The sequence below is a fragment of the Pseudomonas sp. JUb52 genome (assembly GCF_004341115.1).
GTDB classification, from domain to species: domain Bacteria; phylum Pseudomonadota; class Gammaproteobacteria; order Pseudomonadales; family Pseudomonadaceae; genus Chryseomonas; species Chryseomonas oryzihabitans.
In genome coordinates this window covers 55842-112175 of record NZ_SLYS01000015.1, presented here as the reverse complement: position 1 = coordinate 112175, position 56334 = coordinate 55842, and the positions used below count along the sequence as shown (strand labels likewise).

The window sequence follows — 56334 nt, the reverse complement described above, 5'->3', positions numbered from 1 at the left end:
TCAGCGCCCTGGCGCAGCTCCGCCGCCTGGGTTTTCGTCCGGGCGACGTCCGCCATATCGTGCTGACCCATCTGGATTTCGACCACGCCGGCGGCCTGGACGACTTTCCCCAGGCCCAGGTCCATGTGCTGCAGCGGGAGTGGGATGCGCAGCGCCAGCGCCACGGCTTCATCGGTCGGCGCCGCTACAGTCCGGCGCAGTGGCAAGGCATCCGCCATTGGCATTTCCACGAACCCCGGGGCGAGGCCTGGCACGGCTTCGCCAGCGTGCGCGACCTGCCCGGCCTGCCGCCGGAAATCCTGATGATCCCCCTGCCCGGCCACACCCCGGGCCATGCCGGCATCGCCGTCCAGCACGACGGGGGTTGGTTGCTGCATGCGGGCGACGCCTATTTCTACCGCGACGAGATGCACCAGCCCGAACGCCACTGCACGCCGGGGCTGAGGTTCTACCAGCGGCTGATGGAAGCCGACCGCGCCAGCCGCTTAGACAACCAGGCCCGCCTGCGCGAACTCTCCCTGCGCCAGGACCTGGGGCTGACGCTGTTCTGCAGTCATGATCTGGTGGAGTTCAAGCGGTTGCAGGCAGGGACACCGTAGGTTGGGTTGAGCGCAGCGAAGCCCAACAGTGGCCAGGCCGAACCTCTAGTGCTGGGTTTCGATGATGGAGCCGTCGCAAACAACCTACGCGCGTACCCGTTAGCGGCTACTCATCGCGGCCATGGGCCGCTCCTACAGAGGGCTGGCGTCCGTAGGAGCGGCCGCATCGGCGGACCGCCATGGCCGCGATTGATCAGAGCGCAACGGCAACAATGCCAGGGCCGAATCCTTCAGGTTGGTTGCGACGACAGGGCCGTCGCAACCAACCTAGGCAATTACCGGGTAACCCTGCTCCACCGCTTCTCGCCGCCAGTCCAGCAGCGGTAGATAGGTTGTCTCATCCACCGCCGTGACACCCTCGATGGCCAGGACGTCGGCCAGCGCAGGATCGGCGGCCAGGCTGTCGTTCAAGGCGGCGCGCAGGGCTTCCACGTCCGCATCCGAACGACTGGCGGCGGTGATGAAGGGCAGCGTCGGACTGGGGCAGGTGCGTTGCAGCAGGCGCAGACCGGCGACCCGCTCGGGTTGGGCGCGTTGCAGATAGCCGTAGGTCACGGCATCCACCGAGGCCACATCGGCATGCCCTTGCTGCAACAGTGCCAGGCTGTTGGCGTGGCTCTCGCTGACGATCATCTCGCCAAAGAAGCGGGCCCGCTCCGCCAGGGGCGCCACGGCGTGGCGCAGCAGATTCATGCCGGTGTTGGAATCCAGGCCGTTGAGCGCTACGCGCTTGCCGCGCAGATCGGCCAGGCTGGTCGCCTCCAGCGTCTCGGGCACCAGGATGAAGGCGCAGTGCTCGGCTGCCTGGCAGCCCGCGAAGCGATAGCGCGGCGCCGCTACCAGGCGCACCTGGCCGCGCAGGCGGGTGGCCCAGGGATAGCCGCAGGTCTGCGCCAGCAGCAGCTCGGGATGCGTCCAGAGCGTCGACAGCTCCTCGGGCGCGGGGTCGAGCGTCTCGTCCAGGCGCAGCGCCACGGCTTCGGCCAGCTGGCGATAGGCGTCGCGCACCTCGGCAGGCTCGACGTACATGGTAAGGGCGGCGACGGTCATGGGCGGCTCCAGCACGGAAAACCGCCATTATCCCCTATCACTGCACTCAGAGCGCCGCCTTTACCCGTTCGGCGTTTTCCGCCGGCAGCCAGGTCGTCCAGACCTCCGGATGCTCCTTGAGGAAACGCTTGGCCACCACCTGGGCGTCTTCGCGTTTCTCGGCCATGCCGGCGAGGATGCCGTTGAACTGATCGAGGGGGAATTCGACCTTCTCGAACAGCGCCACCAGGGCCGGTGCCTTGTCGTGCAGGTCGCGGGAGACGCCGATGGTGATCTTGGCCGGCAGCGAGCGCGACGGCAGCGGATCGGGATTCTTCGGATCCGACAGGGTCTCCCAGGCCTTCTCACTGAAGGGTGGCTCTTCCAGCTGGACCAGCTTGTAGCGGCCCATCAGCGGGGTCGGCGACCAATAGTAGAAGAGCACCGGCTCGCCACGGCGCATGGCGGTGGCAATGGCAGCATCCAGCGCAGGGCCAGTACCGGTGCGGAAGTTGGTGTAGCTGTCGGTCAGCTTGTAGGCCTTGAGCTTCTGGCTGTTGACGATCTCGCAGGTCCAGCCGGTCGGGCAGTTGAGGAAGCGGCCCTTGCCGGGCTCTTCCGGATCGCGGAACAGCTCCTTGTAGCGCGGCAGATCGGCGACGCTCTTGAGGTCCGGCGCCTTGGCCTGGATGCCACGCGCGGGGTCGCCCTTGACCAGGTATTCCGGTACCCACCAGCCTTCGGTGGCACCCTTGACCGTCTCGCCGACGGCAAAGACCTTGCCAGCCTTTTCCGCCGCGCGCCAGGCCGGACTACGCCCGGCCCACTGCTCGCCGGTGACCTGGATGTCGTTTTGCGCCAGGGCGTTTTCCAGGGTCACGGTGTTGCCCGGCACGCTGTCGGTCTGGCAGCCATAGCCCTTTTCCACCAGCAGGCGCAGGACCTCGGTGGTGAACATGCCGCTCTCCCAGTTGGGACCGGCGAACTTGACCGTCTGCGGATAGGGACAGCCGCCGTCGGCGGCAAAGGCCAGCGGGGTGATGGCAAGGCTGGCAAGGGTCAGGGCGAGACGCAGGCGCATGGGCTAACTCTCCGACGAGGACGTGGGCCTTTCGACCCCCGGCACTGCCATTCGTCCCCGCGGCCCAGAGCTATTTCACAGCGGACCGCCCTCGGCGGTCTTGCGCAGGCCGGCGATCACCGTCTCGCCGGTTTCCCGGGCCAGCTCGGCGTACCAGGCCTGGGTGGCCTGGGGCTCATGCCCGTGAGTGATCTCACAGCGTTTGCGCGCCCGCTCGACGATGCCGGCGACCCGCTCCAACCGCGCGGCCTGATAGGCCTGGAGCGCGGCCAGGGGGTCCTGTTCGGCGTCCAGACAGCGCGCCAGCACCCAGGCATCCTCCATGGCCTGGCAACCGCCCTGCCCCAGGTCCGGGGCCATGGCATGGGCGGAATCGCCCAGAAGCGCCACCCGCCCCTGCACCAGGGTCGGCAACGGCCTGGTATCGTGGATCTCCACCCGGGCCACGCCCTGGGGGTCCAGCCGCTCGATCAGGCGCTGCACCGGCGGTGCCCAGCCGGCGAAGTGCTTGGCCAGTTCCGCGCGGTAACGGCTGCGGTCGTTGGGCGTGCCCTTGGGCAGGGGCACGTCGAAGAAGAAATAGAATTCATCGCCGCCCATGGGCATCAGCGAGACCCGCTGATGCGCCCCGACGAATTGCGCCCAGTCCTGGGCCTCGGCCAGATCCGGCGCGATCTTTACCCGCCCGTTCCAGTTCACGTAGCCGCAATACTCGCGGGTGATGGCCTGGCCCACCACCCGCTCCCGCAGGCGCGAGTGGGTGCCATCGGCGGCGATCAGCAGGTCGGCCCGTTCGCGCCGACCATCGCCGAGCAGCACGGTCACCCCGGCCGTATCCTGCTCGAAGTCCTCGCAGCCGACACCCAGGGCCACGTGCTCGGCGCCCACCGCTTCGAGCAGGAGGCGCTGCAGGTGGGCGCGAGCGATGGGGCGCGCCGGTCGACCCACGGCCTCATAGAGCGGCAACAGGCTGAACCGGGTAAGCAACTGTCCCTCATGGTCGCGATAGCTCATGGTCTGCATGTCGCCGCTGACCGCGGCGATGGCGGACCCGAGCCCCAGCTGCTCCAGCACCTTGACGCCATTGGGCCAGATGGAGAGGGCCGCGCCGATGGGGGCCAGATCCTGCGCGCGTTCGAACAGGCGGACCCGGTGGCCGGCCTGTTGCAACGCCAGGGCGGCGGTGAGACCGCCCATGCCGGCGCCGGCGATGATGATGTCGAGAGATGGCATGACGGACCTCGTTGACCGGTAACAGATACCTTGGCCAAGCAATTTCCTGACCAAGTGGTCAGGTATTGCTCTCTGGGGGTTAGCCGGCTGTCAGGGCCCCGGAAACGCACCAGGGTGGTGCCCCTTGACCATTGGTCGCTTCGTTTCCACGCAGGCTGCCCTTCGTCGGCTCGCATGACGCATTCCAGAGCTCTTCTATACTCCTAAGGTAGTCGCCAGTCGCGTTGTACCCAGCGTTCGCCATCCACAGAGGCCCGCTTGCGGCGACCACAGCGGGTGAGGAGCAGGATCATGATCAATCATGTCTGGGGCCTGCTGGCCCATCCCGATCGCGAGTGGCAACAGATTCGTCGCGAAGGGGAAACGGTCGGGCACTTCTTTGCCCATCATGTCGCCTTCCTGGCGGCCATTCCCGTCGTCGCTTCCCTCGTGGGTACCACGACCTTCGGCTGGCGCTTCGGTGGCGGTGAGGCCCATGTGCTGGACCTGCCCACGGCGGTGGTCCTGGCGGTCATCAGCTATGCGCTGATCATGGCGGCGGTGGTGGCCATGGGGCACGTGATCCACTGGCTGGCGCGGCGCTATCCGGATCGGCCCAGCGCCAACCGCTGCATCCTGTTCGCCGGCTACGTGGCCACGCCCATGCTGCTGAGCGGCCTGGTGGGCTTCTATCCGCTGGTGTGGCTGTGCGCCATCGCCGGGATCGTCGGCCTGGCCTATTCGGCCTACCTGCTCTATACCGGCATCCCCTCCTTCCTCAATATCGATCAGCGGGAAGGCTTCATCATGTCCGGCTCAACCCTGGCCATCGGGGTGCTGGTGCTGGAGGTGCTGATGGCCACCACGGTGCTGATGTGGGGTTATGGACCTGAGTTGTTTGGCTGATCGAACGTCGTTTTGACATAGCAAAAAGCCCGGATCCGTCAATCGATCCGGGCTTTTTGTCGTCAGGGGGCTAGTGGCGGGAGAAGCCGTAGAGGTCCATGGCCAGGATGCGATGGGCGATGCCATCGTGATGGACGCTGAAAGTGCCTTCGGGATCGGCCGCGCCCAGGGCAACGAACAGCGGCAACAGGTGCTCGTCGGTGGGATGGGCCTGACGGGCCTGCGGCGCCTGACGCCGGTAATCGAGCAAGGCGTCCAGATCCCGCTCGCGCAGGCGGCTCTGGATCCAGTGCTGGAAGTCCCGCACATAGCCGGGAGACTCGGCGCCGCCACGGCGGAAGTCACCGAGGTTGTGGGTCAGGCTGCCCGAACCGATCAGCAGGGTATCCGCCGGTAGCACCCTGGCCAGCGCCCGGCCCAGGGCATAGTGGTAGTCCGGTCCACGGGCGGCGCTCATCGACAGCGGCACCACGGGAATTTGCGCGTCGGGATAGAGATAGCGCAAGGGCACCCAGGCGCCATGATCCAGTCCCTGCTCGCCCGTCTCGGCCTCCCAGCCCTGCTCGCGCAGGCCCTGGGCCAGCTGCTCGGCGAGGGTCGGAGCGCCAGGCGCGGGATAATCCAGCTGATAGAGGGCCTCGGGAAAGCCATAGAAGTCATGGACGGTGGCCGGCCGCGTGGCGTTGCCGAATACCGGTATCCGGGTGTCGAAGTGCGCCGAGACCACGACGATGGCGGCCGGGGTCGGCAGCAACTGCCCCAGGGCGCGCCAGGCCGCTCCCGCCGCACCGGCGTCGAGCGCCTCCATGGGCGAGCCGTGGGAAACGAACAGGGTGGGAAGCGACATGGTGGCGACCTCTCGAGCAGGAGTCAGGAGCGCTTGCGTGCATCCCAGGAGAGCTGGCCCGCGCCCAGCAGCGCCAGGGCGGCAGCGGTCACGGCGAGAAAGACCGGATATTCCCAGCCACCGTGGGGATTGGAAAAGGACCAGCCGTTGCCGAAATGGACCGTCGCCGCCGCGAACAGTTGGACGGCAGCGACTGCCGCGACCGGACGCACCCAGGCGCCCAGGATCAGCAGCACGCCGGCGCCCAGCTCGAAGAAGGTGACCGGATAGGCCAGCCAGCCGGGAAAGCCCACCGAGGCGAAGAAACCCGCCGTGCCCGGCAGGGTGAACACCAGCAGCTTGGTAAGGCCATGGGCCAGGAACATGGCACCCAGGGCCAGGCGCAACAACAGAGGAGCATAGGAAGAGGTACGGTCGGTCATGCTGATTCTCGAACTGAGGAAAGATGACCCATTGTCCTGTTTCCAAGACGCGAATAAAGGTGCACGCTGGGAATGAACTGTGCACGTTATGGAAACAATTATTGGATACCCTGAAAGCTCTGCAGGCCTTCGTCAAGATCGTCGAACTGGGCAGCCTGACCGCGGCGGCGGAGCGGCTGGAGCTGTCCCGCTCGGTGCTCACCAAGCACCTGGCCGCCCTTGAACGGCATTACGGCACCCGGCTGCTGCAGCGCACCACCCGTACCCTGAGCCTGACCGAGGCCGGACGCACCCTCCATGAAGGACTGGTGCCCCTGCTGGGTGATCTGGAGGTCCTCGAACAGCGCCTGCAGGAAGGCCACGAACGGCCCCGCGGGCGTCTCAGGGTCAGTGCGCCCCTGACCTTTGGCGTGCGTCACCTAGCGCCCCTGGTGAGCAGCTTCCTGCACGAATATCCCGAGGTCGCCATCGACCTGGAGCTGAGCGATCGCCAGGTGCGCCTGGTCGAGGAAGGCTTCGATCTGGCCGTGCGCATCGGCGACCTCAGCGATTCCAGCCTGGTGGCGCAGCCCCTGGGGGCGGTCGAGCTATTCATCTGCGCCGCGCCCGCCTATCTGCAGCGCCACGGTCGCCCCGAGCATCCTGCCGAGTTGCGCGAGCACCGCTGCCTGCTCTACAGCTATGCCAGCGACGGCGATCTCTGGGAATTCCGGCGCGACGACGAGCGCCTGCAGATCAAGGTCAGCGGGCCGCTGCGCGCCAACAACGGCAGCGTCCTGCACCAGGCGGCGCTGGACGGCCATGGCATCATTCGCCAGCCGGATTTCCTGGTGGGTGATGACCTGGCGGCGGGTCGCCTGGAGCGACTGTTCGCGCCCTGGTACACCCAGGCCATCGCCATCCATGCCCTCTATCCCCATCGGCGCCTGGTGCCGGCCAAGGTGCGGCTGTTCATCGCCTGGCTGCAGCGACATCTGGTCACGCCCGGACCGCGAAAAGCACTGCCGTAGGTCGCCGCCGAACGGTCGTTGGGAGGGGCTTCGCAGCCTCGCGGGGCTTGCCTAGAATCCCCGTCTGTCCCGCCGGCGCTGCCGGTTTCTGCGATGGCTGTCGTCCATGTCGACCGAGAATCCCTGCCTCAGCTGTGGCGCCTGCTGCGCCCATTTCCGCGTGTCTTTCTATTGGGGCGAATGCCAGTCGGCCGGTGGCCTGGTGCCCGACCACCTGACCGTCGCGATCAGCCCGCATCTGGTGGCCATGCAAGGTACCGAGCAGAAGCCGGTACGCTGCACCGCCCTGCTCGGCGAGGTCGGCTGCGGCACGCGCTGCACCGTCTACGAGAACCGTTCCAGCACCTGCCGCGAGTTCACCGCCGCCTGGGAGAACGGCGAAGCCAATCCCCATTGCGATGCGGCCCGCGCCGCCTATGGGTTGCCGCCCCTGACGCCGCCGTTGCAGCCGCATCTGTCGCCCGATCGCGTAGCCTAGAGGAAACCAAACGGCCATCGCCGCTGCCCAAAAAGGCGACGGCTGGGCTGTAAAGCGTGGAAAATGCAGTGCGGATCAGGTTTTCACGGCCCTGCTTGATCGAATACCCTATCGCTCTTTCGCCCGCTATGCGTATCCTGTAGCGCCGAACAACAAGGCTGCTTCAACCGGCCACGTAGAGGCTCACAAAGGCTCTACGCAAGGCAAAGCTGCCGCTATACTGCCTGGCCAATACTCACACATGGAGTTTTTACATGAATAAAGCTGAGCTGATCGACGCCATTGCCGCGTCTGCCGACCTGCCCAAGGCCACCGCTGCCAAAGCCCTGGACGCCTTCACCACTGCGGTGACCGACGCCCTGAAGCAAGGCGACAGCGTCAGCCTGGTCGGTTTCGGAACTTTCGCAGTAAAAGAGCGCGCTGCTCGCGAAGGCCGCAACCCGCAGACCGGTGCCACCATCAAGATCGCCGCTGCCAAGCTGCCCGGCTTCAAGCCCGGCAAAGGCCTGAAAGACGCCGTCAGCTAAGACTGCGTTGGTCGATTCTTGTCTTCCGGGCGCTCCAGAGCGCTTCGGAAGACAGTCCCCCCGCTCCACCCGCTCTCTCCCTCCTCCGCTTTTCCCCCTCTCCCCTCTCCGTCCTAGTGAAAATCCCGACTCGACACCATGAGCTCGTCGAGCAGCGGACTCAGATCGGTCAGGCGACCGGCGATCAGGTGCTGCACCCCCGCCTCCCGTTCCAGATGCCCCTCGACCTGTAGCAGCCGTGCCTGCAGCAGGGGCCGACGCTGCTGTTCACCCACCGCGCGCCAGACCACCACATTGAGCATGCCGTGCTCGTCTTCCAGGGTCACGAAGATCACCCCGCTGGCCGTGCCCGGGCGCTGTCGGCCGCGCACCAAGCCGGCTACCCGCACCAGGGCACCGGGCTTGATCTTGTCCAGCTGCCGGAAATCCCGGCAGCGCCGCGCCTGGAGTTCGCCGCGCAGCAGACTCAGCGGATGCGGCCCCAGGGTGGTGCCCAGCATGCGGTAGTCGGCATGGACGTTTTCCGCGACACTGGGCGCGGGCAAGGCTGGTCGTTCCTCCAGGGCGCTGTCCGCCGATGCGAACAGCGGCAGCTGGCGCTCCACCCCGGCCATGGCCCAGCGCGCCTGATGGCGATCACCGGCCAGCTCCGCCAGAGCACCGGCCTCGGCCAGCTGTCCGCGCGCCCGGGCATCCAGCTCGGCCCGGCGACAGAGGTCCTCGACATCGCGAAAGGGCTGCGTACCCCGTGCCGCCACCAGGCGCCGACCCACCGCCTCCGCCAGTCCCTGCACCAGGCGCAGGCCCAGGCGGATCGCCGGCTGATGGCCGGCCCCCGCCTCCAGCCGGCAGTCCCAGTCGCTGGCCTGCACGGTCACCGCGCGCACCTCGATGCCGTGGCGCCGGGCGTCCTGGAGGACCTGGTCGGGACTGTAGAACCCCATGGGCCAGCTGTTGACCAGGGCACAGGCGAAGGCGGCCGGCTCGTGGCACTTGAGCCAGGAGCTGGCATAGGTCAGCAAGGCGAAGCTGGCGGCATGGGATTCGGGAAAGCCGTAGCTGCCGAAGCCCTTGATCTGCTCGAAGAGGCGCGCGGCGAATTCCGGGCGATAGCCGCGTTCGACCATGCGGCTGTGCAGGCGTTGACGGTGGGGTTCGAGGCCGCCATGACGCTTCCAGGCCGCCATGGAGCGGCGCAGCTGATCGGCCTCGCCCGGCGAATACTCGGCGGCGACCATGGCGATCTGCATCACCTGTTCCTGGAACAGCGGCACTCCCAGGGTGCGTTCCAGCGCCGGCCGCAATTCGTCATGGGGATAGTCGGCCTCTTCCTCGCCATTCCGGCGGCGCAGATAGGGATGCACCATGTCGCCCTGGATCGGCCCGGGACGGACGATGGCCACCTCGATCACCAGGTCGTAGAGGGTTCGCGGCCGGAGGCGCGGCAGCATGGCCATCTGGGCGCGGGATTCGATCTGGAACACCCCCACCGTGTCGGCGCGGGAGATCATGGCGTAGGTGGGCGCATCTTCCTGGGGCAGGCTGGCCAGGGTCCAGCGCTGGCCGCGCCAGTTGGCGACCAGGTCGAAGCAGCGGCGCAGGGCGCTGAGCATGCCCAGGGCGAGGATGTCGACCTTGAGCAGGCCCACGGCATCGAGGTCGTCCTTGTCCCACTGGATCAGGGTGCGCTCGGGCATGGCGGCGTTTTCCACCGGCACCAGTGTGGCCAGGGGCGCCTCGGAGATGACGAAGCCGCCGGGATGCTGGGAGAGATGCCGGGGAAAGCCGATCAACTGGCCGGCAAGGATGAGTACCCGCTGCAGCAGGGGGCTGTCGGGATCGAAACCGGCTTCGCGCAGGCGCGCGGGGCCGGGGATCTCGTCGGTCCAGCGCCCGGCGCACCCGGACAGGGCGTCGAGCTGGTCGCCCGGCAGGCCCAGCGCCTTGCCGACATCGCGCAGGGCGCCGGCGGCATGGTAGGTGCTGACCACCGCGGTGAGCGCGGCCCGCTCGCGGCCATAGCGGCGAAAGACATACTGGATGACCTCTTCGCGGCGCTCGTGCTCGAAGTCGACGTCGATGTCGGGCGGTTCGTCGCGCTCGCGGGAGATGAAGCGCTCGAACAGCAGATTGCCGGTGAGCGGATTCAGCTCGGTGATACCCAGCACGTAGCAGACCACCGAGTTGGCCGCCGAGCCGCGGCCCTGGCAGAGGATGTGCTGGCGGCGGGCATAGTCGACGATGTCGTGCACGGTGAGAAAGTAGTTCTCGTAGCCCTTCTCGGCGATCAGCGCCAGCTCCCGGGCCACCTGGTCGGTGACCCTTGCCGGCGCTCCCTCCGGCCAGCGCCAGGCCAGGCCGCGGCGGGTCAATTCGGCCAGCCAGGAGCCCGCCGTCTCGCCGGCGGGTATCACCTCCCGGGGATAGCGATAGCGTAACTCGCCCAGGTCGAAGCGGCAGCGGGCGGCGATCGCCAGGGTCTCGGCGCGCAGCGCCGCGGGATAGAGGCCCTCCAGCGCCGCCAGCGGCCGCAGATGACGCTCGCCGTTGGGATGCAGGTGATAGCCGGCCTCGGCCACCGGCAGGTGATGGCGGATGCCGGTGAGCACATCCTGCAGGGCACGGCGTCCGCGGGTGTGCATGTGCACGTCGCCGCAGGCCACTGCCGGCACGCCCAGCTGCCTGCCCAGCGCCTGCAACTGCCGGAGTCGAGCGGCATCGTCGGCGCCGCGCAGCAATTCGACGCCGAGCCAGAGGCGCTCGGCGAAGACGCTCCTGAGCCATTCGCCCTCCTCGGTCGCGGGTTCGCCGCCGGGCAGCCAGATCGCCAGCAAGCCGGGCAAGGGCTGCTGCAGATCCGCACGACCCAGCTGGTAGCGGCCCTTGGGTGCTCGGCGGCGTGCCCGGGTGATCAGCGCGCAGAGGCACTCGTAACCCGGCAGATCCTCCACCAGCAGCACCAGGCGCAGACCGTCGTCGAGGGTCAGTTCGCTGCCGATGATCAGGGGCAGCCCGACTTGGCGCGCCGCCTGCCAGGCGCGGACGCTGCCGCTCAGGGTGCATTCGTCGGTGATGGCCAGCGCCGCGTAGCCAAGCGCCCTGGCCCGCTCGAACAATTCCAGGGCACTGGAGGCACCGCGCTGGAAGCTGAAATTCGACAGGCAGTGCAACTCGGCATAGCCGCTCATGCGAACCAGCCCTGGATCCACCAGGGCGCCTCCTCGCCATAGCGGCGAAAGGCCCAGGCCTGGCGTCCGTCGGCCACCTCGATGCGGTAGTAGTCGCGCCGCTGATCACCCCCGTCCCACCAGCCGCTTTCGATGCGCTCGGGACCGGCGAGGACCCGGCGTGGCTGGCCGTCGAGGGGACGCGGTTCGCTCAGCAGCCAACCCGGACGCAGGCCGGGCAAGGCGGTCTCCAGACGCCGCTCGTGGCGCCAGACCAGGGCGCGCTCGGGACGATGATCCGCCTGGATGCCGAGACCCAGCACCGCTTCCTCGCCCAGCCGGGCACGCAGGCGTTCGCGTAGCACTTCCCAGCCCACGGCCTGGGCGGGACGCTCGTCGAACAGGCCATGGCGTTCCGGCACGAAGAGGGGCAACTCCTCGCTTTCCAGGCGCAGCGCCAGCACCGGGGCCACCACCTGCAGCTGTTCGAGGCGACTGCGGGCGAATTCGAACAGCAGGGCGGCATCGCGTTCGGGGGCCAGCAGGCCGATGGTGAGGGTGGTGGCCGGCCCCTGGCGATGTTCCAGCCAGAGCAGGAAGCGCTGCACGCCCCGGTCGCGACTGGCCAGCCAGACCGCCAGATCGGCGGTGAGGCGACGCAGGGGGAACAGCAGCGCCTGGTGGGATTCCACCTCGAAATTGAGCTCCACCCGCGCCACGAAACGATCGGGCGGCCGATAGAACTCCAGCGCCAGGCTGCGACTGCCGCCCAGCAGATCCAGCTGCTGCAGCAGCTCGGGGGCGAAGCGCCGGGCCAGGGCGGCCCTGGGCAGGGCCTTGAGTTGCTCCAGGCGGCGGATGCCCATGCGCACCAGCGCCTGGGCCTGCTGGGGGGCGAAACCGGCGCGCTCCACGGGCAGCCGATCGAGCAGGCACGGCAGGTCGTCCGGCGCGGCGATGAGACCATCGGCGACATTGGTCAGCATGCGCGCCGCCACCGGATTGGGCGCCAGGGCCAGCCGGTGGCGAAAGCCCAGGCCCTGGAGCTCTTGGCGCAGGCGCCGCTCCAGCCGTGGCCAGGGCCCCAGCAGCGGCAGGCTGGACTGGATCTCCAGCAGCAGCGCCCGCGGATAGTGGCGACTGACCTGGGAGCTGAAGCCGTAGCCCCAGGCCGCCAGCAGCGCCTCGGCCGTCTCGATGAGCGCCGGGTCGTATTCCTGCTGCTCGAAGTCGCGGGTCAGCGCCTGGGCGGCGGCCAGGGTCAGGCCGGGGCGCAGCCCCAGGGCCCGCGCGGCCGGATTGACCGCCTGCAGCAGGCGGCGCTGTGGCGGACCGGAAAGCAGCACCAGCGGCCGCTCCGGCTGGGGATGACGGCGCAGCACGGCATCCAGCGCCAGCTGTGGAAAAAGGATGCAGGCCCAGCGCATGGCAAGCTCAAGCGCCGCCGGCCAGATCGAGCACGCCGGGCTGACCGCCGCGGCATTTGCGGATGTGCAGCCGTTCCAGCGGCGCCCTGAGTTCGAGGCGCAAGGCCGCCGGCGAAGGATTGTCCAGGGCGGCGGCTGGGCGCAGGGCGAAGGCCAGGGTACGGCCGCTCTCGGCGGCGACCTGCAGCCGGCGCAGCTGGCGATCGTCGGCCCGCTCGGGCCAGCAGAGCACCGCGCCGAAGCAACCGGAGCGCAGGCACTGCTCGGCGGCCCAGAGCACCTCGGCGCCCTGGGCGCGGATCACCACCAGGGCATCCAGCGCCACGCCGGCCGCCTGCCAGGCCAGAGGATAGGGCAACAGCGGCGGCCCTATCAGGGCGATGCGCTCGGCGGCCTGGCTCAGGCGCGCCAGGGTCGGCCAGAGCAGCCGCAACTCGCCATGGCCGGGGCCGGCGAGCAGCAATTCGGTCAGGGCCGCTTCCGGCCAGCCGGCACCGGGCAGATGGGCATCCAAAGCAGCGACCCCGGTGGGCTGGTCGCTGCGTCGGGCGTCGGGACTGGTCTGCCCCTTCCACAGGCGCCGCTCCTCGAACAGCCGGGCCAGGCTGGCACCGCCGCTCATGCCGCCAGACCTGCAGGGATATTGTCCATGGCCATCGCCTCTATCTGTATATGCATACAGTATTAGAGGCGATTCGCATCGGGGTCAAGTCGAACCGCTGTCTTTGCGGTTGCAGGGATCGCTCAGATCCAGATCACCACGCCGACCAGCGCGGCCAGCAACAGCCACTGTTCGAGGTAGTAGCGGAAGCGGTTGCGCTTCTTCAGCGCCTTGCCGCGCTGGCGGATGCGATAGAGGTGCCGGAAGGCGCGATTGAGGCCGCCGGTCTTGTCGCTGGCGTCATTGGGCGAGGCCGCCGAGGCCAGCAGGGTGCCACTGACCCAGCGATTGAAGGCGCTCGCCCAGCGATAGCGCAGCGGCCTTTCCACGTCGCAGAACAGGATGACGCGATCCTGGTCGGTGGTGTTCTCGGCGTAGTGGATGAAGGTTTCGTCGAACACCACCGCCTGGCCATCGCGCCAGTGATAGCGCTGGCCGTCCACCTCGATGAAGCAGCGCGGATCATTGGGCGTGGCCAGGCCCAGGTGATAGCGCAGGGAGCCGCCATAGGGATCGCGATGGCGCACCAGCCGCGATCCGGGCGGCAACTCGGCGAACATGGCCGCCTTGACCGTGCCGATGCCGCGCAGCAATTCAGTGGTTCTGGGGCACAGCTGCATGGCGGAAGGATGGCTGTCGCCGTACCACTTCAGATAGAAGCGCTTCCAGCCGCTCTTGAAGAAGGAGTTGAAGCCGGCATCGTTGTGCTCGGCGGATTTCTTGATCTGGCCGGCGCGCAGCAGGTCGAGGGCCTCGTCGCGGATCAGCTGCCAGTTGTCCTGCAGCACCTGCAGTTCGGGAAAGCGCTCCACCGGGTGATAGGGCGTGTTGGGCACCCGCGAGGTGAGGAACATGAAGGTGTTCAGCGGCGCCAGAAAGGTCGAATGGTCACTGAGCTGACGCAGCAAGCGATGGCGCACCCGCCCGCGAAAGTGCACATACGAAACACAGAGAAAAAAACCGCCAATCACGAACCACTTCACGCGTCGCTGCCCTGAAAAGAATGTTTCCGGATGTTATACGCCTCACCTGGGGCCGGGCCTAGTCTTTACAGTCTGACGATAAGCTGAATGCCTGGTGTCGAGCCGGACAGCAGCACTGGGAGCCGTAGCGGGCATCTTGTATCCTGCAGGTGACAATTCGAGTGCCCGGAGGGCCTCATCATGCGTTCGCTGCTCTATGGCCTGCTGCTCGCCAGTGGCGTCGTGGCCGCTCAGGATGTCTACAAGTGCGTGGACGACCAGGGCCGGACGACCTATACCCAGGGCGCCTGCCCGACGAATAGTCAGATCACCACCATTCCGCTGCAGAGCCTGCCCGAGAGCAACGGTTTCACGCCGCCGCCCCGGCCTGCCACGCCGCCGCCGGCAGCCGCGCCGCGGGAGGTCACCGTGGTACCCGCCCCCGCTTCCAGCCGCCAACGTCCGGTCGACGACGTCACCGTGGTCGGTGGCTCTTCGTCCTCTTCGAGCTTTCGCCAGGAAAGCGAGGTGCGCGGCTCCGGCATCATCTATCAGCCGGTGCCGGTCTACATCGACCGCCGGCCGCGCAACGAGACCTGGCACATGGTGCCCCATCCCCAGGCGCAGCAGCCCCAGCCGCCGGCGCCTCCGCCGCCACCGAACCGGGGCATTCCCATCGATCGCTAGCACTAGAGCTTGTGCAGGAAGTTGACGACGAACTTACGCCCCTCGGTGCGGTTCTCGGCGTCCTGCTCGAAGTAGCTGTTGACGGTGATCAGGTTCTCCCGGGAAAAGGCGTAGGTGAAACCCGGACCCCAGGCCCAGACCTTTTCCCGCCGCCCGCTGACGTCGTGACCATCGACCTGAGTGTCGGTGATCTGCCGCAGCCAGTAGCCGCTCAGGCCGACGCTGAGGCGATCGTTCAGCGCGTACTGGGTGGCGAAGTTGGCGTGCAGCGCCTGGCCGGCCTGGGTGTCGGAGACCGCGCCGAAGCTGCGCAGCGGCTGATCGTTCTTGCCGTTCCACAGGTACCAGAAGCGTCCGGTCACCGACCACTGGAGCGTCAGCCAGTAGGTGGTGGCGTAGTAGGGGTTGAAGGACCAGAAGTTGCTGCCCGGATTGATCGCCCGGTCGCGGTCGTAGCGCCCGGTGGGGGCGACGATCTCAGCCTCGATGCGTTGTGCCCAGCGCGGTCCGCCGTCGGTGCGGGTGGTGGTGGGCAGTTGCAGGAAGGCGCCCAGGGTCAGGTCCCCTACCCCTTCGCGGGCGCTCAGCGCCTGGCCGCCGAGGCCGTCATCGACATCGGCGTGGGCCAGCCAGGGCAGGATGGCGGTGAATCCGGGCATGGCGCCATTGGCCAGGGGCTGGCCGAGGTAGATCAGCTGGGTGACCGGGGCGAAGGTGGTCAGCTCCTGCTTGGGCAAGGGCAGCTTGCGGCCGTCCTGGTCGTTGAAGCGGCTGGTCTTGCCATAGATCAGGTATTCCGCCAGGTACCAGCCGGGGCCATCCGGCGCTGGCGCGCCGTCGTAGAAGCTGGTGGAGCCGAGATTGAGACCGGGCAGGTCGTAGGCCTGGGCCACTGTGGAGGCGAGACTGGCCGCGGCCAGCAGACCGAATCCGAAACGTGTGCGCATGACGTCGTCCTGAAGTTGTTCTTGTTGTGGGAAAACGTGATCGCCGCACCCGGCAGGCGCGGCGATCCGGGTCAGACGTAACTGGCGGCGAGACCGCCATCCACCGGCAGGTTGGCGCCGTTGATCCAGCGCGAGGCATCGCTGCAGAGAAAGGCGATCACCGCGGCCACCTCGTCGGCCAGCGCCGGGCGCAGCATGCGCAGACTGTCGCGGGCCACGCGCTCTTCGCCGAGCATGCTGACGAAGTCGCCGAGGATGGGTGTGAACACCGGTCCCGGCGCCACGCAGTTGATGCGCACGCCGAATTCGCGCAGCCAGGTCTGGGATTGCACGAAGTTCCAGACGATGAGCGCTTCCTTGAAGTACTGGTAGCAGGTGGCCTGGTCCACCGGGTGCGCCTGCAGCCAAGCCTCGGCCGCAGCGAAGTCGGCGATCCCGGCCAGCTCGCGGTGCCGTTCCAGGCGCTGCGGCCATTCGGTGCCGAGGATGGAGGCGACATTGACGATGGCGCCGCCCGGCCCCAGCCGCGCGACCAGTTGCTGGCTGAGCAAGCGCAGGCCGAGGTAGTTGACGCGCGCCACCGTCTCCCGGGGCGCCGTGCCCGGCACCCCGGCGATGTTGCACAGGCCGTGCAGGCGCGCCGGCAGGCGACTGACCAGGGCGGCGATGCTGTCGGGGTCGCCCAGGTCGGCCTGGTGGAAGTCGTCCAGGCTGAACTGGGGCTGGTTGCGGTCGACGCCGATCACATAGGCGCCCTGGAAGCGCGCCAGCCGCGCCAGCTCGGCGCCGATGCCGGAGGCCACGCCTGTGACGACCAGGGTCTTGCCATTCAGGGTCATGGGATTTTCCTCTTGTTGTTATTGGTTGGGTAACTCGGGCTAGAAGGGATAGCTCGGCGGCTCGTTATGCTCGGTCACCCACTGCCACTGGCTGTAGTCGTCCCAGTTGCACAGGCCACCGACGCTGCCACCGTTGCCGGACTGGCCACGGCCGCCGAAGGGATTGACCACCTCGTCGTTCACCGTCTGGTCGTTGAGGTGCAGCATTCCGCACTCCAGCCGTTCGCCCAGGGCCCGGGCGCGGGCCAGGGAGCCGGAGAGCACGCCGGCCGCCAGGCCGTAGGGGGTGCGATTGGCCAGGTCGACGGCCTCGGCCTCGCTGGCGAAGGTCACCACGCTGGCCACCGGTCCGAAGATCTCTTCGTCGAAGGCGCGCATGCCGGGACGGACGCCGCTCAGTACGGTCGGGACATAGAACAGCCCTTCGTGCCGGCCGCCCTGCTCCAGCCGGGCACCCGCAGCGAGGCTGTCGGCGACGATGCCCTGTACCCGTTGCAGTTGCCGGGCATTGATCAGCGGACCCAGCTGGGTAGAGGGTTCCAGCGGATTGCCCAGGCGCAGGGCGGCGGCGCGGGCGGCCAGGCGTTCGGTGAAGGCGGCGGCGAGGCGCTGGTGCACCAGGATCAACCCGGTGGCCATGCAGATCTGCCCCTGGTGCAAAAAGCTGCCCCAGGCGGCGCAGCCGACGGCGCGGTCGAGATCGGCGTCGTCGAGCACGATCAGCGGATTCTTGCCACCCAGTTCCAGGGCCACCTTCTTCAGGTGGCGCCCGGCGCTTTCCGCCACCTGGCGTCCGGCCTGGGTCGAGCCGGTGAAGGCGATCATCCGCACCTGGGGATGGGCGCAGAGCGCCGCGCCGGCCTCGGCACGCCCGGGCAGCACCTGCAGCACGCCCCGAGGCAGGCCGATGGCCTCGAACAGCCGGGCTATGAGGATGCCGCCACTCACCGGCGTCTGGTGATCCGGCTTGAGCACCACGGCATTGCCGCAGGCCAGCGCCGGGGCCACGGCGCGCAGGGAAAGGATCAGCGGGAAATTGAACGGCGAGATCACCCCCACCACGCCATGGGGCAGGCGCCGGGCATAGGACAGGGCCCCGCGCTCGCTGGGCAGGACCACGCCATGGGCCTGCAGCAACTGACCGGCGACCTGCTGCAGGATGACCCCGGCTTCACGCAATTCCAGCTCGGCCTTGGGCAGGATGCCGCCGGTCTCCCGGGCGATCAGGGGGGCCAGTTCGGCGCGATTCATTTCCAGGTGCGCGGCGGCGGCCAGGAACAGCCCGGCCTTTTGCCGGGCGGTCCAGGCGGCCCAGGCCGGTTGCGCCCGGGCCGCCTTGGCGCAGGCCTGGTCGATGTCGGCGACGCTGGCCAGACCGGTGCGGTGCAGGGGCTGGCCGGTGGCAGGTTCGATGACCTCCAGGGTGCCGCCCTGGGCGGCGATCCAGTCGCCATCGAAGATCCGCTCGCGCCAGGGGGCGCCGTCCAGGAACGGCGTGGATGATCTGCTCATAGCCTTCTCCTTGTTGTTATCGGGCCGCGGTGGGCACAGGCAAGGGAGCAAGGGCTGTGCCCAGACCGGGCTGACAGGAAAAAGCGCCGTTCAATCAGGGACTTGCTGGCTCAGACAGGCAAAGGTCCCGGGGCCAGCCGGCAAACGCCTTGCTCAAAAGATAAAGTTATGAGGTATAACCTTTTCCTCGATTGCGCATTTGCGCACTTCACCCGAGAGGTCGTGCCATGGCCCGTTCCGAACGTCTGTCCCTCAGCGATCTGCAGCAGGCTGCTAGCGGCTTCCAGCGTGGCGACAGTGCCGCCTGGGATGGCAGCGCCAGCCCGACCCAGGCGGAACTGGCCGAGTGCCTGTTCTTCTCACCCGGCGATGGCCGCATCTGGCTCAACGACCAGCGCATGCTGCTGGTACACGCCTCCGCCTTTGGCGCCCTGCGGCGCGAGCTGATTGGCGCCCTGGGGCAGGAACGCGCCCGCGGCCTGCTGACCCGGGTCGGCTATCTTTCCGGAGTGCGCGATGCCGAGCTGGTGCGCAAGCGCTGGCCCCAGGCCGACGCCGCGGCGATCTTTGCCGCCGGTACCCGGCTGCATGGCCTGGAGGGCCTGGTGCGGGTCGAGCCGCTGCATTTCGAATTCGATGTCGACCAGGGGCGCTATGGCGGCGAATTTCTCTGGCATCACTCGGCCGAATGCGACGAGCACCAGATCGCCCATGGCCAGGGCAGCGATCCGGCCTGCTGGATGGAGATCGGCTATGCGATCGGCTACGTCAGCAGCCTGTTCGGCCGCCTGGTGATCTTTCGCGAGGTGGAATGCCGTGCCATGGGCCACCACGTCTGCCGGGTCGAAGGCCGCAACGCCGAACGCTGGCCCGACGTGGCGGAAGACCTGCGCTATCTCAATGCCGCCGGCGACGGCGCTCCGGCGCTGACACCGGCGGAACGTCTGCCCGCGCCCCTGCCCCACGCCGCCGACGGCCAGCAGCCGCTGGTAGGGGCTTCAGCGGCCTTCAACAGCGCCTTCCAGGCCTTGCAGCGGGTCGCCCCGACTCCGGCCACGGTGCTGCTCACCGGCGAATCCGGGGTGGGCAAGGAACTGTTCGCCAGCCACCTGCACCGCCTCAGCCGCCGCGCCGACGGCCCCTTCGTCGCCCTCAACTGCGCGGCCATTCCCGAGAATCTCATCGAAGCCGAATTGTTCGGCGTGGAGCGCGGCGCCTTCACCGGCGCCAACCAGTCCCGCGCCGGACGTTTCGAACGGGCCCAGGGCGGCACCCTGTTCCTCGACGAGATCGCCTGCCTGAGTCTGCCCGGTCAGGGCAAGCTGCTGCGCGCGCTTCAGGAGCGCGAGATCGAGCGGGTCGGCGGCAGCCGCACCCTCAGGGTGGACGTTCGGGTGATCGCCGCCACCAACCTGGATCTGCGCGAGGCGGTACGTCGCGGCGAATTCCGCGAAGACCTCTTCTATCGCCTCAACGTCTATCCCATCGGCATTCCGCCCCTGCGTGACCGGCGCGACGACGTGCCCCTGCTGGTGGATCTGTTCCTGCGGCGCTTCTGCGCCGCCTACGAACGGCCGCCGGTGGGCCTGACCATGCGCGCCCTCAAGGCCCTGCTGCGCTACGACTTTCCCGGCAACGTACGGGAATTGCAGAATCTGGTGGAGCGCGGGGTGATCGCCAGCGATCCGGGCGAACTCATCGACCTGCCCCACCTGTTTCGCGGCGAGCCGCTGCCGGCCGAGCTCGTCGACGAGGCACCGCCTGCCACCGGCTGGCTGGAGCGCCTGGGCGTGGACGGCGAACGCCCGCTGCCGCTGGCGCAGCTGGAAGCCGAGCTGCTCGACGAAGCCCTGGCGCGCAGCCAGGGCAACATGGCCGCCGCGGCGCGCCTGCTCGGCCTGAGCCGCGCCCAGTTCGCCTATCGCCATCGCCGCGCCCGCCAGGATCTGGACTAGAATAACCCCTCGATACCCTCCCCTCGCCATCTCCGACGGAAGCCCTTCCCGCCGATGAGTTCCCCCGACGACGCCACGCCCCTGGACCCTGCCACCACCCCCTGGCTGGACACCGCCGTAGGCTATGCCCTGCGCCGCGCCCAGATGAAGATGTTCCAGCATCTGGTGGACAGCCTGGCCGCCTATGACCTGCGCCCCGCCCAGTTCACCGCCCTGGTGATCCTCGAGCAGGAGCCCGGCCTGATGCAGGCCGACCTGGCCCGGCGCCTGGCCATCGAGCCGCCGCAACTGGTCCTGCTGCTGAACAAGCTGGAACGCCAGGGTCTGGCCGAACGGGTGCGCGGCACCCAGGATCGCCGCGCCTATGCCCTGCACCTCACCGACCAGGGCCGCGCCCTGGTCGGCGAACTCAAGGAACGCGCCGCCGCCAGCGACCGCGCCGCCAGCGCCCCGCTGGACGACGCCGAGCGGGCCGAGCTGTTGCGGCTGCTGCGCAAGCTCAATGGGGAGCTGGGCTGAAGGTCGATCGACGTGGATTGTGTTCGGCTTCGCTGCGCTCAACCGCAACCTACGAAACCCTCACGCCACTCAAAACACCCCCTCTCCCCTTGGGAGAGGGTTGGGGTGAGGGAAACCTCAACGCCCGCGCTCACGCCCTGATCAACAGCGGCGCCGTTCCCTGGTAGCAGGCGCCCAGCCGCTCGGCGCGATGGGTCAGGACGCTGCGCTGGTTGAGCGAGCCCTTGTCGGTGATCTCGCCGCGGTCGGCGGATGGCGGCTCTTCCTGCAGAGCGATCCATTCCAGGCGGCTGGCGTTGCCCGAGGCCTCGCGATTGAGGCGCTTGAGCCAGGCGGCGAACCAGTCCTGCACCGGGGCGCTGGCCAGCACCGTGGCGGCATCGACCGTATCGTCCAGCCCGGCCAGTTGCCGGCAATCCGCCAGGCGTGGAAAGACCAGCAGCCCCAGGCATTCGCGATCCGGCCCCGCCACCACCACGTCCTGCACCAGCGGCGTCCCCTCCAGCACCGCGCGATTGCGCAGGGGACCAACGCTGACGAAGACCCCGGACGAGAGCTTGAAGTCCTCGGCGATGCGGCCGTCGAACATCAGGCCCAGTTGCGGATTGGCCGGATCGACCAGCTTGAGCGCATCGCCGGAGCAATAGAAACCTTCTTCGTCGAAGCAGGCCGCGGTCTGCAGAGGATCGCGCCAATAGCCGGGCATGATGTGCGGACCGCGGAAGCGCCCTTCCAGCTTGCCGTCCACCGGTACCAGCTTGAGTTCGCACCCCGGCGCCGGCACCCCGACATAGCCGGCCACCGAGAGCGGCCCGGTGGTGAAGGTGCAACTGGGCGAGGCCTCGGTCATGCCCAGGCCGGCCATCATGCGGATGCGTTCGCCGCAGTGGGCCTCGGCAATGCGATCCAGGCGATCCCAGACGCTTTGCGACAGCCCCGCCGCGGCAAAGAAGAACAGTCGCATGCGGGCGAAGAAGCGCTCGCGCAACCTGGCGTCGCGCTCCAGCGCATTGGCCAGCTCTTCCCAGCCGCGCGGCACCGTGAGATAGGCGGTGGGCGATACCTCCTGCAGGTTGCGCAGGGTCTCCCCAAAGCCCTGGGGCGTCGGCTTGCCCTCGTCCAGGTAGAAGGTGCCGCCGTTGTAGAGCACGATCCCCAGGTTGTGGCTACCGCCGAAGGTGTGGTTCCAGGGCAGCCAGTCCACCAGCACCGGCGGCTCTTCGCCGAACACCGGGAAGGTCTGCAACAGCATCTGCTGGTTGGCGCAGAGCATGCGCTGGGTGGTGGTCACCGCCTTGGGCAGCTTGGTGGAACCGGAAGTGAAGAGAAACTTGGCGATGCTGTCCGGACCGGTGGCGGCGAAGGCACGCTCGGCGGCGGCCAGCTCACCGCGGGCGAGCAGCGCCGCGAAGGCCAGGGTGCTGCGACCCTGCACCTGGCCACGGGTCGCGATCACCGGTACGTCGGCGGGTAGCACGGCGTCCAGCGCCTTCTGGAAGGCCGGGCCGTCGCTGACGAACACCAGCCCCGGCTGCAGGAGACCGCAGACATGGCGCAGCTTGGCGTGGTCCTGGGACAGCAGCGCATAGCCGGGTGACACCGGGCAGAAGGGAATACCGGCATAGAGCGCCGCCATGGCCAGTTGCAGGTGCTCGGGGTCGTTGCCGGAGAGAATCGCCAGCGGACGCTCGGCGCAGAGGCCGAACTCCAGCAGCGCGGCGGCCAGCTGGCGCACCCGCTGCAGCATCTCGCCATAGGAAAATTCGTGCCAGGCGCCGCCGGCCTCCCGTGCGGCGAAGAAGGTGCGGTCCGGTGCCACCGCGGCCCAGTGCAGCAGGCGATCCAGCAGCCGCGGCGGCGGTGGGGTCAGGGCTTCCTGGGAGGCCATGTAGAGCAGTCCCCCGCGCTCTTCCACCGTGACCCCGGGGTGGCCCAGGGTCACCGGGCGATAGCGCAGCGGCTGATCGGCGGGCGCGCGGGTTTGCGTGACGTGACTCACCTTGAATTCTCCTCTGGGCTGGCGCCCGGAGGCGCCTCTTATTGTTGTTGCAACAGGAGCTAGGGACTGCGGACGCTAGATCGGGTAGTGACGTGGCCCCGTCTGCAGCGTCACCCAGCGCAACTGGGTGAAGTGGTCGATGGAGGCGCGCGAACCGAAGCTGCCGTAGCCGCTGGACTTGACGCCGCCGAAGGGCATCTGCGCCTCGTCGTGCACCGTGGGGCCATTGATGTGGCAGATGCCGCTCTCCACCCGCTGGGCCAGCGCCAGGGCGCGGGCGGTGTCGCGGCTGAAGATGGCGGACGAGAGACCGAATTCGGAATCGTTGGCCAGGCGCAGCAGGGCTTCGTCGCCCTCGGCACGGATCACCACCGCGACCGGTCCGAAGGATTCCTCGGCATAGAGCTGCATCTCGGCGGTGACGCCATCCAGCAGGGTCGGCTGGAGGATGCTGCCGTCGAGCTGGCCACCACAGACCAGCTGGGCGCCCTTGCCCACGGCGTCGTCGATCATGGCCTTGATGCGGGTGCCGGCGCTGGCGTCGATCAGCGAGCCCAGCACCGAGTCGGCTGCACTGGGATCACCCGCCTTGAGGGTGCGCACCTTGGCCGCCAGGCGCTCGACAAAGGCGTCGGCGATGCGGCTGTCGACCAGCAGGCGCTCGGTGGACATGCAGATCTGCCCCTGGTTGAAGTAGGCGCCAAAGGCTGCCGCGGCGACCGCGGCATCCAGGTCGGCGTCTTCCAGCACCAGCAGCGGCGCCTTGCCGCCCAGTTCCAGCACGGCGGGCTTGAGATGGCGCGCCGACAGCTCGCCAACGATGCGACCGACCCGGGTGGAGCCGGTGAAGTTGACCCGCCGCACCGCCGGGTTGGCGATCAGCCGTTCGACGATGGCCGGGGCATCCTCCGGCGCGTTAGTGACAACGTTGACCACGCCGTCGCCCAGCCCGGCGTCCTGCAGCACCTGGCCGATCAGCCGGTGCACGCCCGGACTCTGTTCGGAGGCCTTGAGCACCACGGTGTTGCCGCAGGCCAGGGGCATGGCCAGGGCGCGGGTCCCCAGGATCACCGGCGCGTTCCAGGGCGCGATACCCAGCACCACGCCACAGGGCTGGCGCAAGGCCATGGCGAAGCTGCCGGGAACGTCGGAAGGGATGACTTCGCCCTGGATCTGGGTGGTCATGGCCGCCGCCTCGCGCAGCATGTTGGCGGCCAGGTGGACATTGAAGCCGTACCAGTTGGCCATGGCCCCGGTCTCCCCGGCCAGGGCGACAAATTCGCCACTGCGCGCGGCCAGGCCATCGGCTGCCGCCAGCAAACGGCGGCGGCGCTCGCCCGGTGGCAACGCGGCCCAGGCGGGAAAGGCGGCCTGGGCCGCGGCCACCGCGGCGTCGGCATCGTCCAGGGTGGCGGCGGCCACCGTGGAGACCACCGCGCCAGTCACCGGATGGCAACGCTGATAGCTGCGACCGTCGCCGGCCGGGCGGCTGGCGCCGCCGATGAGCAGGGAAACTTCGACCATGACGTTGCCTCTTGTTGTGCTTGTGGGTAACGACTGTGGATGCTGTCGATCAGCGCTTGTAGGTCTGCAGACCGGGCTTGATGCTCTTGTCGTCGAGGAACTGCTTCATGCCCTGCTCGCGACCGCCTTCCGGATCCTGCAGGCGCGACTGGTCGAGCTTGGCGTAGAGGTAATCCTCGTTCTGCTCCCAGGTCAGTTCGCGGCAGCGCTTGAAGCCAACCTTGGCCGCGCGCAGCACCACCGGATTCTTGTCCAGCAGCTCGCGGGCCAGGGCGGTGGTGACCTCGCGCAACTGATCGCGCGGCACGCTCTGGTTGACCAGGCCCATGGCCGCGGCCTCGGGACCGCTGAAGGTCTTGCCTGTCATCACATAGTAGAGGGCGGTGCGATGGCCCACGGTGTCGGCCAGGGCCTTGCTCACCAGGTTACCCGGCGGGATGCCCCAGTTGATCTCGGACAGGCCGAAGGTGGCCTCGTCGGCGGTGATGGCCAGGTCGCAAGCCACCAGCGGACTGAAGCCGCCACCGAAGCACCAGCCGTTGACCATGGCGATGGTCGGCTTGGCGTACATGCGCAACAGCTTCCACTGCCACTGGGAGGCCTCGCGGCGGATCTTTTCCTGCAGGATCTCCGGGCCGGCGTCGGTCTCGCGGAAGTATTCCTTGAGATCCATGCCCGCGGTCCAAGCCTCGCCGGCACCAGTCAGCACCAACACGCCGGCGCTGGCATCCTGCTCCAGGGTCTCCAGCACCTCAACCATCTCGCGGTTGAGGGTGGGGCTCATGGCATTGCGTTTTTCGGGACGATTGAGCGTCACCCAGGCGATACCGTCCTCGATGTCCACTTTGACCGTCTGCCAGCGTCCGTCGTAACTGCCCATGGCGTGTGCCTCTTGTTGTTGGGTGGGTATGGAGCTGAAGCTACGCCAGGGAATTAGTTAAGTCAATTAACTATTTTTGGCAAAACGATGACCCTGCCAAAAGCGGCTAGCCCAGCGCCTTGCCCGCGGACAGGCTCAAACCCGCCGACGTCGGCCGTCCTTCGGGGCGGGTCAGCAGGAGCAGCAGCCCTGCTGCGACGAAGACCCCGGCAAAGACCAGGTACAACCGCAGCGGCGGCCACCCGTTATCGAGGAGCAGTCCTGCCACCACCGGCGAGAGAATGGCGCCCAGGCGACCGATACCTATGCCCCAGCCCACCCCGGTAGCGCGCACCTCGGCGGCATAGGCCAGTGCCGGCAGTGCATAGAGTCCGGCGACGCAGCCATTGGCGAAGAGCCCGATCAGCAGCCCCATGGTCAAGGCGCCCAGGTAGGAACTGCCCATATGGGCGAAGGCCACCAGCAGCAGCGCGGTAGTCAGCATGAAGCCGCCCAGCGCCCTGGAAAGTGGCAGGCGGGCGAACAGCAGGCCCACCAGGGCGGCGCCAAAGATGCCGCCCACGCTCAGCAGCACGCCACCGGCCACCCCCTGCTGCTCGGAAAGCCCGAGGCTGGTCAGCAGCTTGGGCGTCCAGCTCATGATGAAGTAGAAGCCGAACATGGCCAGGAAGAACAGCGTCCACACCAGCAGGGTGGTCCGCCGCAAGGCCGGTGCCAGCAGCCGGCCAACGGTGCCGCCGGCAACGGGGCTTGCCACCTGCGGTGGCAGCGCAGCGAGCTCAGGCTGCCCCAGGCGTCTGGCCAGCCGGTTAACCCGCTCCAGCGCGCCGACCGGTCGCCGGGTGAGCAGAAAATCCAGCGATTCCGGCAGGCCAAGGAGCACCAGTGGTATGGCGCCCAGGGTGATCAGGCCACCCGCGCAAAAGACCGCGCGCCAGCCCCAGTGCGACAGCAGCCAGACCGCCAGCAAGCCACCCAGGGTGGCACCCAGCGCATAGCCCATGCCCTGCAGGCTGACCGCCAGGCCACGCCAGCGCCGCGCCGAGTATTCACTGGCGATCACGTTGCTGCTGGCCAGCACGCCGCCTACACCCAGCCCGGTCAGCCCGCGCAACATGGCCAGTTGCAGCGGGGATCCGGCCAGCGCCGACAGCAACATGCCTACACCCGAGAGCAGCAGGCAGGCCAGGATCAGTCTCCGCCGTCCCCAGCGGTCGGCCAGCGGTGCCAGCAGCAGCGAACCAAGGGCCATCCCCACCAGACCGGCGCTGAGCAACAGGCCGACCTGGGAGCCGGAAAGGCCCCATTCGCGGGATACCGAGGCCGCGGTAAAGGCCATCACCAGTACGTCGAAGCCATCAATCATGTTGAGCAGGATGCAGACCAGTACCGCCAGATACTGGAAACCGCGCATGGGACCCTGGTCGACGATCTCGCGCAGATCGCTCATTGCGCACCTCCACAGGCGGCACGCGCCTGGAGACGGAGCATGGCGCTCCCGCAGTTGAATGGAAAGACGGCGAGACGTACTGACATGGCGAGCATCCTTGGTTCTTGTTGTTGGGAATCGCAGCGCAATGAGGCTGGCAAAGATGGATCCAATCTACAAGATGCTTGCGGTTGGCCAGGCCCTGCCCGCCTAGGATCCGACAGCCGCCTGCAAGCGGAAAAGGCCAGCCAATCAAGGCCATTCCGTTCCTCAAACGCCCTGATCTTAAGTCATTTAATGGGCGATTATCGAGCAGCAATCGCCCTTGACGACCTGGCAGCCGCATTGACACCCCTAAAGACCTCAATCGATTATTGGATCCAATAGACAACAACAAGAGGTCCCATTCATGTACCCGAAGAACGCCTGGTACGTCGCCTGCACCCCCGACGAAGTGCAGGACAAGCCCCTGGGCCGCCAGATCTGTGGCGAACCCCTGGTCTTCTATCGTGACGCCAAGGGCCAGGTGGTGGCCCTGGAAGACTTCTGCCCCCACCGCGGCGCGCCGCTGTCCCTGGGCTTCGTCCGCGACGGCACCCTGGTCTGCGGCTATCACGGCCTGGAGATGGGCTGCGGCGGCAAGACCCTGGGCATGCCGGGGCAGCGGGTCGGCGTCTTTCCCGCGGTGCGCCCCTATGCCGCCGTCGAGCGGCACGGCTTCGTCTGGGTCTGGCCGGGCGACCAGGCCAAGGCCGATCCCACGCTGATCCCCCACCTGGAATGGGCCGAGAGCCCGGACTGGGCCTATGGTGGCGGCCTCTATCACATCCAGTGCGACTACCGGCTGATGATCGACAATCTCATGGATCTCACCCACGAGACCTATGTCCACGCCTCCAGCATCGGCCAGAAGGAGATCGACGAGGCGCCGCCGGCCACCCGCGTCGAAGGCGACGAGGTCATCACCAGCCGGCACATGGAAAACATCTCCGCCCCGCCCTTCTGGCGCATGGCCCTGCGCGGCAACGGCCTGGCCGATGACGTCCCGGTGGATCGCTGGCAGATCTGCCGCTTCACCCCGCCCAGCCACGTCATGATCGAGGTAGGAGTGGCCCATGCCGGTCATGGCGGCTACGACGCCCCGGCGGCGGTCAAGGCCGCCAGCGTGGTGGTGGACTTCATCACCCCTGAGACCGAGACCTCCATCTGGTACTTCTGGGGCATGGCGCGCAACTTCAAGCCGGACGATGCCGAGCTCACCGCCAGCATCCGCGAGGGCCAGGGTAAGATCTTCGGCGAAGACCTGGAGATGCTCGAACGCCAGCAGCAGAACCTCCTGCGCTATCCCGAGCGCGGCCTGCTCAAGCTCAACATCGACGCCGGCGGCGTGCAGTCGCGGCAGATCATCGACCGCCTGCTGGCTGCCGAACAGGCCGCCACCGGCATCCCGGTCCGGCAGATCGCCTAGGAGACCTCCCATGCTCGACCTGATCGTCACCGCCGTGCAGCGCGAGGCGCCCACCATCCTGGCCTTCGACCTGGCCCGCGCCGACGGCGGCCCCCTGCCCGGCTTCGCCGCTGGCGCCCATCTGGAGATCGCCCTGGGCGACGGCCTGCTGCGCCACTATTCGCTGTGCGCCACGCCCGAACCCGCCCCGACCCGCTATCGCATCGCCGTGCTGCTCGTCCCCGACTCCCGCGGCGGCTCCCAGGCCATGCACCGCCTCCAGGTAGGCGATCGCCTGCAGGTCAGCGAGCCGCGCAATCTGTTCGCCCTTGTGCCGAGCGCACGCCGCACCCAGCTGCTGGCCGGAGGCATCGGCATCACCCCCCTCCTGGCCATGGCCGAACAGCTCTATCGGCAGGGCGCGCGTTTCACCCTGCGCTACCTGGTGCGCGACCGCGAACACGCGGCCTTCATCCCCTGGCTCAAGGCGCGGCCCTATGCCGAGCAGGTCAGGGTGCACTTCGACCAGCACGATCCTGCGCTGAGACCCAACTTCCAGCACCTGCTCGGCCCGGCAGCACCGGACGACCATCTCTATGTCTGCGGTCCGGCCGGCTTCATGGCCGCGGTGGTGGACGCCGCCCAGGCCCAGGGCTGGCAACCCGGCCAGATCCACCGCGAATACTTCGCCGCCGATCCCGCCGCCCAGGGCGAGCAGCGCCCCTTCGAGGTGGAACTGGCGCGCAGTGGGCGCCGCGTGCAGGTACCGGCCGAACGCAGCGTGGTCGAGGTCCTGGCCGATATGGGGGTCGTTCTGCCGGTGTCCTGTGGCCAGGGCCTCTGCGGCACCTGCCTGACGCCGGTGCTTGACGGCGAACCCGAGCACCGCGACCTCTTTCTCTCCGCGGCCGAGCACGCCGCCAACGATCGCTTCACCCCCTGCTGCTCCCGCGCCAAGGGCGAGCGGCTGGTGCTGGATCTCTAACGACCCGAGCCCACCTAGCCTCCCTCTCTCCCCCTGGGAGAGGGCCGGGGTGAGGGAACCGCCCTACACCAACACCTTCACCGCCCCCGCCTCCCCCTCTTCCCCACCAAACCAGCGTGCATAGCCAAGGGTCGCCTGGGCGTGCTCGCGCATGATGCCCTCGGCACGGGCGCCCTGGCCGCGCACCAGGGCATCGAAGACCGCATGGTGCTGCAGATGGGCGAAGTTGAAGCGGCGGTATTCGCGCTCGAGATTGTCGGCATCCACCGCCAGGGCGCTCACCGAGGCGAAGGGCAGATGCTCGTGGCGGCCCAGGGCCAGGCCGATGGCCGGATTGCCGCTCGCCGCGACGATGGCCTGGTGAAAGGCCCGGTTGAGATCGTGGTACTCCTCCAGATCCTCCAGCAGCACATGCCCCTTGGCGAACAGCAGATCGCCCCGGCGAAGGCAGTCTTCCAGCCGGGCGCGCGTCGGCGCGTCCAGGCCACGCTCGGCGGCCTGACGCGCGGCCAGACCTTCCAGCACCCCGCGCACTTCCACGGCACCCTCCAGATCGGCACCGGTCAGCGCCCGCACCTGATAGCCGCGGGCACCGCTGCGCTCCAGCAGGCCTTCCTCGGCCAGGGTGCGCAGGGCCAGGCGCACCGGCATGCGCGACACGGCGAAGCGTTCGGCGGTGGGAATCTCCGCCAGGCGCTCACCCGCGCCCAGTTCGCCGGACAGGATCATCTGCCGCAGCGCGGCCAGTACCCGCTGTCCCGGCTTGCTCATGGCTGTCCCTCTCCTTCATTGATCTCGGCCAGCAGCCACTGCCGAAAGGCCTGCAGCGACGGCAGCCCCTCGTTGCGTGGCGGATAGACCAGGTAATAGCTGCGGCGACTGACCAGCGCCGGCCCACAGGCCAGCAACTCGCCCTGGGCCAGTTCGTCTTCCACCAGTACCCGCGGCACCAGGCCGATGCCGATGCCGGCGCGTACCGCCTGGATCAGGTGCGAGGTCAGCTCGAAACTCGGCCCCGGCCGCATCGCCCGATGCGGCAGCTCGTGATGCCGGAACCACTCGCCCCAGGCCTGGGGATTGTTGGCCACGCCCAGCAGCAGTTGGTCGGCCAGGGTGGCAGGCGTGGCGTCCGGCAATTCCGCCAGGATCGCCGGGCTGGCGATCACCACCAGATGCTCGGCTTGCAGCGGATGGGCACGGAGCCCCGGCCAGTCCCCGCTGCCGACGCTGATGGCGGCGTCGATCTCGCTGGCGGCGAAGTCCACCGCCTGGATGCGCGAATGCAGGTGCACCAGCATGCCGGGGTGGGCGGCATAGAAGTCGCCCAGACGCGGCAGCAGCCACTTGGAACCAAAGGTCGGCAGCACCGCCAGGCGTAGGGTGCCCTGGCCGGAGGCGAAGGCCATGGCCTGCAGGGTGGCGCTGCGGATCTGCCCCAGGGCCAGGCCCAGCTCGCGACTGTAGGCGCGACCGACATCGGTAAGGACGATCTGCCGCCCCTCGCGGCGAAACAGCGTCAATCCCAGCAACTGTTCCAGGGCCTGCACCTGGCGACCGACGGCGCTCTGGGTCAGCGACAGCTCCTCGGCCGCCCGGGTATAGCTCTCGTGGCGCGCCGCCGCCTCGAAAGCCAGCAGCAGCGACATGGAGGGCGTCAGGCGACGGTGATTCATTCAGGATCTTCCGGCATAGGCGGCGGAATCTTCGGTTGTGGCGCCGCCGCGCTGTGGTGAGAATGCCTACTATAGCCAGAAAAGGTCGACGCCATTCCTTCGCTCGCTGAAGGAAACCGCCGTCCGCCGCCAGAGAGCACGCCTGATGAACATGATCGCCCGCCTGCCGGCCCCGGCGCCCCTCGCCGCCGCCTACACCGACTTCCTGACCACCCTCACCGCCAGCGGCTTCCAGGGCGAGATCGCGCTGGACCATGCCAGCCGCACGGTCATGGCCACCGACAACTCCATCTACCAGCGCCTGCCCCAGGCGGCGGTCTTTCCCAAGGACAGCGCCGACGTCCAGCGCCTGGCCCAGCTGATGGGCGAGTCGCGCTTCCAGGGCGTGGTCCTGACCCCGCGCGGCGGCGGCACCGGCACCAACGGCCAGTCCCTGACCGACGGCATCGTGGTCGACCTCTCCCGCCACCTGAACCAGATCATCGAGATCAACGTCGCGGAGGGCTGGGTGCGGGTGCAAGCAGGCGTGGTCAAGGATCAGCTCAACGCGGCGCTCCGGCCCCACGGCCTGTTCTTCGCCCCGGAGCTGTCCACCTCCAACCGCGCCACCATCGGCGGCATGATCAACACCGACGCCAGCGGCCAGGGCAGCGTGACCTACGGCAAGACCCGCAACCACGTGCTGGAGCTGGATGCCTACCTGATCGGCGGCGAGCGCCTGCAGAGTCGCCCGGTGGACAACGCCGAGCTGGACGCCCTCTGCGCCCGTGACGACCGCACCGGCGCCGTCTATCGCTGCGCGCGGGACATTGCCGAGCAGCAGGCCGAACTGATAGAGGCGCGCTTTCCCAAGCTCAATCGCTGCCTGACCGGCTATGACCTGGCGCACCTGATCGAGGCGGACGGCCGCTTCAACCTCAACAGCGTGCTATGCGGCGCCGAGGGCTCCCTGGCCTTTATCGCCGAGGCCAAACTCAATGTCCTGCCGATTCCCAAGTATTCGGTGCTGGTCAACGTCCGCTACGCCAGCTTCATGGACGCCCTGCGCGACGCCCGCGCCCTGATCGAACTCAAGCCGCTGTCCATCGAGACGGTGGATTCCAAGGTGCTCCTGCTGGCCATGCAGGACATCGTCTGGCACAGCGTGGCGGAATACTTCCCCGAGGACGTCGCGCGTCCCACCCTGGGCATCAACCTGGTGGAATTCAGCGGCGACGATCCCGAGGAAGTGGATGCCCGCGTCCAGGGCTTCCTCGAGCACCTGCGCCAGGACCCTACCGTCGAGCGCCTCGGCCACACCCTGGCCGTCGGCCGCAACGCCGTGACCCGGGTCTACACCATGCGCAAGCGCGCGGTGGGCCTTCTGGGCAACGTCCAGGGCGAGATCCGCCCGCAGCCCTTCGTCGAAGACACCGCGGTACCGCCCGAGCGGCTGGCCGACTTCATCGCCGAATTCCGCGCCCTGCTCGACGGCCACAACCTGGAATACGGCATGTTCGGCCACGTCGACGCCGGGGTGCTGCACGTGCGTCCGGCGCTGGATCTCAAGGACCCGCGCCAGGCGGCGCTGGTCCGGCCGATCTCCGACCAGGTGGCCGCCCTGACGCAGAAATACGGCGGCCTGCTCTGGGGCGAACACGGCAAGGGCGTGCGCTCGGAATACGCGCCGGCCTTCTTTGGTGATCTCTATCCAGCCCTGCAGGCGCTCAAGGGCGCCTTCGATCCGCACAACCAGCTCAATCCGGGCAAGATCGCCACCCCGCTCGCCAGCGGCGCCGAGTTGCTCAAGGTTGATGGCGTGACCCTGAGAGGCGAGCTGGACCGCACCCTCGACGAGCGCGTCTGGCAGAGCTACGGCACCGCCATGCACTGCAACGGCAACGGCGCCTGCTACAACTACGATCCCGACGACGCCATGTGTCCGTCCTGGAAGGCCACCCGCCAGCGCATCCATTCGCCCAAGGGCCGCGCCGCCCTGATCCGCGAATGGCTGCGCCTGCAGGGCCAGGCCGGCATCGATGTCCTGGCCCCGGCGCCGCGCGGTGCGTTGAACTGGCTCAAGGCCCTGCCGCAGCGCTGGCGCAATGGCCGCCAGGCCGAGGCGGACTTCTCCCACGAGGTCTATGACGCCATGGCCGGCTGCCTGGCGTGCAAGTCCTGCGCAGGCCAATGCCCGATCAAGGTCAATGTGCCGGAATTCCGCTCACGCTTTCTCGAGCTCTATCACCGTCGCTATCTGCGCCCCGTCCGCGACTACCTGATCGGCTCCCTGGAATTCAGCCTGCCGCTGTTCGCCCGCGCCCCGGGCCTCTACAACGCCGTCATGGGCGCCACGCCGATCCAGCAGCTGTTCGCCGAGCGCATCGGCATGGTCGACAGCCCCCTGCTCAGCCGCTTCGACCTGGTGCCGGTCATGCATCGATGGCAGGTGCAGATCGCCACGCCGGAGCGGCTGCTGGCGCTGAGCGAGGACGAGCGCGCCAGGACCGTAGTGGTGGTACAGGATGCCTTCACCCGCTACTTCGAGACGCCGCTCACCGCCGCCTTTCTCGAACTGGCGGCCCGGCTGGGCCAGCGGGTGTTCCTTGCGCCCTATCGCGCCAACGGCAAGCCGCTGCAGGTGCAGGGTTTTCTCGGCGCCTTCGAGCGCACCGCACGGCGCAACGCCGCCCAACTCGCCAGCCTGGCCGGCTTCGGCGTCAAGCTGGTCGGCCTCGATCCGGCCATGACCCTGGTCTATCGCCAGGAATACGCCAAGGTCCCCGGCATCGCCCGGATGCCCGAGGTCCTGCTGCCCCAGGAATGGCTACTGCAGGTGCTGCCGAAAGAGCAGAAGGTAGTCGGCGACAAGGTCTATCGTCTGCTCGGCCATTGCACCGAGAAGACCAACGCCCCGGCCAGCGTCAGCCAGTGGCAGCAGGTGTTCGAACGCCTGGGCCTGGGCCTCAAGCCGGAAAGCACCGGCTGCTGCGGCATGTCCGGCACCTATGGCCACGAGGCACGCAACCTGGCGACCTCCAAAGTGATCTACGACCAGTCCTGGGCCCGCGCCGTGGCCGTCCCTGCGGAACAGGGCGAAGCCCTGGCCACCGGCTACTCCTGCCGCAGTCAGGTCAAGCGCATCGATGACCGTCGCCTGCGCCATCCGCTGGAAGCGGTGCTGGATGCGGTGAGGGGTTGAGTTCGCACCTTGCCTCACCTATCGCGGCCATGGGCCGCTCCTACAAGCGCATGACACCCTGTAGGAGCGGCCCATGGCCGCGATTAACGCGCAGCGTTTTCCACCCGCGGGCGATCAGGCCGACGGGCAAACCCTCGACCCAGGCAATCTACATAAAAAAGGGAAAACCCGAGAAAGCCCGACCAGAAAAATCGCGCCCAAACGAAAAAGCGGCCACTAGGGCCGCTTCTCGATAGTTGCTGGCGTTCAGGACCAGACAACCTTTGAATGGCGCAGCGGACGGGACTCGAACCCGCGACCCCCGGCGTGACAGGCCGGTATTCTAACCGACTGAACTACCGCTGCGCATTACCTCGAGTGGTGGGTGATGACGGGATCGAACCGCCGACCCTCTGCTTGTAAGGCAGATGCTCTCCCAGCTGAGCTAATCACCCGTTTGCTCTCGAAGTGGGGCGCATTCTACGGAGGGGTTTACGACCTGGCAACCCCTTTTTCAAAAAAATTTTCCCAGCACTTCCAAAGGCTTAGCGCTGCCCTCCCGCGCACCTAAGAAAGCGCGCATTCCCGACGACCATCGCGATCCGGGGTTGGCCTCCGGGGCGGGCGACGCGGATAATGCGCGCTTCGTTTTTGGGAGTGACACCATGTGGTTCCGTAATCTGCTCGTCTACCGTCTCACCCAGGAAGTCGCCTTCGAGACCGAAGCCCTCGAAGCCGCCCTCGCCGCCAAGCCGGCTCGTCCCTGCGCCAGCCAGGAATTGTCCACCTATGGATTCGTCGCCCCCTTCGGCAAGGGCCCGGACCTGCCGCTGGTGCACGAAAGCCAGGGCTTCTTCCTGATCGCCGCGCGCAAGGAAGAACGCATCCTGCCCAGCAGCGTGGTCAAGGAAGCCGTGCAGGAAAAGGTCGACGAGATCGAAAACCAGCAGATGCGCAAGGTCTACAAGAAGGAGAAGGAGCAGATCAAGGACGAGATTGTCCAGGCCTTCCTGCCGCGCGCCTTCATCCGGCGCCAGACCACCTATGCCGCCATCGATCCCAAGCAGGGCTGGATCCTGGTCGACGCCTCCAGCGCCAAGCGCGCCGAGGACCTGCTCTCCACTCTGCGCGATGCCCTGGGCTCGCTGCCGGTCCGCCCGCTGGGCGTCAAGCAGGCGCCGATGGCCACCTTCACCGACTGGGTCAAGGCCGGTGACGCCACCCATGGCCTCTACATCCTCGACGAGTGCGAACTGCGCGATGCCGGCGAAGACGGCGGCGTGGTGCGCTGCAAGGGTCAGGACCTGACCAGCGAAGAGATCCAGAACCACCTGGGCGCCGGCAAGCTGGTCACCAAGCTGGCCCTGGCCTGGCAGGACAAGCTGGCCCTGCTGCTGGACGACAAGGTCACCATCAAGCGCCTGAAGTTCGAGGACCTCCTGCAGGACCAGGCCGAACAGGACGGCGGCGAAGACGCCCTCGGCCAGCAGGACGCCAGTTTCGTGCTGATGATGATGACCCTGGCGGAATTCCTGCCACAGCTGATCGAAGCCCTGGGTGGTGAAGAGTTGCCCCAGGGGCTCTAAGCTCACCTCAAGGCCGGCGCAGACCGGCCTTTTTTCTGCCTATTGAAAAAGGAGTTTGCCATGCGTGCCCTGGCCGCCTTCAGCCGCTTCGTCGGCAATACCTTCGCCTTCTGGGTGCTGCTCGCCGCCCTGCTGGCGTTCTTCGCTCCCGCGGTGTTCAAGCCGCTGAGCGTGGCCATCGTGCCGCTGCTGGGGGTAATCATGTTCGGCATGGGCCTGACGCTCAAGGTCGAGGATTTCGCCGCGGTCGGCCGTCACCCCTGGCGGGTGCTGCTGGGGGTGGTGGCGCACTTCGTCATCATGCCGGGCGTGGCCTGGGCGCTCTGTCAGCTGTTCCATCTGCCGCCGGAGATCGCCGTGGGCGTCATCCTGGTCGGCTGCTGCCCCAGCGGCACGGCGTCCAACGTCATGACCTGGCTGGCCAAGGGCGACCTGGCGCTGTCGGTCGCCATCGCCGCGGTGACCACCCTGCTCGCGCCGCTGCTGACCCCGGCGCTGATCTGGCTGCTGGCCTCCACCTGGCTGCCGATCTCCTTTGGCGGGCTGTTCTGGTCGATCCTGCAGGTGGTGCTGCTACCCATCGCCCTGGGGCTCATCGCCCAGCGCCTGCTCGGTCATCGCGTCAGCGCCCTGGTCGAGGTGCTGCCGCTGGCTTCGGTGGTGAGCATCGTGGTGATCGTCGCTGCGGTGGTGGCCGCCAGCCAGGCGCGCATCGCCGAATCCGGCCTGCTGATCATGGCGGTGGTGATCCTGCACAACGGCTTCGGCTTCCTGCTCGGCTATCTCACCGGCAAGTTCTGCAAGCTGCCAGTGGCCCAGCGCAAGTCCCTGGCACTGGAGGTGGGCATGCAGAATTCCGGACTCGGCGCCGCCCTTGCGACGGCACACTTTTCGCCGCTGGCCGCGGTACCCAGCGCCCTGTTCAGCGTCTGGCACAACATCTCCGGGGCGCTACTGGCCACCCTCTTCCGCCGCTTCAAGGACGACGACGCGCGCCCCTGAAGCCTCGTGCCACACCTGCCGGACCAGCGCCTGGCAGGTGTCCTCGGTAAAGGGCTGCGGCCGTGCGATGCCGTAGCCCTGGGCATAGTCGACCCCCAGGGCGGCCAGCGCCGCCACCACCGCGGGGTTCTCGGCGAATTCGGCGATGGTCTTCTTGCCGGTGAGATGGCCCAGCTGGTTGATCGCCTCGACCATGGCGCTGTCCACGGCGTCTTCCAGCAGGTGGCGGACAAAGCTGCCGTCGATCTTCAGGTAGTCCACCGGCAGGTGCTTGAGGTAGGTGAAGGACGACATCCCGGCGCCGAAGTCGTCCAGCGAGAATCTCACCCCCAGGCCACGCAATTCGTCCATGAACAACCGCGCCGCATCCAGATTGGCCACGGCGCTGGTCTCGGTGATCTCGAAGCAGATGCGCGCCGGCGCGATCTGCCAGCGCTGCAGCTGCTGCCTGACGAAATCGGCCAGACCCGCCTCGCCCAGCGAATGTCCGGACAGGTTGATGGCCAGGGTGTCGAGCAGCCCGTCGGGCAGCTCGGCGAAGCGCGCCAGCGCCGCGGCGATCACCCAGCGATCCAGATCCGGCATCAGGCCATAGCGCTCCGCGGCCGGGATGAAGGCGCCCGGCGCGATCAGCCGCTCACCCTCTTCCAGCCGCATCAGCACCTCCACGTGGCGATCGGCGACGGTCTCCCGGCCCAGTCCCAGGATCGGCTGGACATATAGCCGAAACCTGTCCTCGGCCAGCGCCCGGTGCAGGCGCTGCACCCAGGCCATCTCGCCATGGCGCTGATCCAGCTCCACATCGCCCGGGGCAAAGACCTGGATGCGATTGCGCCCCTTGTCCTTGGCCGCGTAGCAGGCCAGATCGGCCAGGCGCAGCGCCTCCTCGGGCGCCAGGGCCTGGCCTCCCAGGTGCACCACACCAATGCTCAGGCCGACGCGAAAGCCCTGTCCGGCCGCTTCGAATTGCAGGCTACCCACGCAGCAGCGCAGGCGCTCGGCGACCGCCTCGACCTGCGTGGGCGTGCGGTTTTCCAGCAGCACGCCGAATTCATCGCCGCCCAGGCGTGCCAGGCAATCGTCCTCGCCCAGCTGCTGACCGAGCAATTCGCACAGCTGGCGCAACAGGCGATCGCCATGGAAATGGCCTGAGGTGTCGTTGACGATCTTGAACTGATCCAGATCGATGAACAGCAACGAGGCACAGGCCAGGTCCTCGCGGGCCAGCAGGCGCTCCAGACGGGTCTCGAATTCGCGGCGATTGACCAGCCCGGTGAGGGCATCGTGACTGGCCTGCCAGGCCAGATCGTGCAGAAAGGCGCGCTCGCGGGTCTGGTCGTGCATCACCAGCACCACCCCGGTGCCGGATTCGTCCCGCGGCAGCGTGGTCACCGTCAGGGCCACCGGCACCCGGGTGCCGTCGACGCGTACCAGCTGGTGCGCCTGGGGCTCGTCGCCCGCCAGCCAGTCCTGGCTGCGCAGGCGCTCGGCCAGCGGCTGGGTCGACGCCGGCTGGTCCTCGGTCTGGATGTCGAACAGGTGGGTAACCGGCGTGCCCGCGGCCAGCCCCGGCCGCGCCAGCAGCCGCTCCGCCGCCGGGTTGTGATAGAGCAGCCGCCCCTGGGCATTCAGTGCCAGTACCGCATCGCCGAGGGACGCCAGGATGACCTGGATATGTTCCTTTTCGGCCTGCAGCGCCTGCTCGGAGCGCCAGCGCTGCTGCACCAGGCTGTGCATCCGCCAGATGGCCAAAAGCACCAGCAAGGCGCCGACCAGGACGTTGGCGATGAACAGGGCCGCCACCAGCTGGCGGGACGCCACCCCCAGGCGCTCCGAAAAGGCCACCGTTTCCGGCATCATCCGATCATGCAGGTCCAGCAGTTGCCGTTTCAGGGGCATCAGGGCCGGCCCCGGCCCCTGCAGCTTGATCAGCTGAAAGCTGGTACGTGCTAGCGCCTGAAACTCGTCCATGAAAGGATCGGTAGCCTGCCAACGCGCGATCACGCCCTCGAAGGGCTCGATGTGGCGTGCCCATAAAAAAAGTCTGATGAGGCCGTCGATATCGTCGGGACTGTTGCCAGCCAGGCGCAGTAGCCGCGCCGCTTCGGCGGGGCTACCCCCACTATCCAGTTCCTCGCGCGCCAGGCGATCAAGCTCGTTGACGCTGATCGAAGCCAAGTACTCCTGATAGGCCTCGGTCCGCCCTTCGTCCAGATAGGCACCTACGGACAGCAGCGCATTGCCCAGACTCTTGCTCCAAAGGCTTTCCGCCGAGACATAGGCGCGTACCGTCGATAGCAGCTGCAGGCTGACGATGGCGACCAGCGCCTGGCAGGACAGGATAATGACGAAGGGCCAGACGACCCGCAGTGTGCGCAGCGCAGATGAAGACGACAGTGAAGACATACAGCGATCCGCAAAAGGAGACGGGCGAATTCTTGCCATTGAGCAGGCATGTCGGCCGTTTTGCGGAAAACTGTTGGCCCGGGAAGACAGCTACGCTGGATTACCGGCGCCGGATAAGCGACGTAGACGGGGTGCCGCCCTACCGCTGCCGGCGGCTGCCGACGAACGGTAGTCGAGGAACCACCGCTAGTTGAAGGACCCCTCCAGACGCGCCTTCACCTCGGGCCATTCGCGATCGGTGATGCTGTACATCACGGTGTCGTCCAGACGTCCGTCGGCCAGCCGCCGGTGATGGCGCAGCAGGCCTTCGCGGACCGCCCCCAGCTTCTCGATGGCGGCCTGGGACCGGAGATTGGTCGCCGCCGTCTTGAGCTGCACCCGCACCAGCTGCCAATGCTCGAAGGCATGGCGCAGCATCAGGTACTTAATGTTGCCGTTGAGTCCGCTGCCATGCTGCTCGCTGTCGAGCCAGGTCCAGCCGATCTCGGCGGCGGGCAGCGCCGGCAGGAAGTCGGCGAAACGGGTGGTGCCCACCAGCCGGTCGGCGACGCGCACGGCGAAGGGCAAGGCGCGTCCTTCGCGCTGCTCGGCCAGGGCCTGGCGATACCAGTCCGGACGCAGGGGCCCGCTCAGGTAGTGCAGCGCTTCGCGATTGCGCTCGGCCAGGCTGACCAGCTCCAGCACGTCGCCTTCCGCCAGGGGGTCCAGGCGCAGCGCACCACGTTGTAGGGAAATGGGCTGCGCTTGGAACATGACGGTCTCTCGCTCTTGAATCAGCCCGCCAACCTAACAGGGCCGGCCGCCCGGCTCAACCCACTGGCATCCCCCAACGCACCAGAACTGACGTCTGGCACCCCAAGGTGCGACACTTTGTCCGGGCGCGATGGGCGCCTGGAATGTCTGGAGTCGCCATGTCCCTGCCCAGCGGACTGATCATCACCGTTACCCTCGGCTATCTGGCCCTGCTGTTCGCCATCGCCTTCTATGGCGATCGCCGGCCCCCACTCAGGCCGCGCCTGCGGGCCTGGGTCTACAGCCTGTCGCTGGCCGTCTACTGCACCAGCTGGACCTTCTTCGGCGCGGTCGGCCAGGCCGCCGACCAGCTCTGGTCCTTTCTGCCCATCTACCTGGGACCCATCCTCTTCCTGCTGCTGGCGCCGCAACTGGTAAAGAAGATGGTGCTGATCAGCAAGAAGGAAAACATCACCTCCATCGCCGACTTCATCGCCTCCCGCTATGGCAAGTCGCAGACGCTGGCCATCGTCGTCGCGCTGATCTGCCTGGTCGGCGTCCTGCCGTACCTGGCGCTGCAGCTCAAGGGCATCGTCATCGGCGTCAACCTGCTGACCGGCATCAATGCCGAGTCCCTGAGCACCCGGGCCCAGGATACCGCGCTGTTCGTCTCCCTGGTGCTGGCGGTCTTCGCCATCCTGTTCGGCACCCGCAACCTGGACGTCACCGAGCACCACCGCGGCATGATGCTGGCGATCGCCTTCGAATCCCTGGTCAAACTCGCCGCCTTCATCGCCGTCGGCCTCTGGGTCACCTATGGCCTGCACGATGGCTTCACCGATCTGCTCACGCGCTCGCAGCAGGCGCCGCAACTGCAGGAATACTGGCGCGAAACCCTGGACTGGCCGGGGCTGCTGATCCAGACCGGCGTGGCCTTCATCGCCGTGATGTGCCTGCCGCGCCAGTTCCACGTCACCGTGGTGGAAAACACCGACACCCGGGACGTCAACCTGGCGCGCTGGGTGTTTCCGCTCTATCTGGCGCTGGCCGCGCTGTTCGTCATCCCCATCGCCCTGGCCGGCCAGTTGCACCTGCCCGGCGGTGTGCTGCCGGACTCCTTCGTCATCAGCCTGCCGCTGGCCCAGGAGCGTCCCTGGCTGGCCCTGCTGGCCTTTCTGGGCGGCGCCTCGGCGGCCACCGGCATGGTGATCGTCGCCTGCGTCGCCCTCTCCACCATGATCTCCAACGACATCGTGCTGCCCTGGCTGCTCAAGCGCCGCGGTCAGGTCGAGAGTCCCCATGCGGTGTTCAGCCACTGGATGCTCACGGTGCGCCGCGCCAGCATCGTGGTCATCCTGGTCCTGGCCTATTGCAGCTATCGCCTGCTGGGCTCCAATGCCAGCCTGGCCACCATCGGCCAGATCGCCTTCGCCGCCATCGCCCAGCTCGGACCGGCCATGGTTGGGGCGCTGTTCTGGAAGGCCGCCAATCGCCGCGGCGTCTTTGCCGGTCTCACCGCCGGAGCCCTGCTCTGGGGCTATCTGATGGTGCTGCCGGTGGTGGCCACCAGTCTGCAATGGTCGCTGGAGGCCTTTCCCGGCCTCGCCTGGTTCGAGCAGCCCGCGGGGGAGCGGACGCTGCAACCGACCACCGTCGGCGCCCTGGTCTCCCTGGCCGGCAACTTCCTGCTGTTCGCCCTGGTGTCGCTGCTCTCGCGCACCCGGGTCTCGGAATACTGGCAGGCCGGGCGCTTCATCGCCCAGTACGCCCTGCCCCGACCGCGCAATCGCGCCCTGCTGGCGGTCAAGCTGGAAGACCTGCGGCTGCTCGCGGCGCGTTTCGTCGGCGACGAGCGCGCCCGCCTGAGCTTCAGCCGCTTCGCCGAGCAGAGCGGCCTGACCTATCACCCCGGGATGAACGCCAACAGCGAATGGATCGCCCAGACCGAGCGGCTGCTGGCCGGGGTGATCGGTGCCTCTTCCGCCCGCGCGGTGGTCAAGGCTGCCATCGAAGGCCGCGACATGCAGGTCGACGACGTGGTGCGCATCGCCGACGAAGCCTCGGAGGTGCTGGAATTCAACCGGGCGCTACTGCAGGGCGCCATCGAGAACATCTCCCAGGGCCTCAGCGTGGTCGACCAGTCGCTGCGCCTGGTGGCCTGGAACCAGCGTTACCTGGAGCTGTTCGACTATCCCGACGGCATGATCCAGGTCGGTCGCCCCATCGCCGAGATCATCCGCTACAACGCCCTGCGCGGCCTCTGTGGCCCGGGCGATCCCGACGAGCACGTGGCGCGCCGGGTGGAGCGGATGCGCCAGGGCATTCCCCACACCTCGGAGCGGACCTTTCCCAATGGCCGGGTGATCGAGCTGATCGGCAGCCCCATGCCCGGACGCGGTTTCGTGATGAGCTTTACCGACATCACCGCCTTCCGCGAGGCCGAACGCGCCCTGCGCGAAGCCAACGAGGGCCTGGAGCAGCGTGTCGAGGAACGCACCCGCGAACTGTCCCAGCTCAACCAGGCCCTGGAGGAAGCCAAGGCTCACGCCGAAGCGGCCAACCAGTCCAAGAGTCGTTTTCTCACCGCGGTCAGCCATGACCTGATGCAACCCCTGAGCGCCGCGCGCCTGTTCACCGCCGCCCTCGCCCACCAGGACGGCTTGGCCAAGGAAGCCCAGGAGCTGGTGCGCAACATGGACAGTGCCCTCAGATCCAGCGAAGACCTGATCGCCGATCTGTTGGATATCTCGCGGCTGGAGAACGGGCGCATCCTGGCGGCGCCGGCGCCCTTCTCCCTGGCCACCCTGTTCGAAGCCCTGGGCGTCGAATTCAAGGCCCTGGCGCAGAACCAGGGCACCAGCCTGCGCATCCGCAGCAGCCGCCTGGTGGTCAACAGCGACAGCAAGCTGCTGCGCCGGGTGCTGCAGAATTTCCTCACCAACGCCCTGAGATACGCCCACGGCCGGGTATTGCTCGGCGTGCGCCGCCAGGGCCATCACGTGAGCCTGGAAGTCTGGGACAGCGGCCCCGGCATCCCGGCGGACAAGCTGGAGCTGATCTTCGAGGAATTCAAGCGGCTGGACAGCCACCAGACCCGCGCGGAAAAGGGCCTGGGCCTCGGCCTGGCGATCGCCGACCGCCTCTGCCGGGTGCTCGGTCATGAACTCTCGGTACGCTCCTGGCCGGGCCATGGCAGCGTCTTCAGCGTCAAGGTCCCCCTGGCGCCCGCCCTGGCCATCCAGGCCGCAGCCGCCAGCGAGGCGGCCCAGCCCCTGGCCGGCGATCCGGTGCTGTGCATCGACAACGAAGACAGCATCCTGCTCGGCCTGCGCAGCCTGCTGGGCCGCTGGGGCTGCCAGGTCTGGACCGCACGCAGCCGCGAGGAGTGCGCGGCCCTGCTCGCCCAGGGCGTGGTGCCGCGACTGCTCATCGTCGACTACCACCTGAGCGATGCCGACACCGGCCCAGATGTCGCCGAATGGATTCGCCAGACCCTGGGCCAGGACATCCCCGGCATCGTCATCAGTGCCGATGGCCGCCCGGAATGCCTGGACAAGGTGCGCCAGGCGCGCCTGGACTTCCTGCCCAAGCCGGTGAAGCCGGCTTCGCTGCGCGCCCTGCTGAGCCGTCAACTGGCCTTGTCCGGTTGAGCGAAACCGAGGCGGCTGAGCACGCTGCCGACCGGTCTTTCGTTCAGCGTCGATTAAGGTTGCCGAGGCCCAGCGAGACGGAACAATCCACAGCTTCTGTTGATAACTTTGTTGAAAACATGGTGGAAAAGAACCCGGAGCCTTGCTCTGCGGGCTCCTCGAACAAGTTGATCATTTTTTAATCACTTTAATAAGTTCAACATAATCAACAACTTAATTTAAATGCAGGATTTCCGGCAGGCAAAACTCCGGGCGAAAGAGGGCTTGACAAGCGCTAGCACAACTTGTGCACAACTCCGGATGAAAATGACCAACGGAGACCTATCAGCCGTCGCACAATTGTCAAGTATTCGTGAAACAAATTTTTGCGCCATCTTGCCGAGGGCAGTAGCCGGAGGCAGCCCGCAGGCTAGAGCCGACAGACAGGACAGAGGGCAGGCCAAAGGCTAGCCTTGTCCTCTGCCGGTCATCGGGTAGACTGCCTGCTTTTGCTCAGGGCCGTCGTGGCGACGCCCACCCTGTCAATCAGGCACGGACGCGCCAGCCCTTCTGGAATCAGCTCAGTCACATGAACGTCTTCATCGCGGGTCAACACGGCCAACTCTCTCAGGCGCTGCAAAAACTGCTGGCCACCAAGGCCCAGGTAACCGTCATCGGCCGGGCCCAAGTGGATTTCACCCAGCTGGATGCGCTTCATGATCGCGTCCTGGCCGTAAAACCCGATGTCATCATCAATGCCGCCGCCTATACCGCCGTGGACGCCGCCGAGAGCGACGCCCAGACCGCGACCCTGATCAACGAGCGGGTACCCCAGGTCTTCGCCCGGGCAGCGCAGCAGCTGGGCATCCCCATGGTCCACTACTCCACCGACTACGTCTTCGATGGCACCAGGGAAGGCCGTTACCGGGAAGAGGATCCGACCTGTCCGCTCAATGTCTATGGGCGGACCAAACTGGCCGGCGAGAACGCCGTGCGCGAACACGCCGAACGCCACCTGATCCTGCGCACCAGCTGGGTCTATTCCTGGCAGGGCAACAACTTCCTGCGCACCATGGTGCGGCTGCTCAGCGAGCGCGACGAACTGAACATCGTCGATGACCAGATCGGTGCCCCCACCTGGACCCGGACCATCGCCGACGCCACCGAGCGCCTGCTGGCCCACAGCAACCAGAACGATGGGCTCTGGGGCACCTATCACCTGACGGCCAACGGCACCACCTCCTGGTTCGGCTTCGCCGAGCAGATCGCCCAGCGCCTGCGCGAGACCGGTCAGCTGAAGGCTCGTCTCAATCCGATCCCCAGCAGTTCCTACCCCACCCCGGCGCATCGCCCCATCAATTCGCGGCTGTCCACCGAAAAGCTGGCAGCGGTGCTGGGGCAGCCGCTACCCGACTGGCAAGCGGCTTTCGCCCAGTGCTGGAGCGAGCGCGAACTTCAGGTGAGCGGCTGAAACGGGCCGTCGGTCATACTTCTGGGATCTCCTCCAGAACTACCCCCGCCCTTGGAAGTCAATGGCACTGACCCCGCTCACGCCAGTCAGGTACGTCATGGACAACCCCTTCCAACTCATCGCCGCGGCTTTCGAGCAAGACTTTCGGGTCAATTTCCGCATCGAACGCCTCGACGGCAGCGTCAGCCTGACGTTGTCCGACGACAGTGGCGTCAAGGTCAAGCGGTTGATTAGCAAGCAGCAATTGCATGACCACACCCGCCTCGCGCGCCTGATCGACAGCATCCGGCTGGGTATCGCCATCGACGAGGGCCATGGCGTCACGGCCCTGCTGGCCGGTGGCACTGGCGGTGCGCCCCGTCTGACCGTCGCGAACTGAGCACGGATCCGCGCTATGCATACCATGGAAGGCTCCATCCCTCGTCTCGTGCAGGCGGCGAACGCCGCGCCGCTGCTCGACAGTCTGGAAACGGCGGCGCCCGAGCGGCAACCGGCGCCCACCTCGCTGTATCAGCTGACCTGCGCCCGTCTCGACGAACAGCTGGCACCGCTCAAGGTCTGGCCGACCCTGCCGGATCGTACCGGGCGGTTTTCCTTTACCTTGCTGGACAGGTGCGGACGCATCCTCTATCGCTCGCCGACCTTGCGCCAGGCACTGTATCGGGAAGAAGAGTTGCTCAATGGTGTGATCGCTAATGCGCGGCTGGCTGCCGTGCAGGCCGGACAGGGCTTTCCGTCCTGGGGAGTGGTGGGCGTCGCCTGCCCCATGTATGAGCTGCCTGCGACTCAACTTCCCTGCGCGGGATGCCGTCTGTTGAAGTGCAAGAGCTGACGAAGGCGTAGCGGGGAAAACGCTAACTACTTGTTTGCAATCTTTAAATCTTCAACGTTCGAGACCAACGAATGCCGGGGCATCCGTACTGCAAGTCTCGCGCTGAAGCTTCGGAGCAGTGGTGTTACTCGGAATATCTCAGCATGTTGGCGCCCGTGGCACGCAGCACCGCCATGGATTGCGGCGCCAGTGCGCCGGCTCGCAGTGACACGTCCTTGCGAACCTCGTCGATCACCGTTTTCAACAGTTGGCTCTCGCCCAGTTGCCGGGCGCTGACCACCCGATTCACCCGCGCATCGTCACACTGCTGATCCTGCACCGTCAGCACAATACTGCCGTCAGGGCGAGGCGCCGTAACCGAGCATTTATAAGTACTGAAAGCGGCAGTCAGTCTATCTATGGCGTTTTCCATTCTTCCCCCTCTTATTTGTCTAGAAGTGCATGGACGATCAAATACGACGCAACTGACAGTGATAGAAACAGCAAAGTTCTAGCGTCTTACTTGAATAAGACGAGCAATGGCGCTAACGAGTAAATTTGTGAGCCACCTCTTCTAATCCGTATCGAGCACGGAACTTTTGACGAAGCTGAATCGATAAGGTATGACCATTCGTCACCTTGCGTATCGTTTCGAGTGCCTTACCTCGCTGGCTTCTCGCTTCCTTATAGAGGCGCCTTGGTCGCGCCGGGATGGCTCTGGCCGGTGGAACCTTTGCTCCGAGCGCTCACTCGAAAGGGCTGAAACGGATACCCATCGCCTACCAGGAGCGCGCCATGAACGACAAAACCCCTCCCGTGATCAAAGACGAGCTTGCCGCTGACATCGATGAGCAGGCACACAAGCAGAACGCTGACCGGGTCCGTCGTCATCTGGGCGAGGCCGAGCAGGCATTGACCGACGAATTCCACACCCTGCTGGCAGACGCCGAGCAGCTGCTCAAGCACACCGCGAGCATGGCCGGTGAGCAGGCGGACGAACTGCGCGCCAAATTGAGCTCCAGCCTCGAGCGCTCGCGCGATGTCCTCAAGACTAAGCAGGACGACCTCTATCGCCAGGGTGTTGCGGCCAAGGAAACCACCGAGGAGTACGTGGTCGACAATCCCTTCAAGGCTCTTGGCATCGCCGCCGGCGTCGGCTTCCTGATCGGTCTGCTGGCCTCGCGCCGCTAAACCTGGGGGACTGTTATGGACACCTCCTCTCCTCCACGGGAGCTGCCTGACGAGGCGCCCAAGCCATCGGTCAAGCGTCTCGCCGGCGCGGTGGTAGGACTGCTGCAGAGTCACCTTGAATTGCTGGGCATTGAGGTTCAGGAAGAGAAGGTCCGCACCTTCAAGCTGTTCCTCTTCACCGGCCTGAGCCTGATCTTCGGTCTGCTGGTGCTGGTGGGCGCTTCGGCTGCCATTATCATCGCCTTCTGGGATACCTATCGCATGACCGCGACCCTGGGTCTGTGCGCTTTCTATGCCGTGGCACTGGTGATCTGCATCCTGCGCGCCCTGAGTCTGGTCAAAGGCGCCGCGCCCTTCCATGCCACCCTGGAAGAACTAAATCGCAACCGGGAGCGCCTACTGCCATGAACCAGCCGCTTACCTCAGCCACCAGCCAGGCAAAGCGCAAGGAACTGGTCCGGCTGCGTATGGAGATGTACCGCCAGCAGCTGATCTACAATGCCCAGCCCCTGCATAATCCCATCAGCCTCATCAGTGATCTGGTGCGCCCAAATCGCGACAAGGTCGCTAGCTCAGCGAAGAAGCCGCTGATGCTTGGCGCCACCGTATTCCTGTCGCTATTCGGCAAACGGCTGGGCGCGGTCGGACGTCTGGCCCGTATTGGTCTGGCCCTCTATCCGATCGTCAGTCGATTGCAAACTCACCATCGCGAACAACAGCAGGCGGAACACCCGCTGCCCCCACCGCGCTAAAGATAGACGGCTCCCGAGGGAGCCGTTTTTCATCTGGCATCCTTATCGCATAGCAAACGTCGACGTTCCGCTAACGATAAGGATCGACCTGTGTATTCCGGCCAGCCCACTGCCTTCTTCCAACCCTTCATCGATACCGCGACCGGGCGTATCGCCGGTGTCGAGGCCCTGGGGCGATTGCGCCAGGATGACGGTAGCCATACTTCCGTCGGCCCCCTGTTCGCTGATCCCGATACACCGACCCTGGATCTGCTGCACCTCGACCGCACGCTGCGGGACGATGCGCTGCGGCGCTTCACGAGCGCGCCGGATGACTGGTTTCTCAGCCTCAATCTCTCGCCGCGCTGGATCAGTCAGCTGGACAGGAGCGCCGAATTGCCCAGCCTGGCGCAGCTGGAGCGCTCCGGCATTGCCCCGAGCCGGATCGTCTATGAGATCACCGAGGCCGCCGGCGATCTGCCCAGCCTGACCCAGGCCGTTGCCCGCTATCGCGAACGCGGCATCCGCATCGCCATCGACGATTTCGGTTCCGGCTATTCGCAGCTGGATCGGGTGCTGGATCTGCAGCCGGACATCCTCAAGCTGGACATGCGGCTGTTCCAGGCCGCGGCCCGGGGCGGCACCCGTGGCGATGCGGTCAAGGCCCTGGCGCAGATGGCCGAAAAGACCGGTTGCTGGCTTATTGCCGAGGGGGTAGAGACCGAGACCGAACTCGACTTCGCCCTGGAGTGCGGTGCGCGTTATGTACAGGGTTTCCTATTCGCCCAGGCCACCGCCGAACTTGGCGCCAGCGACAGCCATCAGCAGCGCTTCGCCGCCCTGCGCAGCCGCTTCGTCGACGGCAAGCTGGCCCAGCAGAGCCGGTTGCTGGAACTGCGCCAGCAACTGGCTGACTTCGTCACCCAGCTCAGGCCCTGGGCGGAACATGGCGGCCCCTTGAGCGCCCTGCCCGATCCCCAGGCGTTTCCCGGGCTGCTGCGCATCTACCAATGCGACCGAACCGGCACCCAGATCACGCCCAACCTGGAATGGAACGGCATGTTCTGGCGCGAGAATCGCCGCTACCTCAACCACAACTGGTCCTGGCGACCCTACTTCTACGCCCTGCTTGCCGAAGGCTGGAACGAGCGACGCCTGGCGCTTTCGACGGTCTATCGCGATGCCACCACCAACCAGTACTGCCTGACCGCCAGCCAGTTCCTGGAGAGCGGCCAGCGCCTGCTGCTGATCGACCTGGACGCCAGCCAATTGCCGGGCTTTGCCAACTGAGCGGTGATGATCGTATGTTGCCGAGGTCAGAACGCAGAAGCGCCGAACGGCTACCGCCGGCGCTCCCCTTATCGGTGATAGCTCGAGGACGGCCTTGGACTGGCAGACACTTCTTATCCGCGAACGGCTGGGCAAACCCCTGCACAGCCCGGATGAACTGGGGCGCAGCCCCTTTCACAAGGACCACGATCGCATCATCTTCTCCGGCGCCTTCCGCCGGCTGGGGCGCAAGACTCAGGTTCACCCCGTCACCAGCAACGACCACATCCACACCCGCCTGACCCACAGCCTGGAGGTCAGCTGCGTCGGCCGCTCCCTGGGCATGCGCGTGGGCGAGAGCCTGAGAGGCGCCCTGCCCGACTGGTGCGATCCGAGCGATCTCGGCATGGTGGTGCAGTCCGCCTGCCTGGCCCACGACATCGGCAATCCGCCCTTCGGCCACTCCGGCGAAGACGCCATCCGCTATTGGTTCACCCAGGCCGCCGGTCGCGGTTGGCTGGACGACATGAGCGAGGCGGAACGCCAGGACTTCCTGCACTTCGAAGGCAACGCCCAGGGCTTTCGGGTGCTGACCCAGCTCGAATACCACCAGTTCGACGGCGGCACCCGCCTGACCTACGCCACCCTCGGCACCTATCTCAAGTATCCCTGGACATCGCGCTATGCCGCGGCGCCCGGCTACAAGAAGCACAAGTTCGGCTGCTACCAGAGCGAGCTGCCGCTACTGGAACAGATCGCCGAGAAGCTCGAGCTGCCGCTGCTGGGTCCGGAGCGCTGGGCACGGCATCCGCTGGTCTACCTCATGGAAGCCGCCGACGACATCTGCTACGGCCTGATCGACCTGGAAGATGGCCTGGAGATGGAACTGCTGGACTATGCCGAGGTCGAGGCCCTGCTGCTGGGCCTGGTCGGCGACGACCTGCCGGAAACCTATCGCCAGCTCGGCCCCAAGGATTCGCGGCGGCGCAAGCTGGCCATCCTGCGCGGCAAGGCCATCGAGCACCTGACCAACGCCACCGCCCGCGCCTTCGTCGACCAGCAGGACGCCCTGCTCGCCGGCACCCTGGGCGATGACCTGGTCGAGCACATGGCCGGTCCGGCCAAGCTCTGCGTGCAGCGCGCCAAGGCCCTGGCCCGGGAAAAGATCTTCCACGACAAGCGCAAGACCCTGCACGAGATCGGCGCCTACACCACCCTGGAAATCCTGCTCAATGCCTTCTGCGGCGCCGCCCTGGAACAGCACCGCGGACGCGAGCCCTCGTTCAAGAGCCGCCGCATCCTCGACCTGCTGGGCAACAGCGCGCCCGATCCGTCCTGGACGCTGCACCAGGCCTTCATGCGGGTGATCGATTTCATCGCCGGCATGACCGACAGCTACGCCACCGCCATGGCGGCCGAGATGACCGGGCGTTCGAACCCGGTCTAAGGAGCGCCACGATGGCCACCGCACCCCGCACGCGCAAGGGCCCAGGCAGTCGCTGGCTGGCCGCCCAGGGCTGGAAGGCCTTTCCCTTTCAGCGCGAGGTGGCCAAGGCCATCGCCGCCGGCGAATCCGGCCTGCTGCACGCCACCACGGGTTCGGGCAAGACCTACGCCGTCTGGCTGGCCGCCCTGGATGCCTTCGTCGCCCCCAAGCCGATCACCGCCAAGGGCCTGCCCAGCAAGCGCAAGCAAGCACCACCGCCGCTCACCGTGCTCTGGCTGACGCCCATGCGCGCCCTGGCGGCGGACACCCTGCGCGCCCTGGAGCGCCCGGTACTCGACGAAGAACTGGAGTGGACCCTGGGCCTGCGCACCGGCGACACCGGCAGCAGCGAGCGTGCGCGGCAGAATCGCCGCCTGCCGACGGCGCTGGTGACCACCCCCGAAAGCCTGTCGCTGCTGCTGTCCCGCGAAGACGCCCAGGAGGCCCTGGGCCAGGTTCGGCTGGTGGTCATCGATGAGTGGCACGAATTGCTGGGCAACAAGCGTGGCACCCAGACGCAACTGGCCCTGGCCCGCCTGCGCCGCTGGAATCCCGGATTGCAGACCTGGGGCCTGTCGGCCACCCTCGGCAACCAGGCCCATGCGCTGGATGTGCTACTGGCCGGCGCCCCGGGCCATCTCGTCCAGGGGCGCCAGGACAAGCGCCTGCAGGTGGATACGCTGCTGCCCGAAGGCGGCGTCGAGCGCTTCGCCTGGGCCGGGCACCTGGGCATGCGCCTGCTGCAGCAGGTGATCCGCGAACTGGAGGACAGCCCCACCACCCTGGTCTTCACCAACACCCGCGCCCAGACCGAACTCTGGTACCAGGCCCTGCTGCAGGCGCGCCCGGACTGGGCCGGCCTGATCGCCCTGCACCATGGGTCCATCGAGAAACAGGCCCGCGAGTGGGTGGAAGGCGGTCTCAAGAATGGCCAGCTCAAGGCGGTGATCTGCACCTCCAGCCTCGACCTCGGGGTGGACTTCCTGCCGGTGGAGCGGGTGCTGCAGATCGGCTCGCCCAAGAGCATCGCCCGCCTGCTGCAGCGCGCCGGCCGCAGCGGCCATGCCCCGGGCCGTGCCTCGCGTGCCACCCTGGTACCCACCTACAGCCTCGACCTGCTGGACGCCGCGGCCACCCGCCGCGCCATCACCGCGGGCGAGATCGAAGCGCGCACCGCCCCGGTCAAACCCCTGGATGTCCTGGTGCAGCACCTGGTGACCGTCGCCCTGGGCGGCGGCTTCGAGCCGGATGACCTGCTGCCAGAGATCCGCAGCGCCTGGGCCTATCGCGACCTCAGCGAGGGCGAGTGGATCTGGGCCCTGGCCTTCGTTCGCAACGGCGGCGCCTCGCTGTCGGCCTACCCGGACTATCGCCGCGCCGAGCCCGACGCCGAGGGCATCTGGCGCGTCCCCGACAAGCAGTTGGCCAAGCGGCATCGACTGGGCATCGGCACCATCGTCAGCGAGACCAGCCTCAATGTGCAGTTCTGGTCCAAGGGCGGCGGTGGCAATCGGCTGGGCAACATTGAGGAAGGCTTCATCGCCCGCCTGCGGCCCGGCGATCACTTTCTCTTCGCCGGGCGCACCCTGGAACTGGTGCGGGTGGAAAACATGACGGTGTATGTGCGCCGCGCCACGGGGCGCAAGGCCGCCATCCCGCGCTGGAGCGGCAGTCGCATGCCGCTTTCGGACACCCTGGCCAAGCACGTCCTGGCGCTGCTGGAAGACGCCGAGGCGCAGCGCTACGAGAGTCCGGAGATGCGCCTGCTGCAACCGCTGCTGGACGTGCAGCGGCAGTGGTCGGCGCTACCGAGCGCCCACTACCTGCTCGCCGAGACGCTGGAATCCCGCGAGGGCTCGCACCTGTTCCTCTATCCCTTCGCCGGCCGTCACGCCCATCTGGGGCTGGCCAGCCTGCTGGCCTGGCGGCTGGCGCAGCGGCGTCCCTGCACCTTTTCCATCGCCGTCAACGACTACGGCCTGGAGCTGGTCTCGCCGGTCAGCCTGGACTGGCAGGCGCTGCTCGATGCCAGTCTCTTCAGCACCGACAACCTGGTCAGCGACACCCTGGCCAGCCTCAACGCCGCCGAACTCGCCCAGCGCCGCTTTCGCGAGATCGCGCGTATCTCCGGGCTGATCTTTTCCGGCTATCCGGGGGCGCACAAGAGCAATCGCCAGCTGCAGGCCAGCAGCAGCCTCTTCTACCAGGTGTTTCGCCAATACGATCCGGACAACCTGCTGCTCGGCCAGGCCCAGGCCGAGGTCCTGCGTCAGGAGCTCGATGCCGATCGCCTGCAGCAGACGCTGACCCGCACCGGCGCCCTGCCGCTGCGCCTGGTGGTCCTGGACCATCCCTCACCTTTCGCCCTGCCGCTCATGGTAGAGCGGTTGCGCGAGAGTCTGAGTTCCGAAAAGCTGGCCGACCGCATCACCCGCCTGGTCGGCGATCTGGAGCGCGAAGCCGGGCCGGACGACCGGGCGCGCGCCTTCGACCCCGAGTCCCTGGTGCAGCCCAGCCACGACAGCGATCTGACACCGCGCCGCGGCGCTAGCCAGCGGCGTCCTCGCGTACAGAAATCCGGTCGTCCTCGATAACGATCCGCCCCTGGCGATAGAGATGGCCGATGGCCTTCTTGAAGTTGCCCTTGCTGACGCCGAACAGCTGATGGATCAGGGCAGGCGGACTGCTGTCGCTGAGCTCCAGGACCCCACCGCGTGCCTTGGCCAGGCCGATGATCTGTTCGGCGAGATCGCTTCCGGCGGCAGCTCCCTGGGGCTGCAGGGTCAGGCTGATCTTGCCGTCCGCCCGCACCTCGCGAATGAAGCCCCGCTCCCGCTGCCCCAGGCGCAGTGGCTTGAAGGCCTCGTTGCGATGCACCAGGCCCCAGTGCTTGTTGTCGACGATCACCTTGTAGCCCAGGTCGGTCCGCTCGACCACCAGCAGGGGTACCGGCTGACCCACCTTGTAGCGTGGCGGTTCACGATCCAGGTAGCGATCCAGGCGCGCGGTGGCAACGATCCGCCGGGTCCGGGCATCCAGGTGCACATGCACCACGCAATGATCGCCAACCTGCAGCGGACGCTTCTCCTCCGAATGCGGCAGCAGCAGGTCCTTGGGCAGGCCCCAGTCGAGGAAGATCCCCACCCGGCCGACCTCCACCACGCGCAGACTGGCGAAGCCGCCGACCTGCACCTTCGGCTTCTCGGTGGTGGCGATCAGGCGGTCTTCGCTGTCCAGGTAGAGGAAGACGTTGAGCCAGTCGCCCTCGGCGCAGGGTTCGTCGCGAGGAGCATAGCGGCGCGGCAGCAGCACCTCGCCGTCATTGCCGGCATCCAGGAATAGACCGATGGGGGTGTTGCGCAAAATCTGCAAGCTGTTGAAGCGACCCAGCAAGGCCATGAATGGTGACTCCTGTAGAAAGCGGTGCATTTTACCGCGATCAGCAGAGCCATCGCTTGGTCGCGACCCTTCGTCGCTGAACGGTCACGAGGCGTGACTGGCAGCAGAGTGAGTGCGAATCTCGACCCGATCGGCCTTGCCCCCACCGCTCGGCACGCTGCCGTGCGGGAGACCTGACCAGGCTGTCTGTGGTGGTACGCCTCACAGCAGGTGGGGCGGCGGGCGTCTTGAAGGCGATACCGGATGACCGCCTTGGCTCGCCTCAGGCGAGCGTCCGGCTCAGGCAGTAAGGCAGTCGTCGGCGAGTGGAATCTCGATGAACAGACCCACGGTGTCAGCCTCGACCCGCATGGCGGCCACCACCGCATTCAGCAAGAACGGATTGGTAGCCTGTTCGTTGGTCACGATACGCTGGGTCAGCTTGATCGACTGGTGGGCGTGGTAGACGGCTACGAGTATTTCATTGAGGTTCAGGCGACGGAGCTCGACCCGGTATCCGGCGAGTCCGTGGCCCAAGGCGCGTCCTGCGCTTTCAAGCCCATTTTTCACGGTAAGTCCTTGGACCGTTGCGGTCCGGGGTAATGATTCGAACGGAATAATAGCACCAGGCCATTATCCTTATTGCGCAGGCCATCACCGTTTCGATACCACTGGCCGAAGAGACTGAACGCGCCCATGAACTTGCGCCTGCCGGGTGCTGCCCAGCGCTTCGCGCGGCGCCCCTTTCGTGCCCGGGAAACGATTCAGCACGGTGCCTTTGCCACGATCGACCGGTCCCGGTGCCAGAGCGCGCCACGCCTCTCCCCTTCAACCGCCGTTCGCCCGCTTCAGCCCGCACTTCGACCATGGTCGGTAAAGTCAACATCGAGCTGCTCAAAGGTCTTGTTTTGCGCAAGCCAGTCTGAGACCATCCTTCGCTGTCAGGTGAGGCTGTCTCCACGGAGCGGCTGACCTGTCGAGAACCTGGAGTACATCAGGGCCAGCTTTCGCGGCATGGGTTTCTCCTCGTTTCAAAACTGTCGTCCTTCGCGGACAACAACGTCATCTTATTCAAGGAGAAATCCATGTCTACTCGCCAAACTGGCACCGTCAAGTGGTTCAACGACGAGAAAGGCTTCGGCTTCATCACCCCCCAGAGCGGCCCGGACGTGTTCGTTCACTACCGTTCCATTCAGGGTAACGGCTTCAAGAGCCTGCAAGAAGGCCAGGCTGTTTCCTTCCTGGTCGTGCAAGGCCAGAAAGGCCTGCAGGCCGATGAGGTGCAGGTGATCTAATCACCCGCCTTCTCGAAAAAGCCCAACCCCCCCGGTTGGGCTTTTTTTTGCGCGGACGTTGGCCCCGCCAGCCTCTGCTATCGCCACTTAGGGATGAGGTGCGTCTCGTGAAAACCTTCGCTGCCCTGCTCTGCCTGCTCCTGCTCGCCGGTTGCGCCGCCTTTCCCGGCGATGAACTCTCTTCCCAGCCCTTCCGCGCGCCCCTGAGCGAGCAACCGCAGCGGCCCAAGGTGCTGGTGGAATTCAACTTCTATCGCGGCGCTGTCGAGGACGCCAAGGACGCGACGTCGATCGCCGTCGCCCGCGAAGGCCTGAAGCCCCGGCTGCGCGAGGTCCTGGAACGCTCCAATCTGTTCGACCGCATCACCCTGGTGCCGGAGCCCGGCAGGCCCGACGACGCCCTGCTGCGCCTCAAGCTCTACAACAGCACCTCCTACGCCGCCGCCATCGCCAGTGGCCTGATTACCGGGGCCACCTTCTTTCTCGTCCCGGGTACCGCCAAGGACGACTATGTGCTGACCGCCGAATGGATCGCACCGGGTAGCGGTCCGTCCACCCGGGTGCGCAATGCCATATCGGTACGCACCTGGATGGGGGTCTGGTTCCTGCCCCTGGCCGCCAGCCATCAGGCCGAGACCGCCATCGAGGAAACCTTCGCCCGCCAGGTCAACGACGCCCTGCGCCAGCTGCAGAGCGCCGGCGCCTTCGCCGACCGCTCCTCGCCCCAGGGGAACGGCGAAACGCCTGCACCGGTCACACCTTGACCGGCAATCACGTAGACGAGGATCCCATGGCCGAAGAAAAGCGCAAAGCCGACGAACGCGAACTGCCCAAGGACGAGAAGCCCCTGCGCACCGAACACGCCAAGACCGACGACGGGCGCAATCCCCCTTCGCCCAACAGTCCGGACCGCACCAAGGACGCCACGGGCTACAACTGATCCCGACCTTTCCGGAAACGACCGCCACGGCGGTCGTTTCTTTATCTGCGCCCTGCCCCGCGGGGTTGGCTCGCCCCTCCCTCCTTACTGCATAATGCCCACACTCCGACGTCTATCGGCCCCTTTTCTCTTCAACTAGGCCGGTACCCTGCCAAGGTGTGTGTCCCGATGCGAAAGACCTTCCGATCTCTGGGCCTGCTGCTGAGCTGCTGCGCCCTGGGCTTTTCCCTGCCCGTCAGTGCCGATACCTCCTACCTGCCGCCGCGAATCGAAAAGGCGATGCAGACCAACAAGATCCCCGGCAGCGACCTGTCGCTGGTGATGCTGCCCCTCGATGGCCCGGGCGAGAACGACTACTACAATGCCGACGTCTCGGTGAATCCGGCGTCGACCATGAAGCTGATCACCACCTTTGCCGCCCTGGAACTGCTGGGTCCCACCTACCAGTGGAAGACCGAGTTCTATACCGACGGCACGCTCAAGGACGGCATCCTCAACGGCAATCTCTATCTCAAGGGCGGCG

Annotated in this window: 51 protein-coding genes and 2 tRNA genes (2 of these 53 running past the window's edge); 28 read left to right on the top strand and 25 right to left on the bottom strand. The window is 66.9% G+C overall.

Features of this window, described 5'->3' with window-relative positions:
• On the top strand, positions 1–599 hold the 3' portion of the coding sequence (locus EC839_RS20995) for an MBL fold metallo-hydrolase (protein ID WP_007159043.1). Its footprint begins 235 nt before the window's first position; 599 of the gene's 834 nt are visible here — the last part of the coding sequence; its start codon lies beyond the left edge, outside the window; the stop codon is at positions 597–599.
• A gap of 267 nt (positions 600–866) precedes the next feature.
• Here the strand turns inward: EC839_RS20995 and EC839_RS20990 are convergent, their stop codons facing one another.
• The 3 genes from EC839_RS20990 to hpxO all read right to left on the bottom strand — a co-directional run bounded on the left by EC839_RS20990 (position 867) and on the right by hpxO (position 3942).
• Positions 867–1649 carry a phosphate/phosphite/phosphonate ABC transporter substrate-binding protein gene (locus tag EC839_RS20990; RefSeq protein WP_007159044.1) on the bottom strand — a complete coding sequence of 261 codons (783 nt, stop codon included), beginning with the start codon at positions 1647–1649 and terminating at the stop codon, positions 867–869.
• A 46-nt stretch (positions 1650–1695) separates the two neighbouring features.
• On the bottom strand, positions 1696–2709 hold the full coding sequence (locus EC839_RS20985; RefSeq protein ID WP_007159045.1) for an ABC transporter substrate-binding protein: 1014 nt from the start codon (positions 2707–2709) through the stop codon (positions 1696–1698).
• Between the two features lie 75 nt (positions 2710–2784).
• A complete protein-coding gene (hpxO, locus tag EC839_RS20980) occupies positions 2785–3942 on the bottom strand; it encodes an FAD-dependent urate hydroxylase HpxO (protein WP_007159046.1) in 1158 nt (385 codons plus the stop codon).
• Positions 3943–4233: 291 nt separating this feature from the next.
• Between hpxO and EC839_RS20975 the strand changes: the two genes are divergently transcribed.
• A complete protein-coding gene (locus tag EC839_RS20975; RefSeq protein ID WP_007159047.1) occupies positions 4234–4827 on the top strand; it encodes a Yip1 family protein in 594 nt (197 codons plus the stop codon).
• Between the two features lie 70 nt (positions 4828–4897).
• Here the strand turns inward: EC839_RS20975 and EC839_RS20970 are convergent, their stop codons facing one another.
• Both EC839_RS20970 and EC839_RS20965 read right to left on the bottom strand, forming a co-directional pair.
• On the bottom strand, positions 4898–5674 hold the full coding sequence (locus EC839_RS20970; RefSeq protein ID WP_007159048.1) for a class III extradiol ring-cleavage dioxygenase: 777 nt from the start codon (positions 5672–5674) through the stop codon (positions 4898–4900).
• Positions 5675–5697: 23 nt separating this feature from the next.
• Complete coding sequence (locus EC839_RS20965; protein WP_007159049.1) at positions 5698–6096, bottom strand: DoxX family protein; 399 nt, start codon at positions 6094–6096, stop codon at positions 5698–5700.
• A gap of 101 nt (positions 6097–6197) precedes the next feature.
• Between EC839_RS20965 and EC839_RS20960 the strand changes: the two genes are divergently transcribed.
• The 3 genes from EC839_RS20960 to EC839_RS20950 all read left to right on the top strand — a co-directional run bounded on the left by EC839_RS20960 (position 6198) and on the right by EC839_RS20950 (position 8111).
• Complete coding sequence (locus EC839_RS20960; protein WP_007159050.1) at positions 6198–7106, top strand: LysR family transcriptional regulator; 909 nt, start codon at positions 6198–6200, stop codon at positions 7104–7106.
• 106 nt (positions 7107–7212) lie between these two features.
• Positions 7213–7584 (top strand): YkgJ family cysteine cluster protein, encoded by a 372-nt coding sequence (locus EC839_RS20955; RefSeq protein ID WP_027602781.1) that lies wholly within the window; start codon positions 7213–7215, stop codon positions 7582–7584.
• A 254-nt stretch (positions 7585–7838) separates the two neighbouring features.
• Positions 7839–8111, top strand: a complete 273-nt coding sequence (locus tag EC839_RS20950) for an HU family DNA-binding protein (protein ID WP_007159052.1) — start codon at positions 7839–7841, stop codon at positions 8109–8111.
• 113 nt (positions 8112–8224) lie between these two features.
• Here EC839_RS20950 and EC839_RS20945 read toward each other — a convergent pair whose 3' ends face one another.
• The 4 genes from EC839_RS20945 to lpxO form a co-directional block, all read right to left on the bottom strand.
• Positions 8225–11299, bottom strand: a complete 3075-nt coding sequence (locus EC839_RS20945) for an error-prone DNA polymerase (RefSeq protein ID WP_039975311.1) — start codon at positions 11297–11299, stop codon at positions 8225–8227.
• Entirely contained in the window at positions 11296–12705 is a 1410-nt protein-coding gene (locus tag EC839_RS20940; RefSeq protein ID WP_007159054.1) for a DNA polymerase Y family protein, read from the bottom strand. The genes EC839_RS20945 and EC839_RS20940 overlap by 4 nt, the downstream gene beginning before the upstream one ends.
• Before the next feature lie 7 nt (positions 12706–12712).
• Positions 12713–13327: a translesion DNA synthesis-associated protein ImuA gene (gene imuA / locus EC839_RS20935; protein ID WP_007159055.1), complete on the bottom strand. Its 615-nt coding sequence runs from the start codon at positions 13325–13327 to the stop codon at positions 12713–12715.
• A gap of 122 nt (positions 13328–13449) precedes the next feature.
• Positions 13450–14349, bottom strand: coding sequence for a lipid A hydroxylase LpxO (lpxO, locus tag EC839_RS20930; protein ID WP_007159056.1), 900 nt, complete (start codon positions 14347–14349; stop codon positions 13450–13452).
• Between the two features lie 180 nt (positions 14350–14529).
• Between lpxO and EC839_RS20925 the strand changes: the two genes are divergently transcribed.
• Positions 14530–15015, top strand: a complete 486-nt coding sequence (locus tag EC839_RS20925) for a DUF4124 domain-containing protein (protein ID WP_007159057.1) — start codon at positions 14530–14532, stop codon at positions 15013–15015.
• A gap of 2 nt (positions 15016–15017) precedes the next feature.
• Here the strand turns inward: EC839_RS20925 and EC839_RS20920 are convergent, their stop codons facing one another.
• The 3 genes from EC839_RS20920 to EC839_RS20910 all read right to left on the bottom strand — a co-directional run bounded on the left by EC839_RS20920 (position 15018) and on the right by EC839_RS20910 (position 18313).
• Positions 15018–15962 (bottom strand): transporter, encoded by a 945-nt coding sequence (locus EC839_RS20920; protein WP_007159058.1) that lies wholly within the window; start codon positions 15960–15962, stop codon positions 15018–15020.
• 71 nt (positions 15963–16033) lie between these two features.
• Positions 16034–16801, bottom strand: a complete 768-nt coding sequence (locus EC839_RS20915) for a coniferyl-alcohol dehydrogenase (protein ID WP_007159059.1) — start codon at positions 16799–16801, stop codon at positions 16034–16036.
• A gap of 39 nt (positions 16802–16840) precedes the next feature.
• On the bottom strand, positions 16841–18313 hold the full coding sequence (locus EC839_RS20910) for a benzaldehyde dehydrogenase (protein ID WP_132833150.1): 1473 nt from the start codon (positions 18311–18313) through the stop codon (positions 16841–16843).
• A gap of 227 nt (positions 18314–18540) precedes the next feature.
• Here EC839_RS20910 and EC839_RS20905 point away from each other — a divergent pair, with 227 nt between their 5' ends.
• On the top strand, positions 18541–20268 hold the full coding sequence (locus tag EC839_RS20905; RefSeq protein ID WP_007159061.1) for a sigma-54-dependent Fis family transcriptional regulator: 1728 nt from the start codon (positions 18541–18543) through the stop codon (positions 20266–20268).
• Positions 20269–20322: 54 nt separating this feature from the next.
• The gene (locus EC839_RS20900; RefSeq protein WP_007159062.1) at positions 20323–20787 is read left to right on the top strand and encodes a MarR family winged helix-turn-helix transcriptional regulator; all 465 of its coding nucleotides are present in this window, start codon (positions 20323–20325) and stop codon (positions 20785–20787) included.
• 130 nt (positions 20788–20917) lie between these two features.
• On the opposite strand, the gene EC839_RS20895 is transcribed toward EC839_RS20900, so the two are convergent.
• The 4 genes from EC839_RS20895 to EC839_RS20880 form a co-directional block, all read right to left on the bottom strand.
• Positions 20918–22786: a feruloyl-CoA synthase gene (locus EC839_RS20895; RefSeq protein WP_007159063.1), complete on the bottom strand. Its 1869-nt coding sequence runs from the start codon at positions 22784–22786 to the stop codon at positions 20918–20920.
• A gap of 75 nt (positions 22787–22861) precedes the next feature.
• Positions 22862–24310 carry an aldehyde dehydrogenase gene (locus tag EC839_RS20890; protein WP_007159064.1) on the bottom strand — a complete coding sequence of 483 codons (1449 nt, stop codon included), beginning with the start codon at positions 24308–24310 and terminating at the stop codon, positions 22862–22864.
• A gap of 49 nt (positions 24311–24359) precedes the next feature.
• The gene (locus EC839_RS20885; RefSeq protein WP_007159065.1) at positions 24360–25190 is read right to left on the bottom strand and encodes a p-hydroxycinnamoyl CoA hydratase/lyase; all 831 of its coding nucleotides are present in this window, start codon (positions 25188–25190) and stop codon (positions 24360–24362) included.
• A 106-nt stretch (positions 25191–25296) separates the two neighbouring features.
• Positions 25297–26640 (bottom strand): MFS transporter, encoded by a 1344-nt coding sequence (locus tag EC839_RS20880; protein WP_007159066.1) that lies wholly within the window; start codon positions 26638–26640, stop codon positions 25297–25299.
• Positions 26641–27028: 388 nt separating this feature from the next.
• On the opposite strand from EC839_RS20880, the gene EC839_RS20875 reads away from it, so the two are divergent.
• Positions 27029–28087, top strand: coding sequence for an aromatic ring-hydroxylating dioxygenase subunit alpha (locus tag EC839_RS20875; RefSeq protein WP_007159067.1), 1059 nt, complete (start codon positions 27029–27031; stop codon positions 28085–28087).
• Positions 28088–28097: 10 nt separating this feature from the next.
• The gene (locus EC839_RS20870) at positions 28098–29051 is read left to right on the top strand and encodes a PDR/VanB family oxidoreductase (RefSeq protein WP_007159068.1); all 954 of its coding nucleotides are present in this window, start codon (positions 28098–28100) and stop codon (positions 29049–29051) included.
• Between the two features lie 63 nt (positions 29052–29114).
• Here the strand turns inward: EC839_RS20870 and EC839_RS20865 are convergent, their stop codons facing one another.
• A complete protein-coding gene (locus EC839_RS20865) occupies positions 29115–29822 on the bottom strand; it encodes a GntR family transcriptional regulator (RefSeq protein WP_007159069.1) in 708 nt (235 codons plus the stop codon).
• On the bottom strand, positions 29819–30724 hold the full coding sequence (locus EC839_RS20860; protein ID WP_007159070.1) for a LysR substrate-binding domain-containing protein: 906 nt from the start codon (positions 30722–30724) through the stop codon (positions 29819–29821). Before EC839_RS20860 ends, EC839_RS20865 begins: the two co-directional genes overlap by 4 nt.
• Positions 30725–30875: 151 nt before the next feature.
• Between EC839_RS20860 and EC839_RS20855 the strand changes: the two genes are divergently transcribed.
• Both EC839_RS20855 and EC839_RS24240 read left to right on the top strand, forming a co-directional pair.
• Positions 30876–33905, top strand: a complete 3030-nt coding sequence (locus EC839_RS20855) for an FAD-binding and (Fe-S)-binding domain-containing protein (protein ID WP_039975418.1) — start codon at positions 30876–30878, stop codon at positions 33903–33905.
• Positions 33906–33978: 73 nt separating this feature from the next.
• Positions 33979–34125: a hypothetical protein gene (locus EC839_RS24240; RefSeq protein WP_157998789.1), complete on the top strand. Its 147-nt coding sequence runs from the start codon at positions 33979–33981 to the stop codon at positions 34123–34125.
• 48 nt (positions 34126–34173) lie between these two features.
• Here EC839_RS24240 and EC839_RS20850 read toward each other — a convergent pair.
• Both EC839_RS20850 and EC839_RS20845 read right to left on the bottom strand, forming a co-directional pair.
• Positions 34174–34250: transfer RNA gene (locus EC839_RS20850), tRNA-Asp, on the bottom strand.
• A 13-nt stretch (positions 34251–34263) separates the two neighbouring features.
• A tRNA-Val gene (locus tag EC839_RS20845) sits at positions 34264–34339 on the bottom strand.
• Between the two features lie 210 nt (positions 34340–34549).
• On the opposite strand from EC839_RS20845, the gene rdgC reads away from it, so the two are divergent.
• Both rdgC and EC839_RS20835 read left to right on the top strand, forming a co-directional pair.
• Positions 34550–35470: a recombination-associated protein RdgC gene (gene rdgC, locus EC839_RS20840; protein ID WP_007159072.1), complete on the top strand. Its 921-nt coding sequence runs from the start codon at positions 34550–34552 to the stop codon at positions 35468–35470.
• 60 nt (positions 35471–35530) lie between these two features.
• The gene (locus tag EC839_RS20835; RefSeq protein ID WP_007159073.1) at positions 35531–36472 is read left to right on the top strand and encodes a bile acid:sodium symporter family protein; all 942 of its coding nucleotides are present in this window, start codon (positions 35531–35533) and stop codon (positions 36470–36472) included.
• On the opposite strand, the gene EC839_RS20830 is transcribed toward EC839_RS20835, so the two are convergent.
• A complete protein-coding gene (locus tag EC839_RS20830) occupies positions 36422–38878 on the bottom strand; it encodes a bifunctional diguanylate cyclase/phosphodiesterase (protein ID WP_007159074.1) in 2457 nt (818 codons plus the stop codon). The two genes, EC839_RS20835 and EC839_RS20830, sit on opposite strands and share 51 nt — an antisense overlap.
• Positions 38879–39064: 186 nt before the next feature.
• Entirely contained in the window at positions 39065–39631 is a 567-nt protein-coding gene (locus EC839_RS20825) for a GNAT family N-acetyltransferase (protein WP_007159075.1), read from the bottom strand.
• A gap of 158 nt (positions 39632–39789) precedes the next feature.
• Here EC839_RS20825 and EC839_RS20820 point away from each other — a divergent pair, with 158 nt between their 5' ends.
• The 4 genes from EC839_RS20820 (at position 39790) to EC839_RS20805 (ending at position 45542) form a co-directional block, all read left to right on the top strand.
• Positions 39790–43260 (top strand): PAS domain-containing hybrid sensor histidine kinase/response regulator, encoded by a 3471-nt coding sequence (locus EC839_RS20820; protein ID WP_007159076.1) that lies wholly within the window; start codon positions 39790–39792, stop codon positions 43258–43260.
• A gap of 568 nt (positions 43261–43828) precedes the next feature.
• Positions 43829–44710, top strand: coding sequence for a dTDP-4-dehydrorhamnose reductase (rfbD, locus tag EC839_RS20815; protein ID WP_007159077.1), 882 nt, complete (start codon positions 43829–43831; stop codon positions 44708–44710).
• A gap of 97 nt (positions 44711–44807) precedes the next feature.
• The gene (locus EC839_RS20810) at positions 44808–45089 is read left to right on the top strand and encodes a DUF3509 domain-containing protein (protein WP_007159078.1); all 282 of its coding nucleotides are present in this window, start codon (positions 44808–44810) and stop codon (positions 45087–45089) included.
• Between the two features lie 15 nt (positions 45090–45104).
• Complete coding sequence (locus EC839_RS20805; RefSeq protein ID WP_007159079.1) at positions 45105–45542, top strand: hypothetical protein; 438 nt, start codon at positions 45105–45107, stop codon at positions 45540–45542.
• Positions 45543–45666: 124 nt separating this feature from the next.
• Here EC839_RS20805 and EC839_RS20800 read toward each other — a convergent pair whose 3' ends face one another.
• Complete coding sequence (locus EC839_RS20800) at positions 45667–45954, bottom strand: DUF3509 domain-containing protein (protein WP_007159080.1); 288 nt, start codon at positions 45952–45954, stop codon at positions 45667–45669.
• Between the two features lie 362 nt (positions 45955–46316).
• Here EC839_RS20800 and EC839_RS20795 point away from each other — a divergent pair, with 362 nt between their 5' ends.
• The 6 genes from EC839_RS20795 to EC839_RS20770 all read left to right on the top strand — a co-directional run bounded on the left by EC839_RS20795 (position 46317) and on the right by EC839_RS20770 (position 52792).
• Positions 46317–46712, top strand: coding sequence for a YqjD family protein (locus EC839_RS20795; RefSeq protein ID WP_007159081.1), 396 nt, complete (start codon positions 46317–46319; stop codon positions 46710–46712).
• Between the two features lie 15 nt (positions 46713–46727).
• Entirely contained in the window at positions 46728–47120 is a 393-nt protein-coding gene (locus EC839_RS20790; RefSeq protein WP_007159082.1) for a phage holin family protein, read from the top strand.
• Entirely contained in the window at positions 47117–47464 is a 348-nt protein-coding gene (locus EC839_RS20785; RefSeq protein WP_007159083.1) for a hypothetical protein, read from the top strand. Before EC839_RS20790 ends, EC839_RS20785 begins: the two co-directional genes overlap by 4 nt.
• Positions 47465–47554: 90 nt before the next feature.
• The gene (locus EC839_RS20780) at positions 47555–48733 is read left to right on the top strand and encodes an EAL domain-containing protein (protein WP_007159084.1); all 1179 of its coding nucleotides are present in this window, start codon (positions 47555–47557) and stop codon (positions 48731–48733) included.
• Between the two features lie 94 nt (positions 48734–48827).
• Positions 48828–50159 (top strand): deoxyguanosinetriphosphate triphosphohydrolase, encoded by a 1332-nt coding sequence (locus tag EC839_RS20775; protein WP_007159085.1) that lies wholly within the window; start codon positions 48828–48830, stop codon positions 50157–50159.
• An 11-nt stretch (positions 50160–50170) separates the two neighbouring features.
• Positions 50171–52792: a ligase-associated DNA damage response DEXH box helicase gene (locus EC839_RS20770; RefSeq protein ID WP_007159086.1), complete on the top strand. Its 2622-nt coding sequence runs from the start codon at positions 50171–50173 to the stop codon at positions 52790–52792.
• On the opposite strand, the gene EC839_RS20765 is transcribed toward EC839_RS20770, so the two are convergent.
• Together EC839_RS20765 and EC839_RS20760 are read right to left on the bottom strand one after the other, a co-directional pair.
• Positions 52746–53597, bottom strand: a complete 852-nt coding sequence (locus EC839_RS20765; RefSeq protein WP_007159087.1) for a S1 RNA-binding domain-containing protein — start codon at positions 53595–53597, stop codon at positions 52746–52748. The two genes, EC839_RS20770 and EC839_RS20765, sit on opposite strands and share 47 nt — an antisense overlap.
• A 279-nt stretch (positions 53598–53876) precedes the next feature.
• Complete coding sequence (locus tag EC839_RS20760; RefSeq protein ID WP_231500969.1) at positions 53877–54146, bottom strand: hypothetical protein; 270 nt, start codon at positions 54144–54146, stop codon at positions 53877–53879.
• A gap of 515 nt (positions 54147–54661) precedes the next feature.
• Between EC839_RS20760 and EC839_RS20755 the strand changes: the two genes are divergently transcribed.
• From EC839_RS20755 to dacB, 4 genes are all read left to right on the top strand, one after another.
• Entirely contained in the window at positions 54662–54871 is a 210-nt protein-coding gene (locus EC839_RS20755; protein ID WP_007159089.1) for a cold-shock protein, read from the top strand.
• A gap of 107 nt (positions 54872–54978) precedes the next feature.
• Entirely contained in the window at positions 54979–55635 is a 657-nt protein-coding gene (locus EC839_RS20750; protein WP_007159090.1) for a hypothetical protein, read from the top strand.
• Positions 55636–55661: 26 nt separating this feature from the next.
• On the top strand, positions 55662–55811 hold the full coding sequence (locus EC839_RS24235) for a hypothetical protein (protein ID WP_007159091.1): 150 nt from the start codon (positions 55662–55664) through the stop codon (positions 55809–55811).
• Positions 55812–55979: 168 nt separating this feature from the next.
• On the top strand, positions 55980–56334 hold the beginning of the coding sequence (dacB, locus tag EC839_RS20745) for a D-alanyl-D-alanine carboxypeptidase/D-alanyl-D-alanine-endopeptidase (RefSeq protein WP_007159092.1). 1109 nt of this gene lie beyond the right edge of the window; only the first 355 of its 1464 coding nucleotides appear in the window; it begins with the start codon at positions 55980–55982; its stop codon lies off the right edge, out of view.

Coding starts and splice junctions, on each gene's coding strand:
- EC839_RS20990 (WP_007159044.1), bottom strand. CDS start 1,649: ATGACCGTCGCCGCCCTTACCATGTACGTCGAGCCTGCCGAGGTGCGC.
- EC839_RS20985 (WP_007159045.1), bottom strand. CDS start 2,709: ATGCGCCTGCGTCTCGCCCTGACCCTTGCCAGCCTTGCCATCACCCCG.
- hpxO (WP_007159046.1), bottom strand. CDS start 3,942: ATGCCATCTCTCGACATCATCATCGCCGGCGCCGGCATGGGCGGTCTC.
- EC839_RS20975 (WP_007159047.1), top strand. CDS start 4,234: ATGATCAATCATGTCTGGGGCCTGCTGGCCCATCCCGATCGCGAGTGG.
- EC839_RS20970 (WP_007159048.1), bottom strand. CDS start 5,674: ATGTCGCTTCCCACCCTGTTCGTTTCCCACGGCTCGCCCATGGAGGCG.
- EC839_RS20965 (WP_007159049.1), bottom strand. CDS start 6,096: ATGACCGACCGTACCTCTTCCTATGCTCCTCTGTTGTTGCGCCTGGCC.
- EC839_RS20955 (WP_027602781.1), top strand. CDS start 7,213: ATGTCGACCGAGAATCCCTGCCTCAGCTGTGGCGCCTGCTGCGCCCAT.
- EC839_RS20950 (WP_007159052.1), top strand. CDS start 7,839: ATGAATAAAGCTGAGCTGATCGACGCCATTGCCGCGTCTGCCGACCTG.
- EC839_RS20945 (WP_039975311.1), bottom strand. CDS start 11,299: ATGAGCGGCTATGCCGAGTTGCACTGCCTGTCGAATTTCAGCTTCCAG.
- EC839_RS20940 (WP_007159054.1), bottom strand. CDS start 12,705: ATGCGCTGGGCCTGCATCCTTTTTCCACAGCTGGCGCTGGATGCCGTG.
- imuA (WP_007159055.1), bottom strand. CDS start 13,327: ATGAGCGGCGGTGCCAGCCTGGCCCGGCTGTTCGAGGAGCGGCGCCTG.
- EC839_RS20925 (WP_007159057.1), top strand. CDS start 14,530: ATGCGTTCGCTGCTCTATGGCCTGCTGCTCGCCAGTGGCGTCGTGGCC.
- EC839_RS20920 (WP_007159058.1), bottom strand. CDS start 15,962: ATGCGCACACGTTTCGGATTCGGTCTGCTGGCCGCGGCCAGTCTCGCC.
- EC839_RS20915 (WP_007159059.1), bottom strand. CDS start 16,801: ATGACCCTGAATGGCAAGACCCTGGTCGTCACAGGCGTGGCCTCCGGC.
- EC839_RS20910 (WP_132833150.1), bottom strand. CDS start 18,313: ATGAGCAGATCATCCACGCCGTTCCTGGACGGCGCCCCCTGGCGCGAG.
- EC839_RS20905 (WP_007159061.1), top strand. CDS start 18,541: ATGGCCCGTTCCGAACGTCTGTCCCTCAGCGATCTGCAGCAGGCTGCT.
- EC839_RS20900 (WP_007159062.1), top strand. CDS start 20,323: ATGAGTTCCCCCGACGACGCCACGCCCCTGGACCCTGCCACCACCCCC.
- EC839_RS20890 (WP_007159064.1), bottom strand. CDS start 24,310: ATGGTCGAAGTTTCCCTGCTCATCGGCGGCGCCAGCCGCCCGGCCGGC.
- EC839_RS20885 (WP_007159065.1), bottom strand. CDS start 25,190: ATGGGCAGTTACGACGGACGCTGGCAGACGGTCAAAGTGGACATCGAG.
- EC839_RS20880 (WP_007159066.1), bottom strand. CDS start 26,640: ATGAGCGATCTGCGCGAGATCGTCGACCAGGGTCCCATGCGCGGTTTC.
- EC839_RS20875 (WP_007159067.1), top strand. CDS start 27,029: ATGTACCCGAAGAACGCCTGGTACGTCGCCTGCACCCCCGACGAAGTG.
- EC839_RS20870 (WP_007159068.1), top strand. CDS start 28,098: ATGCTCGACCTGATCGTCACCGCCGTGCAGCGCGAGGCGCCCACCATC.
- EC839_RS20865 (WP_007159069.1), bottom strand. CDS start 29,822: ATGAGCAAGCCGGGACAGCGGGTACTGGCCGCGCTGCGGCAGATGATC.
- EC839_RS20860 (WP_007159070.1), bottom strand. CDS start 30,724: ATGAATCACCGTCGCCTGACGCCCTCCATGTCGCTGCTGCTGGCTTTC.
- EC839_RS20855 (WP_039975418.1), top strand. CDS start 30,876: ATGATCGCCCGCCTGCCGGCCCCGGCGCCCCTCGCCGCCGCCTACACC.
- EC839_RS24240 (WP_157998789.1), top strand. CDS start 33,979: ATGGCCGCGATTAACGCGCAGCGTTTTCCACCCGCGGGCGATCAGGCC.
- rdgC (WP_007159072.1), top strand. CDS start 34,550: ATGTGGTTCCGTAATCTGCTCGTCTACCGTCTCACCCAGGAAGTCGCC.
- EC839_RS20835 (WP_007159073.1), top strand. CDS start 35,531: ATGCGTGCCCTGGCCGCCTTCAGCCGCTTCGTCGGCAATACCTTCGCC.
- EC839_RS20830 (WP_007159074.1), bottom strand. CDS start 38,878: ATGTCTTCACTGTCGTCTTCATCTGCGCTGCGCACACTGCGGGTCGTC.
- EC839_RS20825 (WP_007159075.1), bottom strand. CDS start 39,631: ATGTTCCAAGCGCAGCCCATTTCCCTACAACGTGGTGCGCTGCGCCTG.
- EC839_RS20820 (WP_007159076.1), top strand. CDS start 39,790: ATGTCCCTGCCCAGCGGACTGATCATCACCGTTACCCTCGGCTATCTG.
- rfbD (WP_007159077.1), top strand. CDS start 43,829: ATGAACGTCTTCATCGCGGGTCAACACGGCCAACTCTCTCAGGCGCTG.
- EC839_RS20810 (WP_007159078.1), top strand. CDS start 44,808: ATGGACAACCCCTTCCAACTCATCGCCGCGGCTTTCGAGCAAGACTTT.
- EC839_RS20805 (WP_007159079.1), top strand. CDS start 45,105: ATGCATACCATGGAAGGCTCCATCCCTCGTCTCGTGCAGGCGGCGAAC.
- EC839_RS20800 (WP_007159080.1), bottom strand. CDS start 45,954: ATGGAAAACGCCATAGATAGACTGACTGCCGCTTTCAGTACTTATAAA.
- EC839_RS20795 (WP_007159081.1), top strand. CDS start 46,317: ATGAACGACAAAACCCCTCCCGTGATCAAAGACGAGCTTGCCGCTGAC.
- EC839_RS20790 (WP_007159082.1), top strand. CDS start 46,728: ATGGACACCTCCTCTCCTCCACGGGAGCTGCCTGACGAGGCGCCCAAG.
- EC839_RS20785 (WP_007159083.1), top strand. CDS start 47,117: ATGAACCAGCCGCTTACCTCAGCCACCAGCCAGGCAAAGCGCAAGGAA.
- EC839_RS20770 (WP_007159086.1), top strand. CDS start 50,171: ATGGCCACCGCACCCCGCACGCGCAAGGGCCCAGGCAGTCGCTGGCTG.
- EC839_RS20765 (WP_007159087.1), bottom strand. CDS start 53,597: ATGGCCTTGCTGGGTCGCTTCAACAGCTTGCAGATTTTGCGCAACACC.
- EC839_RS20755 (WP_007159089.1), top strand. CDS start 54,662: ATGTCTACTCGCCAAACTGGCACCGTCAAGTGGTTCAACGACGAGAAA.
- EC839_RS24235 (WP_007159091.1), top strand. CDS start 55,662: ATGGCCGAAGAAAAGCGCAAAGCCGACGAACGCGAACTGCCCAAGGAC.